Origin of the sequence: Andreprevotia chitinilytica DSM 18519 (genome assembly GCF_000711875.1) — a bacterium.
In the GTDB taxonomy this organism is placed as follows: Bacteria; Pseudomonadota; Gammaproteobacteria; order Burkholderiales; family Chitinibacteraceae; genus Andreprevotia; species Andreprevotia chitinilytica.
The window spans coordinates 117,399-173,851 of sequence record NZ_JONM01000002.1 but is presented as its reverse complement, the minus strand read 5'-3'; the positions used below and the strand labels follow the sequence as shown (position 1 = coordinate 173,851).

The 56,453-nt window shown below is 59.0% G+C and carries 58 protein-coding genes and 1 tRNA gene (2 of these 59 cut by a window edge); 33 read left to right on the top strand and 26 right to left on the bottom strand.

Annotated elements, in window-relative coordinates; all coding sequences use genetic code 11:
* Positions 1-189, bottom strand: the beginning of a protein-coding gene (locus BR41_RS03575) for a 2OG-Fe(II) oxygenase (protein WP_035052942.1). 702 nt of this gene lie to the left of the window's left edge; the window shows 189 of its 891 coding nt (coding positions 1-189); it begins with the start codon at positions 187-189; its stop codon lies beyond the left edge, outside the window.
* Positions 190-534: 345 nt separating this feature from the next.
* Between BR41_RS03575 and purB the strand changes: the two genes are divergently transcribed.
* The 3 genes from purB to BR41_RS03560 all read left to right on the top strand — a co-directional run bounded on the left by purB (position 535) and on the right by BR41_RS03560 (position 4,793).
* Entirely contained in the window at positions 535-1,905 is a 1,371-nt protein-coding gene (gene purB / locus BR41_RS03570; protein WP_035052939.1) for an adenylosuccinate lyase, read from the top strand.
* 253 nt (positions 1,906-2,158) lie between these two features.
* Positions 2,159-3,655: a YdgA family protein gene (locus BR41_RS03565; RefSeq protein WP_169741245.1), complete on the top strand. Its 1,497-nt coding sequence runs from the start codon at positions 2,159-2,161 to the stop codon at positions 3,653-3,655.
* 199 nt (positions 3,656-3,854) lie between these two features.
* Positions 3,855-4,793, top strand: coding sequence for a DegV family protein (locus BR41_RS03560; protein WP_035052935.1), 939 nt, complete (start codon positions 3,855-3,857; stop codon positions 4,791-4,793).
* An 83-nt stretch (positions 4,794-4,876) separates the two neighbouring features.
* On the opposite strand, the gene mnmA is transcribed toward BR41_RS03560, so the two are convergent.
* From mnmA to BR41_RS03545, 3 genes are all read right to left on the bottom strand, one after another.
* Positions 4,877-5,947: a tRNA 2-thiouridine(34) synthase MnmA gene (gene mnmA, locus BR41_RS03555; protein ID WP_035052934.1), complete on the bottom strand. Its 1,071-nt coding sequence runs from the start codon at positions 5,945-5,947 to the stop codon at positions 4,877-4,879.
* Positions 5,944-6,414, bottom strand: a complete 471-nt coding sequence (locus BR41_RS03550) for an NUDIX hydrolase (RefSeq protein WP_035052932.1) — start codon at positions 6,412-6,414, stop codon at positions 5,944-5,946. The genes mnmA and BR41_RS03550 overlap by 4 nt, the downstream gene beginning before the upstream one ends.
* Before the next feature lie 202 nt (positions 6,415-6,616).
* On the bottom strand, positions 6,617-7,243 hold the full coding sequence (locus tag BR41_RS03545) for a pseudouridine synthase (protein ID WP_035052930.1): 627 nt from the start codon (positions 7,241-7,243) through the stop codon (positions 6,617-6,619).
* Between the two features lie 130 nt (positions 7,244-7,373).
* Here BR41_RS03545 and icd point away from each other — a divergent pair, with 130 nt between their 5' ends.
* Complete coding sequence (gene icd, locus BR41_RS03540) at positions 7,374-8,597, top strand: NADP-dependent isocitrate dehydrogenase (protein WP_035052927.1); 1,224 nt, start codon at positions 7,374-7,376, stop codon at positions 8,595-8,597.
* A gap of 144 nt (positions 8,598-8,741) precedes the next feature.
* On the opposite strand, the gene BR41_RS03535 is transcribed toward icd, so the two are convergent.
* Complete coding sequence (locus tag BR41_RS03535) at positions 8,742-8,945, bottom strand: cold-shock protein (RefSeq protein ID WP_035052925.1); 204 nt, start codon at positions 8,943-8,945, stop codon at positions 8,742-8,744.
* Positions 8,946-9,196: 251 nt separating this feature from the next.
* Between BR41_RS03535 and clpS the strand changes: the two genes are divergently transcribed.
* Together clpS and clpA are read left to right on the top strand one after the other, a co-directional pair.
* Positions 9,197-9,508: an ATP-dependent Clp protease adapter ClpS gene (gene clpS, locus BR41_RS03530; RefSeq protein WP_035052924.1), complete on the top strand. Its 312-nt coding sequence runs from the start codon at positions 9,197-9,199 to the stop codon at positions 9,506-9,508.
* The gene (gene clpA, locus BR41_RS03525; RefSeq protein ID WP_035052921.1) at positions 9,505-11,781 is read left to right on the top strand and encodes an ATP-dependent Clp protease ATP-binding subunit ClpA; all 2,277 of its coding nucleotides are present in this window, start codon (positions 9,505-9,507) and stop codon (positions 11,779-11,781) included. The genes clpS and clpA overlap by 4 nt, the downstream gene beginning before the upstream one ends.
* Before the next feature lie 76 nt (positions 11,782-11,857).
* On the opposite strand, the gene BR41_RS03520 is transcribed toward clpA, so the two are convergent.
* The 8 genes from BR41_RS03520 to ffh all read right to left on the bottom strand — a co-directional run bounded on the left by BR41_RS03520 (position 11,858) and on the right by ffh (position 17,848).
* The gene (locus BR41_RS03520; protein ID WP_035052918.1) at positions 11,858-12,736 is read right to left on the bottom strand and encodes a mechanosensitive ion channel family protein; all 879 of its coding nucleotides are present in this window, start codon (positions 12,734-12,736) and stop codon (positions 11,858-11,860) included.
* Positions 12,737-12,829: 93 nt separating this feature from the next.
* The gene (gene xerD / locus BR41_RS03515; protein ID WP_245615793.1) at positions 12,830-13,750 is read right to left on the bottom strand and encodes a site-specific tyrosine recombinase XerD; all 921 of its coding nucleotides are present in this window, start codon (positions 13,748-13,750) and stop codon (positions 12,830-12,832) included.
* Complete coding sequence (locus BR41_RS03510; protein ID WP_156970536.1) at positions 13,734-14,234, bottom strand: methylated-DNA--[protein]-cysteine S-methyltransferase; 501 nt, start codon at positions 14,232-14,234, stop codon at positions 13,734-13,736. Before BR41_RS03510 ends, xerD begins: the two co-directional genes overlap by 17 nt.
* Before the next feature lie 96 nt (positions 14,235-14,330).
* Complete coding sequence (rplS, locus tag BR41_RS03505) at positions 14,331-14,711, bottom strand: 50S ribosomal protein L19 (protein WP_035052915.1); 381 nt, start codon at positions 14,709-14,711, stop codon at positions 14,331-14,333.
* 69 nt (positions 14,712-14,780) lie between these two features.
* Positions 14,781-15,539, bottom strand: coding sequence for a tRNA (guanosine(37)-N1)-methyltransferase TrmD (gene trmD, locus BR41_RS03500; RefSeq protein ID WP_035052913.1), 759 nt, complete (start codon positions 15,537-15,539; stop codon positions 14,781-14,783).
* A 5-nt stretch (positions 15,540-15,544) separates the two neighbouring features.
* Positions 15,545-16,030 (bottom strand): ribosome maturation factor RimM, encoded by a 486-nt coding sequence (rimM, locus tag BR41_RS03495; protein ID WP_051710206.1) that lies wholly within the window; start codon positions 16,028-16,030, stop codon positions 15,545-15,547.
* A 72-nt stretch (positions 16,031-16,102) separates the two neighbouring features.
* A complete protein-coding gene (rpsP, locus tag BR41_RS03490) occupies positions 16,103-16,351 on the bottom strand; it encodes a 30S ribosomal protein S16 (protein ID WP_035052911.1) in 249 nt (82 codons plus the stop codon).
* A 147-nt stretch (positions 16,352-16,498) separates the two neighbouring features.
* Positions 16,499-17,848 (bottom strand): signal recognition particle protein, encoded by a 1,350-nt coding sequence (ffh, locus tag BR41_RS03485; RefSeq protein WP_035052909.1) that lies wholly within the window; start codon positions 17,846-17,848, stop codon positions 16,499-16,501.
* A gap of 87 nt (positions 17,849-17,935) precedes the next feature.
* On the opposite strand from ffh, the gene BR41_RS03480 reads away from it, so the two are divergent.
* The 8 genes from BR41_RS03480 (at position 17,936) to BR41_RS03445 (ending at position 25,641) form a co-directional block, all read left to right on the top strand.
* Positions 17,936-18,739 carry a cytochrome C assembly family protein gene (locus BR41_RS03480; protein WP_035052908.1) on the top strand — a complete coding sequence of 268 codons (804 nt, stop codon included), beginning with the start codon at positions 17,936-17,938 and terminating at the stop codon, positions 18,737-18,739.
* A gap of 59 nt (positions 18,740-18,798) precedes the next feature.
* Complete coding sequence (locus BR41_RS03475; RefSeq protein WP_035052905.1) at positions 18,799-20,058, top strand: HlyC/CorC family transporter; 1,260 nt, start codon at positions 18,799-18,801, stop codon at positions 20,056-20,058.
* A 135-nt stretch (positions 20,059-20,193) separates the two neighbouring features.
* Positions 20,194-21,897, top strand: coding sequence for a type IV-A pilus assembly ATPase PilB (gene pilB / locus BR41_RS03470; RefSeq protein ID WP_211251650.1), 1,704 nt, complete (start codon positions 20,194-20,196; stop codon positions 21,895-21,897).
* Between the two features lie 14 nt (positions 21,898-21,911).
* On the top strand, positions 21,912-23,138 hold the full coding sequence (locus BR41_RS03465) for a type II secretion system F family protein (protein WP_035052902.1): 1,227 nt from the start codon (positions 21,912-21,914) through the stop codon (positions 23,136-23,138).
* Between the two features lie 3 nt (positions 23,139-23,141).
* Entirely contained in the window at positions 23,142-24,011 is an 870-nt protein-coding gene (locus BR41_RS03460) for a prepilin peptidase (protein ID WP_035052900.1), read from the top strand.
* Positions 24,011-24,610 (top strand): dephospho-CoA kinase, encoded by a 600-nt coding sequence (gene coaE / locus BR41_RS03455; RefSeq protein ID WP_035052892.1) that lies wholly within the window; start codon positions 24,011-24,013, stop codon positions 24,608-24,610. Before BR41_RS03460 ends, coaE begins: the two co-directional genes overlap by 1 nt.
* Before the next feature lie 84 nt (positions 24,611-24,694).
* A complete protein-coding gene (gene zapD / locus BR41_RS03450) occupies positions 24,695-25,453 on the top strand; it encodes a cell division protein ZapD (RefSeq protein WP_035052891.1) in 759 nt (252 codons plus the stop codon).
* Between the two features lie 8 nt (positions 25,454-25,461).
* Positions 25,462-25,641 carry a DNA gyrase inhibitor YacG gene (locus tag BR41_RS03445; RefSeq protein ID WP_245615791.1) on the top strand — a complete coding sequence of 60 codons (180 nt, stop codon included), beginning with the start codon at positions 25,462-25,464 and terminating at the stop codon, positions 25,639-25,641.
* 24 nt (positions 25,642-25,665) lie between these two features.
* Here the strand turns inward: BR41_RS03445 and BR41_RS03440 are convergent, their stop codons facing one another.
* Complete coding sequence (locus BR41_RS03440; RefSeq protein WP_156970535.1) at positions 25,666-28,011, bottom strand: hypothetical protein; 2,346 nt, start codon at positions 28,009-28,011, stop codon at positions 25,666-25,668.
* Between the two features lie 40 nt (positions 28,012-28,051).
* A tRNA-Ser gene (locus tag BR41_RS03435) sits at positions 28,052-28,142 on the bottom strand.
* Positions 28,143-28,580: 438 nt separating this feature from the next.
* Here BR41_RS03435 and rbsK point away from each other — a divergent pair.
* From rbsK to rbsB, 5 genes are all read left to right on the top strand, one after another.
* The gene (rbsK, locus tag BR41_RS03430; protein WP_035052883.1) at positions 28,581-29,474 is read left to right on the top strand and encodes a ribokinase; all 894 of its coding nucleotides are present in this window, start codon (positions 28,581-28,583) and stop codon (positions 29,472-29,474) included.
* Entirely contained in the window at positions 29,471-29,869 is a 399-nt protein-coding gene (rbsD, locus tag BR41_RS03425; protein WP_035052881.1) for a D-ribose pyranase, read from the top strand. Before rbsK ends, rbsD begins: the two co-directional genes overlap by 4 nt.
* 130 nt (positions 29,870-29,999) lie before the next feature.
* Entirely contained in the window at positions 30,000-31,481 is a 1,482-nt protein-coding gene (locus tag BR41_RS03420; protein WP_035052879.1) for a sugar ABC transporter ATP-binding protein, read from the top strand.
* Between the two features lie 16 nt (positions 31,482-31,497).
* Positions 31,498-32,436 (top strand): ABC transporter permease, encoded by a 939-nt coding sequence (locus tag BR41_RS03415; protein ID WP_035052876.1) that lies wholly within the window; start codon positions 31,498-31,500, stop codon positions 32,434-32,436.
* Positions 32,437-32,617: 181 nt separating this feature from the next.
* Complete coding sequence (gene rbsB / locus BR41_RS03410; RefSeq protein WP_035052874.1) at positions 32,618-33,556, top strand: ribose ABC transporter substrate-binding protein RbsB; 939 nt, start codon at positions 32,618-32,620, stop codon at positions 33,554-33,556.
* Between the two features lie 105 nt (positions 33,557-33,661).
* Here the strand turns inward: rbsB and BR41_RS03405 are convergent, their stop codons facing one another.
* Positions 33,662-34,165 (bottom strand): DUF2165 family protein, encoded by a 504-nt coding sequence (locus tag BR41_RS03405; RefSeq protein WP_211251649.1) that lies wholly within the window; start codon positions 34,163-34,165, stop codon positions 33,662-33,664.
* Positions 34,166-34,322: 157 nt separating this feature from the next.
* On the opposite strand from BR41_RS03405, the gene BR41_RS03400 reads away from it, so the two are divergent.
* Entirely contained in the window at positions 34,323-35,321 is a 999-nt protein-coding gene (locus BR41_RS03400; RefSeq protein ID WP_035052872.1) for a LacI family DNA-binding transcriptional regulator, read from the top strand.
* 89 nt (positions 35,322-35,410) lie between these two features.
* Here the strand turns inward: BR41_RS03400 and BR41_RS03395 are convergent, their stop codons facing one another.
* Complete coding sequence (locus BR41_RS03395) at positions 35,411-36,283, bottom strand: LysR family transcriptional regulator (RefSeq protein ID WP_035052870.1); 873 nt, start codon at positions 36,281-36,283, stop codon at positions 35,411-35,413.
* 133 nt (positions 36,284-36,416) lie between these two features.
* Between BR41_RS03395 and BR41_RS03390 the strand changes: the two genes are divergently transcribed.
* Entirely contained in the window at positions 36,417-37,403 is a 987-nt protein-coding gene (locus BR41_RS03390) for a nitrilase family protein (protein WP_035052868.1), read from the top strand.
* A gap of 230 nt (positions 37,404-37,633) precedes the next feature.
* On the opposite strand, the gene BR41_RS03385 is transcribed toward BR41_RS03390, so the two are convergent.
* Positions 37,634-39,154, bottom strand: coding sequence for a fumarate hydratase (locus BR41_RS03385; RefSeq protein WP_035053628.1), 1,521 nt, complete (start codon positions 39,152-39,154; stop codon positions 37,634-37,636).
* Between the two features lie 274 nt (positions 39,155-39,428).
* On the opposite strand from BR41_RS03385, the gene phnF reads away from it, so the two are divergent.
* The 3 genes from phnF to thpR are packed head-to-tail and all read left to right on the top strand — an operon-like array spanning position 39,429 to position 41,474.
* Positions 39,429-40,148 (top strand): phosphonate metabolism transcriptional regulator PhnF, encoded by a 720-nt coding sequence (phnF, locus tag BR41_RS03380; protein ID WP_035052866.1) that lies wholly within the window; start codon positions 39,429-39,431, stop codon positions 40,146-40,148.
* Positions 40,149-40,157: 9 nt separating this feature from the next.
* Positions 40,158-40,943, top strand: coding sequence for an NUDIX hydrolase (locus tag BR41_RS03375; RefSeq protein ID WP_051709984.1), 786 nt, complete (start codon positions 40,158-40,160; stop codon positions 40,941-40,943).
* Positions 40,944-40,958: 15 nt separating this feature from the next.
* Positions 40,959-41,474, top strand: a complete 516-nt coding sequence (thpR, locus tag BR41_RS22660; RefSeq protein ID WP_051709977.1) for an RNA 2',3'-cyclic phosphodiesterase — start codon at positions 40,959-40,961, stop codon at positions 41,472-41,474.
* 106 nt (positions 41,475-41,580) lie between these two features.
* On the opposite strand, the gene BR41_RS03365 is transcribed toward thpR, so the two are convergent.
* The 3 genes from BR41_RS03365 to BR41_RS03355 form a co-directional block, all read right to left on the bottom strand.
* Positions 41,581-42,417, bottom strand: a complete 837-nt coding sequence (locus tag BR41_RS03365) for a sulfurtransferase (protein ID WP_035052864.1) — start codon at positions 42,415-42,417, stop codon at positions 41,581-41,583.
* A gap of 115 nt (positions 42,418-42,532) precedes the next feature.
* Positions 42,533-43,711: an acetyl-CoA C-acetyltransferase gene (locus BR41_RS03360; RefSeq protein WP_035052863.1), complete on the bottom strand. Its 1,179-nt coding sequence runs from the start codon at positions 43,709-43,711 to the stop codon at positions 42,533-42,535.
* 191 nt (positions 43,712-43,902) lie between these two features.
* Complete coding sequence (locus BR41_RS03355; RefSeq protein WP_035052855.1) at positions 43,903-45,609, bottom strand: PHA/PHB synthase family protein; 1,707 nt, start codon at positions 45,607-45,609, stop codon at positions 43,903-43,905.
* A 282-nt stretch (positions 45,610-45,891) separates the two neighbouring features.
* Here BR41_RS03355 and pbpG point away from each other — a divergent pair, with 282 nt between their 5' ends.
* The 3 genes from pbpG to BR41_RS03340 all read left to right on the top strand — a co-directional run bounded on the left by pbpG (position 45,892) and on the right by BR41_RS03340 (position 47,716).
* Entirely contained in the window at positions 45,892-46,950 is a 1,059-nt protein-coding gene (gene pbpG / locus BR41_RS03350) for a D-alanyl-D-alanine endopeptidase (protein WP_035052852.1), read from the top strand.
* Between the two features lie 31 nt (positions 46,951-46,981).
* Positions 46,982-47,197 (top strand): hypothetical protein, encoded by a 216-nt coding sequence (locus tag BR41_RS03345; protein WP_035052851.1) that lies wholly within the window; start codon positions 46,982-46,984, stop codon positions 47,195-47,197.
* A gap of 171 nt (positions 47,198-47,368) precedes the next feature.
* Positions 47,369-47,716, top strand: coding sequence for a hypothetical protein (locus tag BR41_RS03340; RefSeq protein WP_051709976.1), 348 nt, complete (start codon positions 47,369-47,371; stop codon positions 47,714-47,716).
* A 73-nt stretch (positions 47,717-47,789) separates the two neighbouring features.
* Here BR41_RS03340 and BR41_RS03335 read toward each other — a convergent pair whose 3' ends face one another.
* From BR41_RS03335 to BR41_RS03325, 3 genes are all read right to left on the bottom strand, one after another.
* Entirely contained in the window at positions 47,790-48,458 is a 669-nt protein-coding gene (locus tag BR41_RS03335; protein WP_035052849.1) for a hypothetical protein, read from the bottom strand.
* A gap of 159 nt (positions 48,459-48,617) precedes the next feature.
* Positions 48,618-49,043: a thioredoxin TrxC gene (trxC, locus tag BR41_RS03330; RefSeq protein WP_035052847.1), complete on the bottom strand. Its 426-nt coding sequence runs from the start codon at positions 49,041-49,043 to the stop codon at positions 48,618-48,620.
* An 18-nt stretch (positions 49,044-49,061) separates the two neighbouring features.
* Positions 49,062-49,958, bottom strand: a complete 897-nt coding sequence (locus tag BR41_RS03325) for an MBL fold metallo-hydrolase (protein WP_035052844.1) — start codon at positions 49,956-49,958, stop codon at positions 49,062-49,064.
* 81 nt (positions 49,959-50,039) lie between these two features.
* Between BR41_RS03325 and BR41_RS03320 the strand changes: the two genes are divergently transcribed.
* Genes BR41_RS03320 through BR41_RS03305 form a run of 4 tightly spaced genes read left to right on the top strand, consistent with a single transcriptional unit; the run spans position 50,040 to position 52,902 of the window.
* Complete coding sequence (locus BR41_RS03320) at positions 50,040-50,423, top strand: ArsR/SmtB family transcription factor (protein ID WP_084186817.1); 384 nt, start codon at positions 50,040-50,042, stop codon at positions 50,421-50,423.
* The gene (locus BR41_RS03315; protein WP_035052842.1) at positions 50,413-50,847 is read left to right on the top strand and encodes a YeeE/YedE family protein; all 435 of its coding nucleotides are present in this window, start codon (positions 50,413-50,415) and stop codon (positions 50,845-50,847) included. Before BR41_RS03320 ends, BR41_RS03315 begins: the two co-directional genes overlap by 11 nt.
* A gap of 10 nt (positions 50,848-50,857) precedes the next feature.
* A complete protein-coding gene (locus BR41_RS03310; protein ID WP_035052840.1) occupies positions 50,858-51,283 on the top strand; it encodes a YeeE/YedE family protein in 426 nt (141 codons plus the stop codon).
* Complete coding sequence (locus BR41_RS03305; RefSeq protein ID WP_035052838.1) at positions 51,280-52,902, top strand: SulP family inorganic anion transporter; 1,623 nt, start codon at positions 51,280-51,282, stop codon at positions 52,900-52,902. Before BR41_RS03310 ends, BR41_RS03305 begins: the two co-directional genes overlap by 4 nt.
* An 86-nt stretch (positions 52,903-52,988) precedes the next feature.
* On the opposite strand, the gene BR41_RS22655 is transcribed toward BR41_RS03305, so the two are convergent.
* Positions 52,989-53,894 carry an AraC family transcriptional regulator gene (locus BR41_RS22655; protein WP_169741244.1) on the bottom strand — a complete coding sequence of 302 codons (906 nt, stop codon included), beginning with the start codon at positions 53,892-53,894 and terminating at the stop codon, positions 52,989-52,991.
* 109 nt (positions 53,895-54,003) lie between these two features.
* Between BR41_RS22655 and BR41_RS03295 the strand changes: the two genes are divergently transcribed.
* The gene (locus BR41_RS03295; RefSeq protein WP_035052836.1) at positions 54,004-55,131 is read left to right on the top strand and encodes a hypothetical protein; all 1,128 of its coding nucleotides are present in this window, start codon (positions 54,004-54,006) and stop codon (positions 55,129-55,131) included.
* Between the two features lie 42 nt (positions 55,132-55,173).
* Positions 55,174-55,965, top strand: coding sequence for a lysozyme inhibitor LprI family protein (locus tag BR41_RS22650; protein WP_169741243.1), 792 nt, complete (start codon positions 55,174-55,176; stop codon positions 55,963-55,965).
* A gap of 246 nt (positions 55,966-56,211) precedes the next feature.
* Here the strand turns inward: BR41_RS22650 and BR41_RS03280 are convergent, their stop codons facing one another.
* Positions 56,212-56,453, bottom strand: the 3' end of a protein-coding gene (locus BR41_RS03280; protein ID WP_035052834.1) for a GDYXXLXY domain-containing protein. It continues 316 nt past the right edge of the window; only the last 242 of its 558 coding nucleotides appear in the window; its start codon lies beyond the right edge, outside the window; the stop codon is at positions 56,212-56,214.

Below are 56,453 nucleotides of genomic sequence, written 5' to 3'. Positions count from 1 at the left end.
GGCTTGCGGCCGATCGACAACCGGCTGCTGGCCCGACGTGGTCAGGTGAAACACGATTGCATTGGCGAACATCGGATCGAAATTCTGGCTGACCATGATTTCGATCAACGACTGCGGCGTACAACCACGGCCCAGGTTGTCCTGGATCCAGTGCTGCCATTCAGGCGTAAGTTGGGTGACTTGACTCATTAAGGACTCCATCCTCGTTGGCGAACGCGTCACGCTGCAATGGTTTGCGGCGAGCGCGGCTCGGAAGCACATTGGCTTCGGTTTTATTTGTAAGGTGCATTGTCAATCCGCACGAAGGCAAAGTCATCTGCTTTTGATTCCGCGCTGCAGCATCCGGACCTGATCGACAAGCTATTTATTATGGCAAGGTGTTTGCGCAGCGCAATAAAAGTAGCCGCCAAATCCAGCGCCATCGCGGCATGGCAACAGTATTGCCACTGCGGCAGCCGCCAAGCGGGGCAAGGCTGGCAAATCGGCTGTGCTAGAATCCGGTCTTTGTTTACACCCGCTCCAGAAGCACCTCCAATGGAACTCTCCGCGCTTACCGCCCTCTCCCCGCTCGACGGTCGTTATGAAAAGCAAGTCGCTGATCTGCGCCCGCATTTTTCCGAATATGCCTTGGTCAAGAACCGCGTCACTGTCGAAGTGGCATGGCTCAAGGCACTCGCTTCCGATCCGGCCATCGAGGAAATCAAGCCGTTCTCGGCCGCCACGATTGCCGAACTGGATCGCGTCGTCGCCCACTTCAGCCCGGAGCACGCGCTGGAAGTCAAAACCATCGAGCGCACGACCAACCATGACGTGAAGGCGGTCGAGTACTGGATGAAGGAACGCTTGTCGGGCAATGCCGAAGTCTCCGCCGCATCTGAATTCATCCACTTCGCTTGCACCAGCGAAGACATCAACAACCTCTCCCATGCCTTGATGCTCAAGGGCGCGCGCGATCAGGCGCTGCTGCCGAAGGTGCGCGAAATCGTCGCCAAGTTCAAAGCGCTGGCGCACGAACTGGCGGATGCGCCAATGATGAGCCGCACCCACGGTCAACCGGCCACGCCGACGACCATGGGCAAGGAAATGGCCAACGTCGCTTACCGGCTGGAGCGCCAGCTGGCCCGTCTGGAACAGGTCGAGCTGCTGGGCAAGATCAACGGCGCGGTCGGCAACTACAACGCTCACCTGTCCGCCTACCCGGACTTTGATTGGGAAGGCTTCTGCCGCCGCTTCGTGGAAAGCCTCGGCATCGGCTTCAATCCGTATACGATCCAGATCGAGCCGCACGATTACATGAGCGAGTTTTACGACACGTTCGCGCGCCTCAACACCATCCTGATCGACGCCAACCGCGACATCTGGGGCTATATCTCGCTGGGCTTCTTCAAGCAGAAGGTCAACAAGAACGAAGTCGGTTCGTCGACCATGCCGCACAAGGTCAACCCGATCGATTTCGAGAACTCCGAAGGCAATCTGGGCCTGGCCAACGCACTGCTCACGCACCTGTCGCAAAAACTGCCGATCAGCCGTTGGCAGCGCGACCTGACCGATTCGACCGTATTGCGCAATATGGGTGTCGGCCTGGGTTACGCGCAGCTCGGCTATGCATCGGCGCTCAAGGGCCTGAACAAGCTGGAAGTAAACCGCCAGGCAATGCTGGATGACCTGAACAACAACTGGGAAGTCCTGGCCGAGCCGATCCAGACCGTGATGCGTCGTTACGCCGTGCCCAATCCGTACGAACAATTGAAAGAGCTGACCCGTGGCCAGCGTGGTATCACCCGCGAAACACTGGCGGTGTTCATCGACGGCTTGGCAATTCCGGATCACGAAAAAGCGCGACTGAAAGAGATGACGCCCTGGACGTATCTGGGCAAGGCTGAAGAGCTCGCCAAGCGGATCTAAGAAACAACGGGTCACGATCTCTTCTCTTGCCGGCAGGCTTCCTCCCGCCCACTTGTGGGAGAGGGACTGGGGGAGAGGGTAGTGCCAAGGACAACGTCCTTTTATGCACCCTCTCCCTAACCCTCTCCCACAAGTGGGCGAGGGGACAAAAGATCGCAAATAGGTTCTAAGCTCAGTTTGATTTGATAGCACATCGGATAGACCGGCCGGGCTTTGCCCGGCTTGGTGCATTGTGAACAAGGGGTTTTTCAGCGTGAAACGCAAAGTATTGATCGCCGCATCCGCGAGTGTGGTTGTGTTGGTCGCCGGTTACGTCGGTGGTGCGTATTTCGCCGGCCAGGCGGCCGAGACCACGCTGCAGAAACAGCATGAGTGGCTCGCCAGCCTGCCCTACTTCATCGTCAAGGATCGCAGCTACCAGCGCGGCTGGTTCAGCTCGACCGAGACCACCACGCTGCAGCTCAACCCGGCGTTCTACTGCTTCGCGCTGGAAAAGGAAGGCGCGCCGCTACCCAAGTTCGAAGTCACCTATACCCAACGCATCACCCACGGCCCGCTCCCCTTGCTGACGCACTTCAACCTGCATCCGTACAAGGCCGTGGTCAGCACCGATTTCGTGTTCGCACCGGAAACGCAGAAGCTGCTCAGCTCCTTCTTCGGCGAGCAAAAACCGATCACGCTGGAAAACCGCATCGGCTTCTCTGACGACGGCGTGATGCAAATCACGATGCCGAGCTTCGAACATGAAGAAGCACTGTCCGGCATCAAGGCCAAGTGGCAAGGGTTGAGCGCCACCGTCGATTACGGCGGTGACTTCAATCGCGTGAAATTCGATGCCAGCGTGCCTGGTCTGGATGTCCGCCTCAAAGATGGCAAGGGCATCTCGTTCTCGCAACTGATCGTCACATCGAACCATCAGCGCGGTAAATCGGGCCTGATGCTGGGCGCCAACGCGGTGAAGCTCGGCAGTCTCAAGGTTGATCTGCCAGCAGGCTTGCTCACCTATCTGCCGCAAGGACTGAACGCCCAGGTCGATGGCCCGCGCTACCAAGGTTCAGTCACCGAAAACGGCGAATTGATCGACGGCACCGCCCGCTTCAACATCGACAAGATCACCTTATCGGGCAAGCCGTATGGCCCGGCCGAGCTGATCACCAGCGCGCGCCACCTGCACGGCCCGACACTCGCCAAACTGGGCGACGCGTTTACTGCCCTGCAAAAGCAAGCCACGACCTGCAATGACTACCCAACGCAAGTCGCCAAGCTCGCCCGCGAACAAGGTATGCCGCTGCTCACGCATGATCCGCAGCTGGCGATCGAAAAACTGGAAGTGAAGCTGCCAGACGGTGCAATTCGCTTCAACGGCAAGGTCGGCCTCAAGGGCTTCCAGCCGGGCGATCTGGACAAACCGGTCGAGTTCGTGAAGAAACTCAACGCCAATGCCGACTTTGTCGTGCCGCGCAAAGTCGTGGAAACGGTGATCGCCTGGCAAGCCACCCGGATGTTCGGCGGTGCTGATTCCGGCATCTCGCAGGCTGATCTGGACTACCTCGCCGGTCAGTTCGTCGAAGGCCAGATCAACCGTCTGGCGAATCAGAAGTTGATCCGGGTCGAAGGCGACATGCTGGCCGCCACGGCAGACCTGAAGGAAGGTGCATTCACGCTCAACGGCGCACGCGTGCCGATGCCGTGGGAGCAACCGGCCAAGGTCGAAAACAGCAAGCCAGAAGCCAAGCAAGCCGGCAAATAAGCCTGCGCTTTACCAAGGAAAAGGGGGCACACTGCCCCCTTTTCTTTTGCACTACCTTGCATCATTCGGTCGCACCAAAAGGCGTTTCATTGCACCAAAACATCCGCTTTAAACGCCCTTGTACCATCCGGCCTAGATTGACAGTGTCATTACCGCTCTGAATGATCTATACGATCATTACTCGTTTCCGGATCTGTCCATGCGTATCGGCGTCGTTACCGATTCCTGTTGTGACCTGCCACGCGACTTCCTCGACCGGCATCACATCGACATCCTGCCTATCACCATCCGTGATGATGGCAACACCTTTATCGACCGGCGCGACCCTGTAGCCACGCGGCAGTTTTATGCCCAGCTTGGTGGAGACAGCGAATACATTTCCGAGCCCTTCAGCGTCGAAGCAATCCGCCAGCGTTTTCTCGATCAGCTGGTCGTCGACTTCGACTATGTGTTCTGCCTGACGGTCATGAGTTCGCGCAGCAAGATCTTTGAAAACGCGTCCTTGGCAGCACGCGCCATCCTGACTGATTACCGGCCGATTCGCGAAGCCGCCGGCCATTCCCGCCCATTCAGCCTGCGCGTGTTCGATAGCAACAACCTGTTTCCCGGCCAGGGCCTGATCGTGGCCGAAGTCGCCCGGCTGGCCGCCGAAGGTGCTTCGTCATCGGTGATCATTGCCACCATCGAGAAACTCACCCAGACCACGCAGGCGTTCCTGATCCCGGCCGATCTCGCCCAGTTGCGCAATCAGGCCCGGCGCAAGGGCGACAAGAGCGTCGGATTTGCTTCTTATCTGCTGGGCAGCGCGCTCGACATCAAGCCCATCATCCGCGGCTTCCAAGGCACGACCGAGCCAATCGGCCGCGTTCGCGGCTTTGAAGCCGGCGTGCAAAAGCTGTTCGATACGGCGCTGGATGAGCTGAACAAAGGGCTGCTGGCACCGACAATCTGCATCAGCTACGGCGGCGATCCAAAAGTGGTTGAGGCGATGCCGGGTTATGCGGCGCTCAAACAAGCGGCCACTGCCCGCCGCGTGCAGGTTTACCTATGCGAAATGAGCACCACGGCAGCGGTCAATATTGGCGTGGGTGGGCTAGCGCTGGCGTTTGCTTCTGAGCGTGAAGTACGGTTCGACTAAGGGTTCGACTAAACATCTGCCTCGCACCAATTCAAAACGCCCCAGAACGGGGCGTTTTGTTACCAGCCACATGCGAGCGGCAATTACATGATGATGCCACCACCGAGACAGACGTCGCCGTCGTAAAGCACCATCGACTGCCCGGGCGTCACGGCCCATTGCGGCTCATCGAAAGTCAGTTCCACGCCACCGTCGATATACGCCAGCGTGCACGCGGCATCTTGCTGACGGTAGCGCGTCTTGGCGGTGTAACGCCCCTCTGCCGGCTGCTCGCCGAGTATCCATGAGCAATCCTTGGCAATCAGCGTGGGTTTGAGCAGCAGCGGGTGATCGTGCCCTTGCACCACGATCAACTCATTCGCGGCCATATCCTTGCCCGCTACGAACCACGGCAAGCCCTCGCCGCCAATGCCAAGCCCTTGGCGCTGGCCGATGGTGTAATACATCAAGCCCATGTGCTCGCCCATCACCCGCCCTTCCGGCGTGATCATCTTGCCGGGCACTTTCGGCAGATACCGGTTCAGGAACTCACGGAACGGCCGCTCGCCGATGAAACAGATGCCGGTGCTGTCTTTCTTCTTGGCGTTCGGCAGTCCGATCTGCTCGGCGATCTCGCGCACCTGGCTTTTCAGTAACCCGCCCAACGGAAACACCGCTTGGCTCACCTGCTGTTGCGACAGGCGATACAGAAAATAGGTTTGGTCTTTGCTTTGGTCTGCGGCACGAATCAACTCGGTGCGGCCGTCCGCACGAACACGGTTACTGGCGTAATGACCAGTCGCCATCTTCACGCCACCCAGCTCAATGGCGTAGTCAAGGAAGCACTTGAACTTGATTTCGCTATTGCACAGGATGTCCGGGTTCGGCGTGCGGCCGGCTGAATATTCGGCCAGGAAGTACGAGAACACGCGGTCCTTGTATTGAGCAGCGAAATTGACCAGTTCGATGTCGATATCCAGCAAATCAGCGACCGCAATCGCATCCATGCTGTCTTCCTTGATCGAACAGTATTCGTCGTTGTTGTCGTCTTCCCAGTTCTGCATGAAGACGCCGTGCACTTCGAAACCCTGCGCTTTCAGCAAGTGCGCGGTCACGCTGGAATCCACGCCACCAGAGAGGCCAACAACGATCTTGTCACGCGTGCTGGCGGTCATGCTGATTCCCCACGTGCAGCGACATCAAAATCGCGCAGCAGTTCTAACGGATAACGTTTGCCGGCGAGGTAGTCATCAACACAAGCCAGCAACAACGGGCTGCGATGCTCCGCCGCGCGGGTGACGATTTCATCGCGGTTGAGCCATACGGCGGCCTCGATCCCATTATCGAGCTCACGCCCGGCTTCCACGCCCGTGATTTCGCCAGTGAAGGCAAAACGCAGATAGGTCAGCTCCGGCTTCTCCGGCGGGCTCCACTGATAGATACCAACCAATGCCGTCGGTTTGAAGCTGTGCGCGGTTTCTTCAAGCGTTTCGCGCACGCAGGCTGCGATGATCGATTCGCCGTGTTCGACATGGCCTGCGGGCTGATTGAGTTTCTTCTGGCCGAGAATCCGCTCCTCGACCAACAAGAAACGGCCGTCGCGCTCAACGACTGCGGCAACGGTCGCATTAGGTTTCCACATAAGGCAAGAACTTGAATGAACTAGAGAATATAAGGAAGCAATTTTACCCGAGCATCCCGCCCATGACTGCGAAATACCGGCATGCCAATAAAAAAACGGGGAGCGAGTTACCCGATTTTTAATATGTCTTGGCTCCGTGAGCTTACATTTCTACTGACGACTTGCTAAAGACATCTTCGCTGCAATTTGATTGCAAACCACGTCACCGTGTCTTGTTCGGACCACGTCGCCCTCGCTGCTTGGGGCGCTCCGGGTTCTGTGGGCTCGGCGTGGTCTGTCGCGGCATCACCACGCGCTCTTCTCGCCACTGCCCTGGCGGCAGCCCGTCCAATGTCCAATCGCCAATTGCTGCGCGCACCAAACGCAAGGTCGGAAAGCCCACCTTCGCCGTCATCCGCCGCACTTGTCGGTTTTTGCCCTCGGCAATGATGACCTCCAGCCACGTGGTCGGAATCGCGGCCCGAAAGCGCACCGGTGGATCACGTGGCCACAGGTTCTCCGGCTCATCGATCACGCGCACTTTTGCGGGCTGAGTCGTGAAGTCGCCCAAATTGACCCCTAAGCGTAAAGGGGCCAAATCGGCGTCGGTCGGCGCGCCTTCCACTTGTACCCAATAGGTCTTGGGCAGCTTGTGTTTCGGGTCGGCAATGCGCGACTGCAAGGCGCCGGAGTCGGTCAGCAGCAGCAGCCCTTCCGAGTCAGTATCCAGCCGGCCAGCCGGGTAGACATCCTTCACCGCGACATAGTCGGTAAGGCATTGATGCGGCGGGCTGGGCGAGAACTGGCAGATCACGCCGTAAGGTTTATTGAGCAAAATCAGTTTGGCCATGGCTGGATTGTACCTGCCCGCATATCAGGCATGGCTTGGCACGAAGTGCCGCTTCACGCGATAATCCCGGCTTTCCTCTTTTGCTAGCGCCATCAAGGCGTTGTCTCCTCAACCACCGCAGGGAAACACCATGAGCCACATCCAAGTTCCGCAGGGCGGCACCAAGATCGTCCCGAACCTCGCCACGCCAGACAATCCCATCATTCCGTTCATCGAAGGCGATGGCATCGGTGTCGACATTACCCCGGTGATGAAGGATGTGGTCGATGCAGCCGTAGCCAAGTGTTATGGCGGCGCGCGCAAGATCCACTGGATGGAAATCTACTGCGGCGAGAAAGCTGCTCGCGTGTACGGCAATGACAGCTACCTGCCGGAAGAAACCCTGGCCGCGCTGAAAGAATACGTCGTTTCGATCAAAGGCCCGCTGGCTACGCCGGTTGGCGGCGGTATCCGTTCGCTGAACGTGGCTCTGCGCCAACAGCTCGACCTGTACGTCTGCCTGCGCCCGGTACGTTATTTCGACGGCGTGCCGTCGCCGGTGAAGCGCCCGGACCTGATCGACATGACGATCTTCCGTGAGAACACCGAAGACATCTACGCCGGTATCGAGTGGGATGCGCAATCCGAAGGCGCCAAGAAAGTCATCGACTTCCTGCAAACCGAAATGGGTGTGAAGAAGATCCGCTTCCCGGAATCGTCCAGCATCGGCATCAAGCCGGTGAGCAAGGAAGGTACCGAGCGCCTGGTGCGCAAGGCGATCCAGTACGCGATCGACAACAACCGCAAGAGCGTTACCCTGGTTCACAAGGGCAACATCATGAAGTTCACCGAAGGCATGTTCCGCACTTGGGGCTATGAGCTGGCCAAGAAGGAATTCGGTGGCGTCGAGATCGACGGTGGCCCGTGGCTGCAACTGCCGAACGGCATCGTGATCAAGGACGTGATCGCTGATGCGTTCCTGCAGCAGATCCTGCTGCGCCCGGCCGAATACGATGTGATCGCTACCCTGAACCTGAATGGCGATTACATCTCCGACGCGCTGGCTGCAGAAGTTGGCGGTATCGGTATCGCTCCGGGTGCCAACCTGTCCGACAACATCGCTTGCTTCGAAGCCACCCACGGCACGGCACCGAAGTATGCTGGCCAAGACAAGGTGAACCCGGGTTCGTTGCTGCTGTCCGCCGAAATGATGCTGCGTCACCTGGGCTGGAAAGAAGCGGCCGACCTGATCATCGCAGCAATGGAAAAAACCATTCAGGCCAAGATCGTGACGTACGACTTTGCCCGTCTGATGGAAGGCGCAGAAGAAGTGTCTTGCTCGGCCTTCGGCAAGGCGATCATCGCCCGGATGTAATCGTTACATCCGTCGAGCACTTCGGTCGACATTGTAAAAAGCCCCGCAATTGCGGGGCTTTTTCTTGGCCGCATGGCACGAGAAAACTGCAGAAATAAAAAAACCCCGCGTGAACGCGGGGTTTTCCGAACACCAAAGCAGCGATTAAGCAGCTTGGATGTTGGCAGCTTGCTTGCCCTTCGGGCCTTGCGCAACTTCGAACGAAACGCGCTGGCCTTCTTTCAGGGTCTTGAAGCCCGGCATGTTGATCGCAGAGAAGTGTGCGAAGATATCTTCACCGCCTTCGTCCGGAGTGATGAAGCCGAAGCCCTTGGAATCATTGAACCATTTAACAGTACCCGTTGCCATTTGGGGTCTTTCTCCAGATATAACGTTAGTGCATGTCCCGGAATGGGACGACCGGTTTGATACCAAGACCTGCGCAACGGGGTAACCGGTACTGCATGAAACTTGCTTATCAAACGCGATCACGTTGTACGCGAGTTTTCATGCAAAGGTCAAGTCAGCTGGGTAAAAAATACAACATACGTTTAACCCCCGGTAAGCTTGAAAAGCCCACCGGTCGGGCCAAAATGAGAAGCAGAGGTGAACGGAACAGCATGGCAATACAGCATCAACTCGATCCCGAACTAGCGGGACAAGAAACCCGGGTCGGGCCACCGCCGCTCTATACAGTGTTACTGTTGAACGACGACTACACCCCCATGGAATTCGTGGTCGTGGTTCTGCAGCAGTTTTTTGCGATGGCGCATGAACAAGCGACCGTTGTCATGCTCAAAGTTCATACAGAAGGTCGCGGCGTATGTGGGGTATATCCCAAAGACATCGCTGCAACTAAGGTGGATGAAGTGAACCGCTTTGCCCGCCAACATCAGCACCCGCTCCAATGCATCATGGAGGTACAAGAATGATCGCCCAGGAACTTGAACACAGCCTCCATATGGCGTTCATGGAGGCTCGGCAGAAGCGCCACGAATACATCACCGTGGAGCACCTCCTCCTTGCGCTACTCGATAATCCTTCCGCGGCCGAGGTGCTTCGTGCATGCGGCGCAAACATGGAAGAGCTGCGCCGCGTGCTTGGTGATTTCGTCACCGAGCACACACCGGTCGTCTCCGGCAGCGGCGAAGTCGAGACTCAACCCACCATTGGATTCCAGCGCGTGATTCAGCGCGCGATCCTGCATGTGCAATCGTCCGGCAAGAAGGAAGTTACCGGTGCGAACGTGCTTGTCGCCATCTTTGGCGAGAAGGACAGCCACGCCGTCTATTTCCTGCATCAGCAAGGCATCAGCCGGCTCGACGTCGTCAACTTCATTGCCCACGGCATCGCCAAGCAAAGCGGCAACAACGCCAGCAACAGCGCCCCCCGCCCTGAGCAGAACGAAGAGCACGACAGCGAAGTCACGCCGGGCGGCGCGCTGGAGAACTTTACCCAGAACCTGAATCAGCTCGCTCTCGCCGGCCGGATCGATCCGTTAATCGGTCGTGAGCCCGAGCTGGAACGCGTGGTGCAGATCCTGTGCCGTCGGCGCAAGAACAACCCGCTGCTGGTTGGTGAAGCTGGTGTTGGCAAAACCGCCATCGCGGAAGGCCTCGCACGGCGCATCGTCGAAGGCGAAGTGCCGGACATTCTGGCCGATGCCACCGTCTATTCCCTCGACATGGGTGCATTGCTTGCCGGCACCAAGTATCGCGGTGATTTCGAGCAACGCCTGAAAGCAGTCATCAAGCAGCTGACCGATGAGCGCAACGCCATCCTGTTCATTGACGAGATTCATACCCTCGTCGGCGCAGGCGCGGCCTCGGGCGGCACGCTGGATGCTTCCAACCTCTTGAAGCCTGCCCTGTCCAACGGCACGCTCAAGTGCATTGGCGCGACGACGTACACCGAGTACCGCGGCATCTTCGAGAAAGACAACGCCTTGTCACGTCGCTTCCAAAAGATCGACGTAACGGAGCCGACGGTCGAGCAAACCATCGAGATCCTCAAGGGCTTGAAGGACAAGTTCGAAAGCCATCATGGCGTGAAGTACACGTTGTCCGCCCTCGCGACGGCAGCAGAGCTCTCGGCCAAATACATCAACGACCGTCATCTGCCCGATAAGGCGATTGATGTGATCGATGAGGCCGGTGCGGCGCAGAAAATCCTGCCGCGTTCGAAGCAGAAGAAAACGATCAACAAGCACGAGATCGAAGAGATCGTGGCCAAGATCGCGCGGATTCCGCCGAAGAACGTCTCGAACGACGACAAGAGCGCGCTCAAGACACTGGATCGCGATCTGAAGAATGTCGTGTTTGGTCAGGACAAGGCCATCGAAGCGCTCTCGACGTCCATCAAGATGGCGCGGGCCGGCTTGGGCAATCCGCAAAAGCCAATCGGTGCCTTCCTGTTCAGCGGCCCGACCGGCGTCGGCAAGACAGAAGTCGCGAGACAACTGGCATACACGCTGGGCATCGAACTGATTCGCTTCGATATGTCCGAATACATGGAACGGCATGCGGTCAGCCGGCTGATCGGCGCGCCACCGGGCTACGTCGGATTCGAGCAGGGCGGCCTGATGACGGAAGCGATCAATAAGCATCCGTATGCGGTGTTGCTGCTGGATGAGATCGAAAAGGCACATCCGGATATCTTCAATGTCCTGCTACAGGTGATGGATCACGGCACGTTGACTGACAATAACGGTCGCAAGGCAGATTTCCGCAATGTGATCATCGTCATGACGACCAACGCGGGTGCTGAGTCACTGAACAAACCAGTGCTGGGCTTTACGGCCAAGAAGGAAGCCGGTGACGAGATGCAGGAAATCAAGCGTCTATTCACACCGGAATTCCGCAACCGGCTGGATGCGACGATCCCGTTCGCGCCACTGACGCACGAGATCATCCTGAAAGTGGTCGACAAGTTCCTGCTGCAACTGGAACTGCAACTACAAGAGAAGAAGGTGGATACCCACTTTACGCAGGCGTTGAAGGACATGCTTGCCGACAAGGGGTTCGATCCACTGATGGGCGCACGGCCGATGGCTCGATTGATTCAGGACACGATCCGCAAGGCACTGGCCGACGAACTGTTGTTCGGTCGACTGACGCATGGCGGCGAAGTGACCATCGATATCGATGCCGACGGCAAGGTGACGTTGCAGCTGGACGACGCAGAAGTCGCAGCCGAACCAGCCTGATCCTCTTCAAGTTCGTACCCACCAAAAACAAACCCCGCCGTAAAAAGCGGGGTTTGTTTTTTCGTCTCAAGCGCAATCAGCTCTTGAACTTGCTCGCCAGCGTTTCCAACACGCTCGGCGTCGCCAGCGAGAGGACTTGCGACGGTGTCGGCACCGGGAATCCAGCCTCAGCCAGTGCTTCCTTGATCACTTTGTTGGTGTCGAAATACACCTGCCAGTAGTGATCGTTGTGGCAATAGGGACGCACTGCCAACACAGGGCCCACTAGGTTGAATTCGAGGATTTCCACATCCACGGCTGGTGCGGCCAGCACGTTTGGAATCGCAGCCACTTTCTCCTTGAGCAAGGCAATCGCGGCACGGTGATCAGCGCTACCCGCCAGCTGTGCTTTGAGGTCAACACGGCGGAATGGATTCAGGCTGTAGTTCTGGATCGTGTCGGAGAAAATCTTGTTGTTGCCGATGAGTGTCACGACATTGTCCGGTGTATTCAGCGCCGTCGCGAACAAGCCGATTTCCTTGACCGTGCCGGTGATGCCGCCAGCGGTGACAAAATCACCGACCTTGAACGGGCGCAAGACAATGATGAATGCCCCGGCAGCAAAGTTCGCCAACAACCCCGACCAAGCCATACCGATAGCGATACCACCCGCAGCAATCAACGCCGCGAAGGTCGTCGTCTGAATGCCGAAATAGCCCAGGATGCCAATCACCAGCAGGATATTCAGCGTAACCGTGATCACCGATCCTACATAGCGCAGTACCGTCGGATCGACCTTCTGCTTCTCCAACGAGCCCTGCACCATGCGCACCGCCATGTGGATCAGCCAACGGCCCACCACCCAAAATGCGATTGCAGCCAGAATCTTGATGCCAAAATCAGTGGCATATTGCAGAACGAGATCCTGATACTTGCTTGCGGTACTCACGGTCGTCTCGACCAAATTGTTTGCCATGGGGCACTCCTTGTAGCTTGAAGAAGAAACAGCCGTAGCATAAGACAAAGCGGTGACAGTCTGGCGAAATCATTGTCGGGATTCTTGGCGAAATTACTTTCCGCGCGGATGAAACTCCATATGCAAGGCTTGCAAGCGGGCCGTGGCCACGTGCGTGTAAATCTGGGTCGTGCCAATGTCGGAATGCCCAAGCAAGGTCTGCACGATGCGCAGGTCTGCACCGTGATTCAACAGGTGGGTAGCAAATGCGTGCCGCAACACGTGTGGTGACAGTTTCTCTACCGCAATACCGGCCCGCGCCGCATAGCCCTTGACGATGAACCAGGCGCCCTGCCGGGTCATTGGCTCGCCGCGCTGGTTCACAAAGAGTGTCGCCACATTCCGGCCACCACAAAATTGCGTACGGGCCTCTTTCATGTAGCGCTCACACCAATGACACCCTTCCTCGCCAATGGGAACCAGCCGTTGTTTATTCCCCTTGCCGCCGATCACCTGCAGATAGCCCGGGTTAAGGTGGATTTGCTCAATCGGCAATGCAACCAGCTCTGAGACACGCAAACCGGTGGCATACATCAGCTCCAGCATCGCCCGATCGCGCAGGCCCGCTGGCGTTTCGATATCCGGCGCATCGAGCAGCGCTTCGATTTGCACCTCTTCCAGCGCCTTCGGCAATGGACGAACCCGTTTCGGTGAAGTCAGCGTATCGGTCGGGTCGGCGACGATCTTTTCCGATTGCAGCCAATGACGGTAGAACTTGCGCAGGCTGGCAAGCCGTCGCGCCAGCGTGGATGCTTTCATTTCACCCGCTTGGCGAGCCAGAAAATCCTGCACATCTGCGGAATCAGCGGTGAGCAGCGCCTTTTGCTGCGCCACCAACCAGCCCAGCCAGATGCGCAAATCCAGCCGGTAGCTGTTGGCGGTATGTTGCGCCAAGCCATCGCCTAGCCAGACCGCGTCAATGAACTCGTCGATCAGCGAAAGCTCGGCCGATGGCAGCTCAATCGAACCAGTCACGCAGCACTCCTTCATGGCGCAATAACCAGCGCTTGATCGGCATCCAGTCCACGCCATCACGACCGGCATTGAAACCACCAAGCCCGCTGGCAGCTACAACTCTGTGACATGGAATCACAACGGGTATCGGGTTAGAACCACAGGCACCACCCACTGCACGTGCGTTTGACCCGATGTCGTGGGCCAAATCGCCATAGCGAATCACACCCCCACTCGGAATCGCGGCAATCCGTTGCCACACTTTGCGCTGGTGCTCGGAACCCATGAGGCGGTAAGGCAGATCAAAACGAAAGTCGGGGTCTTGGAAATAGGCGTCGAGTTGGCGCGCGGCCTCGCGGAGAATCGAAGAGTTCGGTGCATGCAAAACAACATCGCTTGGCAAGAAATGAATCAGCGTCAGCACATCACCATCAGCGGCCATGCCAAGCCGGCCAAACGGCGCCTGAATAACAGACTGATATCTGATGGCAGAGGAGGATGTCATGTCGGCTCCCAGTGGAACAACGATGATACTCGGACGATAGGCATAAAAAAACGCGGGCCGTAGCCCGCGTTTTTTGCTCCCGAAGGAATGCCGGAATTACTTGGCAGCCACGGCGACCTTGCGAGCCGGCAGCTTTTCCTTGATACGAGCAGACTTGCCCGAACGATCGCGGAGGTAGTACAGCTTTGCACGACGCACATCACCGCGACGCTTCACTTCAACCGAAGCCACCAGCGGGGAGAACGTCTGGAAGGTACGCTCAACGCCCGTACCAGCCGAAATCTTGCGAACGATGAAGGAGCTGTTCAGACCGCGGTTCTTCTTGGCGATCACGACGCCTTCGTAAGCCTGCAGACGCTCACGATTGCCTTCCTTCACCTTGACTTGCACGATGACGGTGTCACCCGGTGCAAAGTCCGGCACGCTCTTGCCCAGGCGGGCGATTTCTTCTTGTTCGAGTTGCTGAATCAGGTTCATTGCAATTACTCCATTCGAAGCTTGTTCCTTCTGCCCTCACGCCCACTGGGCGGTTTGGGTGCTGCCGAATCAGGCCTTATGTTCAGCCTTGAATTCAGCCAGAAGCCGAGCCTCCTCTTTTGAAAGCTGACGATCCACAAGCAAATCCGGGCGACGCAACCAAGTGCGGCCCAGCGCCTGCTTCAAACGCCAACGCCTAATGTTGGCATGATTTCCCGAAAGCAGAACTTCCGGAACCGCCATACCGCGGTAATCCTCGGGACGGGTGTAATGCGGGCAATCCAGCAACCCATCCACAAACGAATCTTCAATGGCGCTGGCCTGCGTGTTCAACACACCCGGCCAATGCCTTGCCACCGCATCGATCAGCACCATCGCCGGCAACTCGCCACCCGACAGCACGTAATCACCGATGGAAATCTCTTCATCGACCTGCCGCTCGATCAGGCGCTCGTCCACACCCTCATACCGACCACACAACAAGATCAAGCCATCCAGCTCGGCCAGCTCAAGTACCTTGTCATGCGTCAACGGCGCGCCTTGCGGCGACAGGTAAATGACCTTGGGCGTTACACCGGTAGCAACTTGCCGTGCTTTCGCTGCCTCTATGCTCAGCTCAAGCGGTTCCGGCTGCATCAACATGCCAGGGCCACCACCAAACGGACGGTCGTCGACACGACGGTAGTTGTCACTGGTGAAATCACGCGGATTCCACGCCTGCAGGGCAAAAATACCCAGCTCGACTGCCCGGCGTGTCACACCGCTTTTGGTCACGGCGTCGAACATCTCCGGAAACAGCGTCACGACATCGATTTGTCGCGTCACCATCGGGATCAGTAGTCCAAACCCCAGTCAACCGTGATGCGCTTTGCGTCACGATCCACCGCCAACACCACATGTGCGACAAACGGCAGCAAGCGCTCAGTCTCGCCATCGTTCACCACCAGTACATCGTTCGCGCCGGTTTCGAACAGTTTCTCGACCACGCCCAGCGTTTCGCCTTGCGTGTTCACGACCGTCAGGCCGATCAAATCAGCCCAATAAAATTCGTTGTCGTTATCGAGCTCAGGCATCTGGCTACGCGGAACCGCGACCTGCATGCCTTTGAACGAAAAGGCAACATCACGATCATCGATTCCTTCGAGCCGAGCGGCCAGCTTTTTGGGCTGAACCACGCTTTCGAGCACTTTATAGGCTTGCCAGACACCGTTACGACCCAACCACCACGTGTCGTAATCGAGCAGGCTATCGGCAAACTCAGTATCAGGCACGATATGCACCCACCCGCGAATACCAAACGCCCCGCTCACAAAACCCATCTCAACCAGATCCGTGGGGACCTCGGTTGCAGGGTTCGCCTGCGGGGCAATCGCTTTTGGCAGCACAGCCAATTAAGCGGCCGGCTTGTAGCTCTTGAGCAGCTTGGCGACGGACTCGTTTACTTGCGCGCCAACGCCAACCCAGTAGTTCACGCGATCCAGCGCGAAACGGACGGCTTCTTCGCCTTCAACGGCAACCGGGTTGTAGAAGCCCAGACGCTCGATGAAACGGCCATCGCGACGGTTGCGGGAATCAGTGGCGACGATGTTGTAGAACGGACGGTTCTTGGCGCCGCCACGGGAAAGACGAATCACGACCATGTCAGTTAATCCAGTTTGAAATCGGTAAATGCGAAACCCGCGATTGTACGGGAAAGTTTTAATCCGGCACAAGCAAAAACGCCGATCGGTCAGGTGATCGGCGAAAAATTGTGCCGAAAAATGAGGTGCTTGCGTAGCACCTCGGCCTTACATGCCAGGCAGAAGCCCCTTCATGCCGCGCATCATCTTCATCATGCCGCCGCCGGAGAATTGCTTCATCATCTTCTGCGTTTGTTCGAACTGATTCAGCAAGCGATTGACCTCTTGCACCGTCACGCCAGCGCCTGCGGCAATACGACGCTTGCGGCTGGCTTTGAGCAATTCCGGCTTGCGGCGCTCCAGCGGTGTCATTGAATTGATGATGGCCTCGATCCGCGCCACCGATTTGTCAGTGACCTGGCTATTGGCAATCTCACCCAATTGGCCCATGCCAGGCAGCTTATCGAGTAGCGCAGACATGCCACCCATTTTCTTCATCTGCTGGATTTGCGATTTGAAGTCTTCCAGATCGAAGCCCTTACCGGACTTGACCTTCTTCATCATCTTCAGCGCTTCGGCTTCGTCGACGGTCTTCTGCACGTCTTCGATCAGCGACAGCACGTCGCCCATGCCGAGAATCCGGCTCGCCATCCGATCCGGATAGAACGGTTCGAGGCCAGTCAGTTTTTCGCCAACGCCAATGAACTTGATCGGCTTGCCTGTGACATTACGCACCGATAGCGCGGCACCGCCACGCGCATCGCCGTCCATCTTGGTCAGGATCACGCCGGTCAGCGCCAGCGTTTCGTTGAATGCCTGCGCGGTATTGACTGCATCCTGGCCTTGCATCGCATCCACGACGAACAGCGTTTCGATCGGATTGATGGCGGCATGGACAGCCTTGATCTCGGCCATCATCGCTTCATCGATCGCCAAACGGCCGGCGGTGTCGACGATCAATACATCGTGGAAATGCTTCTTGGCGTAGTCATGCGCAGCCAGTGCGATATCGACCGGCTTTTGCGAGGCATCAGACGGAAACCACTCAACGTCGATCTGCCCAGCAACAGTTTTAAGCTGCTCAATGGCGGCCGGGCGATACACGTCGGCGGAGACGAGCAGTACTTTCTTCTTTTGCTCTTCCTTTAGACGCTTGGCGAGTTTGCCCGACGTCGTGGTTTTGCCCGCGCCCTGCAAGCCTGCCATCAGGATCACCGCTGGCGGCACAGCGGCAAGATTCAGCGCGTCGTTCTGTGCGCCCATCAGCTTGGTCAGCTCTTCGTACACCACGCCAATAAAGGCTTGGCCTGGCGTCAGGCTGCCGATCACGTCCTGACCCAAGGCACGGGTTTTCACCTCGCCGATGAATGTCTTGACGACCGGCAGCGCGACATCGGCCTCCAGCAGCGCCATCCGCACTTCGCGCAGCGCCTCTTGGATGTTGTCTTCAGACAGGCGCGCGTTGCCACGCAGATTCTTGATCACGCCGCCAAGGCGATTGGAGAGATTCTCCAGCATTGCATTTCCCTTTTGAGGCCGGGCGCTCGTACGGACGCCGCGGTCTGCTAGACTCACGAATCCCGACATTCTAACTGATTTGCTCCGGTGACTTGGCTTGCCCCCATCGCGCTTGTTCTCTATCTGGCCCTCGGCTGGCAGTTTTGCCGCAGCCGGCTGACCCGCCACGCCGTCGCACGTCCGACACTTGAGCACAGCCTGCTGATCGTCGCACTGGCCTTGCACGGGCTAGCGCTCTGGCCTGATTTCGTGACCTTGCCGCTACGCTTTGGCGCAGCCGAGGCGCTATCACTGACCGCATGGCTGGCGATGCTGATTTATCTGGTCGGGCATCTGGCCTATCGGCTCGAAGGGATCCAGCCTGCGCTGATCGGCATGGTGGCGCTACTGCTTGCTGCGAGCCTGCTGCTGCCACCCGGTCACGCGCTCGACTACCCGCAAAACATCGTCTCTCGCCTGCACTTCTTCTCCGCCATGCTGGCCTATGCCGTACTGACCATCGCGGCTGGCGTAGCCCTGCTGATTCGCCTCGCGGATCGGCGTTTACACCGTGCAGCAGCCAGCCTGTTGATCCAGACCCTGCCGCCCCTGTTGGCGCTGGAGAAGCTGCTGTTCGCCTGCGTCTACGCGGGCTTTGCGCTACTTACGATCGCACTGGCAACCGGCGCGCTATTCACCGAGTACATCTATGGCCCGCACCGTGGCCTGTCACATAAAGCCGTCTTTTCCGTGCTGGCGTGGCTGGTTTACGGGGGCCTGATCTTTGGGCGCTTTCGCTCCGGCTGGCGCGGGCAACGGGCAGCGAATTGGGCGCTAGGCGGCTTTGCTTTGATGTTGCTCGGCTACATCGGCACCCGGCTGGTGCTCGACGTCATCCTGCACCGCGGATAAACAGTCCGCATCAGCTCACTATCTATAATCAGCGCAACTCTTCTCGCGGAAGCCCGACGTTGGACGACATCCCCATCTCTGCGCTGGTCATCGGTCTGATCACTTGCCTGCTGAGTTCTGCCTTCTTCTCCGGTGCCGAAACCGCGATGATGGCCATCAATCGCTACAAACTCGCCAGCAAGACACGCCAAGGCCACCACGCCGCCCAGCGCACCCAGAAGCTACTCAATGAGACCGAAAAGCTGCTATCGGTCATTCTGCTGGGCAACACACTGATCAACACCGGTTCCGCCACCCTCTCGGCACTGATCTCCGCCCGACTGTTTGCCGGCAATGACGCAGCGGTCGGTATCTCCGCCATTCTGGTTGCCTTTGCGATCCTCGTTTTTTCAGAAGCAACGCCCAAGGTCATCGCAGCCACTTACCCGGAACGATTTGCCTTCACGGCAAGTTACCCGCTCACGCTGCTGCTACGCCTGTTCTACCCGGCGGTCTGGTTCGTCAACCTGTTCGTGGCCGCCCTGCTGCGGCTACTGCGCTTGCACAAACCCATCGGCGGACAGCAAGCACTATCGCCCGAAGAGTTGCGGATGCTGGTGCTCGAATCCGGCAAATATATCCAGAAAAAGCACCACGCGATCCTGCTCAATTTGTTTGAACTCTCGAACATCACCGTCGACGACGTAATGACCCCCCGGCACCAGATCGAAATGATCGATCTGGCTACGCCGGAGGATGAACTGCGACGCCAGCTCTTTACCTGCCACCACTCCCGCCTGCCGGTCTGCGCGGGTAGTCCGGATAACGTGCTCGGTATCTTGCAAGCCCGCAAACTGCTCTCGCTACGAGAAGATGAAGTCAACGCTGACGCCGTTCGCCGCCTGATGCGCAGCACATATTTCATTCCGTCGAACACACCGCTATTTATGCAGTTGCAGAATTTTCAGGAAAACAAGCGGCGCATCGGCATCGTGGTCGATGAATATGGCGAATTGTCCGGGCTTGTTACGCTGGAAGACATCCTTGAGCAAATCATCGGCGAATTCACCACCAATGCCCCACAGGCTGGCCAGCGATTCGAAAAGCAGGCCGATGGCAGTTATTTACTTGATGGCGCGGCCAGTTTGCGCGAATTGAACCGTAAATTGAAACTGGCGTTCCCGATCGATGGGCCCAAAACATTGAACGGTTTGATACTGGAATACTTCGAAGACATCCCGGACTCAGGCACCTGCCTTGTGCTCGCTGGGGAAAGGCTCGAAATCGTTCAGACGCAGGATCGCAGCATCAAAATGGTCAGGCTTTATCCACGCTCGTAAGAATCGATCACAGATACAACGCATTTGGCCCATATCATTTGCTAGACTGCACCTTATCGTCCAAAAAGCGGCAGTGCATTCACGGGGTTTGAGCCTTAGCAAACCACGACGCGCCGAAAACCCAGAAGCCAAATCATGAGCACCGCACAGATATCCGGCTTGGCCCGCCTCCTCGTTCAGCACGGCAGATTAATCGACGCCGACGCGGAAGCACTGCAAACAACGGCAACGTCCAGCAAGTTGCCGTTTATTGAACAGTTGATCCTGAGCAAGAAGATGTCCGCCAAGGATGTCGCCGAATTCAGCTCGCAAGCATTTGGCTATCCACTGCTCGATCTGGACAAAATTGACAGCAGCTATATTCCGAACGGCGTGCTGGATAACAAGGTCATGCAGGGGCAGCGTATCGTGCCGCTGTTCAAGCGCGGCACCAAGCTGTTCGTTGGCATTTCCGACATCACCAATCTGCAAGCCATGGAGGAAGTCCGTTTCCAGAGCGGCATGCAGATCGAACCGATCGTCGTCGAAGACAACAAACTGATTTCATTACTGGACAAACTACTCGAGTCCAGCGGCGCAAATCTCAAGAATCTCACGGTCGATGAGGCAGACCTTGAAATCACTGGTGGCGATGAAGAGCCTCAGTCAGACGCCCCTAACGTGGATGTCGATGATGCACCGGTCGTCAAATACATCCAGAAAATCCTGCTCGATGCCATTAATGGCGGCGCATCGGATATCCATTTCGAGCCTTATGAAAAGTATTACCGCATTCGTTACCGGGTGGATGGCATCTTGCGCGAAATTGCACAGCCGCCACTGGCGATCAAGGAAAAGATCGCCTCACGGATCAAGGTCATTTCCAAACTGGATATTTCGGAAAAACGGATTCCGCAAGATGGCCGGATGAAACTGGTGCTATCCAAAAACCGCGCCATCGATTTCCGCGTTTCGACCCTGCCCACCCTGCATGGCGAAAAAATCTGTATGCGGATTCTCGACCCAACGTCCGCCCAACTCGGGATCGACGCGCTCGGCTATGACCCCGACCAGAAAGAAGCGCTCCTGAATGCCGTCAACCGGCCCTATGGCATGGTGCTGGTCACAGGGCCGACCGGCTCCGGCAAAACGGTGTCGCTCTACACTTGCCTGAATATCCTGAACCAGCCAGGCACCAATATTTCAACCGCAGAAGACCCGGCGGAAATCAACTTGCCGGGCGTCAATCAGGTCAACGTCAACGAAAAGGCCGGCCTGACCTTCGCCGCCGCACTGAAGGCCTTCCTGCGCCAGGATCCTGACGTCATCATGGTCGGTGAAATCCGCGACCTCGAGACGGCGGATATCGCCATCAAGGCCGCACAAACCGGCCACATGGTGTTTTCGACCTTACACACGAACGATGCGCCTGGAACACTGACCCGCCTCTTGAACATGGGCGTCGCGCCGTTCAACGTGGCCTCCTCGGTCATCCTGATTACCGCGCAGCGGCTCGGGCGTCGGCTCTGCCCAAATTGCAAGGCACCGTTCGACATCCCGCACGAAGCGCTACTGCACGCCGGCTTTACCGAAGCCGACCTGGATGGCAGTTGGACCCCCTACAAACCGGTCGGATGCGAAACCTGCAAGGGCTCAGGTTATAAGGGCCGGGTAGGGATCTATCAGGTCATGCCAATTACCGACGAAATGAACCGTATCATCATGACAAATGGCAATGCGATCGACATTGCCGATCAAGCCCGCCGTGACGGGGTGCGCGATCTGCGCCGCTCTGGTCTGCTCAAGGTCAAGCAAGGGTTAACCTCGCTTGAGGAAGTCATGGCGGTGACAAACGAATAACGAGGAGGGGTGAAATGGGCACGAAGGCAAAAGCCGTCGCGGTAAAGGAGTACACGTATTCGTGGGAGGGGAAGGACCGCGCCGGAAAGAGCGTCAAGGGTGAAATGCGCGCCACGGGTGAAGCGGTACTGAAGAACCACATGCGTCGGCAAGGTATCAACGTGATGCGCGTAAAACGGCAGCGTGTCGGAGGCGGCCGCCGTATCACGGATGAAGACATCACCATGTTTACCCGCCAACTCGCCACGATGCTCAAGTCTGGCGTGCCAATGCTGACTTCTTTCGATATCGTCGCCAAAGGCCACTCCAACCCGTCCGTGACCCGTTTGCTGATGGAAATCAAGACGGACATCGAAACCGGCTCGTCACTCACCGTTGCATTCAGGAGACACCCGGCCTATTTCGATGCCTTGTATTGCAATCTGGTTCAGGCCGGGGAACAGGCCGGTATTCTCGATGCCCTGTTGGCACGGCTCGCCACCTACAAGGAAAAAATCCTTGGCGTAAAGAAAAAGATCAAATCCGCGATGTTCTATCCGACCGCGGTGATCGTAGCTGCATTCGTGATCACCGCAGTGATCATGATTTTCGTCATTCCAGCCTTCAAGGACTTGTTCTCCAGTTTCGGGGCAGATCTACCTGGGCCGACACAAGTCGTCATCACCATTTCCGATGCCTTTACCAGCTACTGGTACATTATTTTCGGCAGCATTTTCGGCGGCTATTACTTGTTCATGAAGGCATGGAAACGCTCTGAAGCCGTGCAAATCTTCATGGATCGCTTGATCCTTAAATTGCCGGTATTGGGCGACATTGTCCGCAGCGCCACGATTGCGCGCTGGGCGCGCACGCTTTCCACCATGTTCGCGGCCGGCGTACCTCTGGTTGAATCACTGGAATCAGTCGGTGGGGCCGCTGGCAATTACCTCTACAAAATTGCCACCAAGAAAATCCAGTCCGAAGTCAGCACCGGCACCAGCCTGACCATCGCCATGCAAAATGCCAATGTGTTCCCGAACATGATGCTGCAAATGGTGTCCATCGGCGAAGAATCTGGGGCGCTGGATGCGATGCTTGGGAAAGTAGCGGATTACTACGAAGAAGAAGTAGATAATGCTGTCGAAGCCCTGTCGAGCCTGATGGAACCCATCATCATGGTGGTACTGGGGGTATTGATCGGCGGCTTGGTCGTAGCCATGTATCTGCCGATTTTCAAGATGGGTGCGGCAATTGGCGGCTAATCGATGGATTTATTGACTTTACTTTCTACAAACCCGCCGTTTTTCGGCGGGTTGTTATTTGTATTGGGCTTGGTATTCGGCAGTTTTTTGAATGTCGTCATTCATCGCTTACCAAAGATGATCGAAACAGAATTCCGCCACGATTGCGCCTGTCTCGATTTGCCGATCGATGCCGCTGTGCCGGATAAGCCAAAATACAATCTGGTCGTCCCGCGTTCAGCCTGCCCGCATTGCGGGCACCAGATTTCCGCGCTGGAAAACATCCCGGTCATCAGCTATCTGGCGCTGCGCGGACGCTGCCGTGGTTGCGGTGCAAAGATCAGCATCCGTTATCCGCTGGTTGAATTGCTGACCGGCATATTGACCCTCTGGGTAGGCATGTCATTTGGACCAACGTGGGCTGGGGCTGGCGGCATCACATTGAGCTGGGTACTGATCGCGCTCGTATTCATCGATGCGGACACCTACCTGCTACCGGACAACCTGACCTTCCCATTGCTCTGGCTTGGGCTGCTGTTCAATCTGGCAGGGGGTTTCGTGCCCTTACCGCAAGCGGTCATTGGTGCGGTGGCCGGCTACCTACTGCTCTGGAGCGTGTACTGGCTATTCAAGTTGATCACCGGCAAGGAAGGCATGGGCTACGGCGACTTCAAATTGCTCGCGGCGCTCGGGGCTTGGTTCGGATGGACTGCTTTACCCGTTATCGTGTTGCTCTCGTCGTTGGCCGGGGCAGTCGTGGGCATTGGGCTGGTCATCGCAGCACGACGCGGTTTTAGCAAACCAATGCCGTTTGGCCCCTATCTTGGCATTGCCGGCTGGCTCTATCTGATGTTCGGGACAACGCTGCAACATGCGTTGTTTGGCATGCTTTGATGCAAGTGATTGGCCTGACCGGCGGCATTGGCAGCGGCAAATCGACCGTTGCGCACTTGTTTGCGGTGCGTGGTATCCCGGTGATCGACACGGATCACATTGCCCACGCGCTTTCCACGCCACCGTCACCATTGCTCAGTGTCATTGCTGAAACATTTGGCTCGGATCACCTACTCCCGGACGGCCATCTCGATCGAGCCAAACTGCGTGAGCAGGTTTTCCACAACCCACAAGCCAAACAAGCGCTGGAAGCAATTCTCCATCCCGCCATTCATCATGACGTCACCCAGCAATTAGCCAGGCTGCCGGCCACTACACCTTATGCTCTCGTGGTCGTACCGCTATTTTTTGAAACTGGCGCCTACTATGACGTGGTAACGCGGGTGCTCGTCGTCGATTGCGACGAGCAAACTCAGCTTGCCCGAGTTCTCAGCCGGCCCGGCCTATCCAAAGAAACAACGCAGGCTATTATTTCGCTACAGGCCACCCGGCAACAACGACTTTCCGGCGCTGACGATGTCATTCAAAACACCGGCACGCTCGATCTATTGGAAGAACAAGTCAATGCATTGCACCAACACTATCTGGGTCAGTCATGACATTGGACTATTTCGCTTACAAGGCGGGTTTTCAAATCCGGCGCCTTGCTGCAGAATTGCGTATCTTTGCCGTTTAGGCCGACCGTGATCAATTACGAGTTTCCGATTACCGAGCGTATACGCACCCTGTTGCGACTCGAGGATCTGTATAACCGCACCGCGCTGTTTATTTCGCGCGACCACGGCCTCGACCACCATTCAGCGTTGGCCGGCATATTCGAGATCATGGAAGTGGCGAGTCGGGCCGACCTGAAATCGGATTTGCTGCAAGAACTTGAGCGTCAACGCCAGACTTTATCTGCGCTACGCAACAATCCGCATATTTCCGAAGCCGCACTGGAAAGCATTCTGGTTGCCATCGAGGAAACGCATGGTCGCTTGCTGCAAATGACCGGAAAATTCGGCCAATACCTGCGCGATAACGAATGGTTGATGGCCGTCAAGCAACGCATGGGCATTCCCGGCGGTGCTTGCGAATTCGACCTCCCCGGCTACCACTATTGGCGGGAACAAACTGCGGAGCGGCGTCGTGCCGATCTGGATCGCTGGTTCGGTCCGTTGTTACCCATCAAGCAGGGGCTCGACATCGTGCTGCGTCTGTTGCGCGACTCGGCCAAGGTCAGCCACTACACGGCACGCAATGGTCACTTCCAGCAAATGTCCGGTGGCAAGACCGTCTTGTTGCTGCGCGTCTCGCTGCCGCCAGACCTGCCGGCTGTACCGGAACTGTCCGCCAACCGCTACGCCATCAACATTCGCTTTGTCCTGCCATCGACGTCCGGCGAACGCGCCAAGGTTGTCGAGACGGATATCGATTTTTCCCTTGGCTATTGCAACCTGTGAAACCTGAAGTGCGCCAAGTCCCCTGCCCGACCTGCGGCAAGCCATCCCTGTATTCACCGGACAATCTCAGTCGGCCGTTCTGCTCGCCGCGCTGCAAGGTCAACGACCTTGGCGCCTGGGCCGAAGAGCGCTACCGGATTCCATCGGTGATTCCACTCGATCAGGAATTCGATTTTTCGCAGGACTGATGAGGCTTGAAGCAAGGCCCGCGCTTAATTGTGGGATTGCTCTGGAAAGCTGCCGCCTCTGGCGCTGTCACCAAGCGAATCCGGCAAGCGCCAGCGCAGCAGTTCACGACTGCCGAGCGCCCACAACTCCGTACCATGCCAGGAAAACGCCAGCGCTTTTAGCTCGCCGCGCGCCGGTCCCGCCAGCGAAACCGGCGTTTTCCCATTTGCGACATTCCACAGCACCACGATTGGCCCCGGCCCCTGAGCGGCGGTCGACCCCAGCGCGAGGAAGCGACCGTTTGCCGATCGGGCAGCCGCCTGCAGCGTATCGGATCGGCCAAGCAAGACGGAGTGAAGCACGCTGCCGCTCTTCAGATCGACCACATACATGCCAAAGAAACGATCATTGCTGCGTGCGCCCTTTTTAATTTCCGGCGGAAGCAATTCGCTGTCAGCCAGCATCAGCATGAAGCCGGTGGCGATCCAGCCTGCTTCGAACGAAGCCAACGGTTTGGGCGACCACGGCGCCAGCTTGCCATCAGGCTCCTGCCCAGGTGCGCCGACACGTTGCGGCAGCGGGATAACCCGCAGAACACGGCCATCGGCAGCATTAAACTCAGTCACCCCAACCGAGTCCTCTGTCCAGAAACCGTGCGAACCGCGCCAAAGCACGGGTCTGATGGTTTCTTGCATGAAGGACTGACGCAAACTGTGCAGCGTCGTATCAAAGGCCCACATGCCGCCATCTACAGGCGCGGACGTCTTGGGCTGCCACGCAACAAACAGATCCGTGCCCAACGGATTGGCATCGCTGCTGTTGCCACGGTCGAAATAAGCGGGCGTCTGCGCGCTACTCAATTGCCACTCCAGAGACTGGATTGACTTTGAGTTGCCGAGATTGACCGCATAGCTGGCGACATGTCGTGCCTTTGCATCGTAGGCATAAAGCCGGACTTGGCCGTTGTCCGAACCGGCCCCCGAGAACCAGACGGTGCCGCCATCGGCGCTGAGCGCAAGTTGCCGCACATCCTCGCGACCATGCCATACCGTCTCGACCTTCCACGTTCTCCCATCCGGATGCAGACGCCACACACTTGATCCTTCCGTGAGTATCTCCGCGCTGAACAGCAAATCACCGCCGGGCAAGGTAAGCAGATCGTGCGGATAGAGCGGCATGTCCTTGCGCCCGATCAGCGTATCCAGCGGGATTGCTTCGGCCTGTAGCGTTGCGCCGTCGGTGGCCGGCACGGCAAGGTGGATGGGCAAGACCGTTGATGCGCTTGCAACAGGCTGCACCCAAGCCAGCGGCGATGAGGCGATGTTCAGCTCTGCGCCAGGGGCTGCGGTCATCATGGCCTTGCGAACCGCCTCGAACACATCGGCGGGCACCACGCCACGCGTCAGCGTGGATGACTGGCCCCCACCCAGCGGATTGAAGTTTCGCAACTCGTGCAACAGGCTGTAATCGGGGTTCGGGTAAGTATCTTCGCGGGTAATGCGCACAACCGTAGCGGGATGACCGAAGGCGGCGGACATATCAAACAGCTGAATGCCCAGCTCGCTCTTGCTCTGGTGGATAAGGCCGTAGCTTCGGTTCTGCCAGGCGTTGTAACCGCCATATGTCACCTTGAACGCATCGATCTCATTGCCCCGCGTTACGTCCCAATGAATATCTGCGCGCGCCTTGGCCAGTCGCTGAGCAACTTCCTCCGGGCTGAGCACGCCGGCGTCTTGCGCCAGCTTCAACTTGGGCTCGGTAAAGCGGCGGGCGAGCGCATCGCGTAGATCGGGGCGTCGCGACAGCAGTACCTCAGACCAGTGCTCAGGCAGATAAGCGAGTGCACTGCTATCCGGCGAGGACTCAAACTTGCCCAGCGCGTTGAGCGCCGCTTGCACCGCGGGTTGAATCTTTGCCAGCGGCGCGTTGATCAACAGGTGCGCCTCAACAGCCGCCTTTGGCGCGCCAGAGTCGGCCCAGACCAGGATCCGCTCTTTTCTCCCGCTGGCCAGGATGCTTGCATCTTGCACTGATCCCGCTAACTGCAAACGCCAACTGCGCTGAACATTCGAGCCGTCCTGAACCGCCGCCGTAACCGGACCACCTATTGCAGCCATTACGACAACTGATGCGATCCTGGCGAAACAATGCCGCACAAAGCGCATGGTGATTTCCTTCCTCATTGGCATCCGCATCATGGTAACCGGAGAAAGCATTTTTCTTTTCACGGTTTTGACGAAACTGGTAATGTCCCGCGGCAATTCACGGCAAATGCTTGGGCGAAATTGGGGTAGTGCCGGGAAACAGGATTGAAACGTGTGTCGGGCCGGAGTGGCGTAATGAAGAAAGCGCGGGCAAGTCGGAAGCGGGAATAGCAGGCTGAAAAACAAAAAGCCCTTGAATCAATCAAGGGCTTTTTCTATTGCATTCTGGCGGAGAGAGGGGGATTCGAACCCCCGATAGGCTATTAACCTATACACGCTTTCCAGGCGTGCGACTTAAACCACTCATCCATCTCTCCGCGATGAGAGGCCGAACTATACCTTAGCTTGTCAGCCTTGCCAAGCCGCTGTGCTTGACGTGAATTGCGGGCAGTGAATCCTGACCGCACCAAATAAATGCATGGCGGAGGCGCAATATTTACCCGTTACAACAACCCGGTTCCAGCCTCGTCTCAGCTTGCATGCATTTAGCCGGCATTGCCGGATAACCCGCTGTTTCGAAAAGATTCTCCTGACCACCCATCCAGCCTTGATGCTGGGCAGGCTGCTCATTGCTCATCCAATTTGTGCCAAAAGTAAGGTGAATCACGTAGTCCTATTCCCGCCACTACATTTCTCTGATATAACTCACCACAACTTGCTGATCACGTTTTAGCAAACAAATCAGCACCAAACTGGCGCGATGGCCCAACAGCTGGGCGAGCAGCGCACAACGGTGAGACCAAGGGAGAAACGTCATGACCAAGGTTCTGGTCGTCGGCAGCATCAATATGGACTTGGTGGTGGAGACCGACAGCTTTCCACGGCTGGGCGAGACATTGTTCGGCCGCCGTTTTGCCACCTACGCTGGCGGCAAAGGCGCGAATCAGGCCGTTGCTGCAGCACGCCTGGGCGCGCAAGTCGCGATGATCGGCTGTGTAGGCAAGGATGCATTTGGTGCGCAACTCAAATCCGGGCTGGAAGCAGAAGGCATCGACACCCGCTGGGTGAAGGAAACCGCCGACGCCGCAACCGGCATCGCCGCCATTACCCTCAGCCAGGCCGACAACGCCATCGTCGTGGTGCCCGGTGCCAACCACTGCCTGACCACGGCTGCGCTCGATGCAGCAGAAAGCGCATTCGCCGAAGCCGACGTCGTGCTGGCCCAATTGGAAGTGCCGCTGGAAACCGTCGAGCGTGCAGCCCAACTGGCCTACAAGCACGGCAAGCCATTCATCCTCAATCCTGCGCCAGCCACCGCCCTATCTAGCAGCTTGCTCGATAGCACCACGCTACTGACCCCGAACGAATTCGAATTGACGACCGCGCTCGGCCAACCCGCTGCCGATTGGCAAATCCTCCTCGCCGCCTTGCCCGGCAAAGTCGTGATGACCAAGGGCAGCGATGGCGCGTACTTCACCGCAGCCAACGGCCTGCTGCAGCACCAGCCGGGATTCAAAGTCACCCCGGTCGATACCACCGGGGCCGGCGACACCTTCAACGGCGCTTTGGCCGCGTTCTGGCATCTGGGCCTGCCGGAAGCCGCCCGCCGCGCCGCCGCAGCCGGTGCGCTTTCTGTCACCAAGCCCGGTGCGCAAGGCGGCATGCCCACGCTGGCAGAACTCGAACAACTCCTGGAAGAACGCACATGAAGAAATACGGCCACCTCAACCGCGACATCAGCCGCGTGCTCGCCAGCATGGGCCACACCGACAGCATCGTGATCGCCGATTGCGGCCTGCCGGTGCCGGCCGGAGTGGAATGCATCGATCTCACGCTACAAATCGGCGAGCCCGGTTTCCTGCATGTGCTGGATACGGTACTGGCGGATTTCCAGCTCGAACGCGCCGTATTTGCCAGCGAAGCGCAAACGCACAATCAAGCCGTCCTGGCCCGGGCAACCGCGCTGGAGCGCCGCAGCACCGCGGTCGAATTCGTACCGCATGAGGAGTTCAAAGCGCTGACTCACAAAGCGAAGGCAATCATCCGCACCGGCGAAGCGACCCCGTATGCAAACGTAGTCCTGTACTCCGGCGTGATCTTCTAATTTCGGACCACCAATCGAACATGAACTTTGTCAGCGTCGCTCGCCGTACCACTTGTACTGTCTTCGTTCCGCTTTCGGATTCATGTCCCCTTGGATCTCCGGTCGGCGGCCCGAAAAGGGGTTAATAGAGATGCAAATCAAAATGCGCGGCATCAGCAAGGCTTTCGGGCCGGTGCGGGTGCTGGAAGGCGTCGATTTCACGCTCACGGCAGGGGAAATCCACGCGCTGATGGGCGAGAACGGCGCGGGCAAATCGACGCTGATGAAGATCCTGTGTGGCGTCTATCAAAGCGATGCCGGCAGCATCGAAGTCGACGGACATCCGGTCCACATCCGTTCGACCACCGATGCCGAAGCGCTCGGCATTGCCATCATCCACCAGGAGCTGAACCTGATTCCGCAGCTCTCGGTGATGGAGAACCTCTTCCTCGGCCGCGAACCGCGCCGCTTTGGCATGATCGATAGCCGCCGCATGCGCGAGGAAGCCACGCAATGGCTCACGCTGGTCGGTGCTGCGCACATCAAGCCAGAAGCCGAAGCCGGCACGCTCTCCATCGGCCAGCAGCAAATGGTCGAAATCGCCAAGGCACTGTCGCTCAATGCGCAAGTGCTGATCATGGATGAGCCGACTGCCGCGCTGACCGAGCGCGAGATCGACAAGTTGTTCGCGATCATGAGCGATCTCAAAGCCAAGGGCGTCGCGATCGTCTACGTGTCGCACCGCATGGAAGAAATCTTCCATATCTGCGACAAGATTTCCGTGTTGCGCGATGGCCAGTTCGTTGGCGAACGCGTGATCGCCCAGACCAATTTCGACGAGATCGTCAAGCTGATGGTCGGCCGTGAGATCGGCGATCGCTTCCCGCAACGCGATAGCGCGCTGGGCGATGTCCGCCTCAAGGTCGATCAGTTGGCCGACGAGGGCAACGTCTCCGGCATCGACTTCGATGTGCGGGCCGGTGAAGTGCTCGGCATTGCCGGCCTGATGGGTGCCGGCCGCAGCGAAATCCTCAAGACGATTTTCGGGGTGAACCACCGAACAGCCGGCGAAATTACGCTGGATGGCACACGGGTAGCGCTGCCCTCACCGTCCGCCGCCATCGACGCCGGCATCGGCTTCGTGACCGAAGACCGCAAGAGCCAAGGTCTGGTGCTGGGTTTATCGGTGCGCGAAAACGCCACGCTGGTGCATCTGGATCAATACGCCCGCGCCGGCATCGTCAATGGTCGTGCCGAACGCGAGGCAGTCAACAAACTGATCGACGAGCTGCATATCCGCACCCGCGATGCCGAGCTGGACGTGAAATCGCTCTCCGGTGGCAACCAGCAGAAAGTCGTGTTCGCCAAATGGCTCGCCAGCCCGCCGAAGGTATTGCTGCTGGATGAACCCACGCGCGGCGTGGACGTGGGCGGCAAAGCGGAGATCTATCACATCATCAACCGGCTCGCAGCCGCTGGCACCGCCATCGTAATGGTGTCGTCCGAACTGCCGGAAGTGATGGCGATGAGCGACCGCATCCTGGTCATGCACCAGGGACGGCAGGCCGGGATTTTCGATGCCAGGACCGCCACGCAAGAAACGATCATGACCGCCGCAACGGGCGGCAACTAGCAAGCGAGATAAATCCATGACACCGCAAACCAAAGCCACGCTGCAAAAGCTCGGCCCCTTCATCGCCCTGCTGATCATCTGTATCGGCCTGAGTTTCATGAGCGCCGATTTCCTCACCGTCGGCAACTTGATGAACGTGATGCGCCAGGTCTCGATCAACGCACTGATCGCCTTCGGCATGACGCTGGTGATTTTGCTCGGCGGTATCGACCTGTCGGTCGGCTCCATCCTTGCCGTGTCATCGGTACTCACCGCGATGCTGATGAAAGCCGGCTGCGATCCGATCATTGCCACGCTGGCCGGCATTCTGGCTGGCGCGGTGATGGGCTCGATCAACGGTCTGGTCATCGCCAAGGGCAAGGTCGCGCCGTTCATTGCCACGCTGGGGATGATGACCGTGCTGCGCGGCCTGTCGCTGGTGTTCTCCAACGGTAGCCCGATCACCGGCTTTTCCAGCGATTTCTTCAGCATGCTCGGCGGCGGTTATGTGGCCGGCCTGATCCCCGTGCCGGTGGTGTGGATGCTGTTGATGTTCGCGCTGTTCTGGTTCGTGCTGAAAAAGACCGTGTTCGGCCGCCATGTGTATGCCACTGGCGGCAATGCTGAAGCCGCCAAGCTCTCCGGTGTGAAGACCGACCGCGTGCAGATCGGCGTTTACACCCTCTCCGGCGCAATGGCCGCGATGGCCGGCATCGTGCTCACCTCGCGCCTCAACTCCGCACAGCCAACGGCTGGTTCGGGCTACGAGCTGGATGCCATCGCCGCTGTCGTGCTCGGCGGCACCAGCCTGACCGGCGGGCGCGGCTGGATTTTCGGCACCCTCGTCGGCGCACTGCTGATCGGCGTGCTCAACAACGGTCTGAACCTGCTGGGCGTGTCGTCGTTCTACCAGCAAGTCATCAAGGGCGTGGTGATCCTGCTCGCCGTACTGCTGGATCGCGCCAACAAGAAATAAGAGCCACTCGCAAAACCCTGCTGGCGGCGTTGTACTCGCTTGCCTTGCCAGCCCCGCTACGCTGGGTTTTTCTAGCGGCTCTTTGCGGTTGTTCAAAGCAATAACAAGTCCCTTCAAGGGCACAGGCAATGCGGGCAATCAGCCCGAAATACAAACCAACCTCCTATGAGGAGTCGCATAGATGAACCGTTTTATCCCTACCCTGCTCGCCGGCTTGCTGGCTGTCGGCCTCGTGGCCTGCTCCAAGAAAGGCCCGGACGCCGCACCTGAAGCAGCCTCGGCCCCCGTCGCCGCAGCTGCTGGCGGTGCCACTGTCGGCCTGTCGATCTCGACCCTGAACAACCCGTTCTTCGTCACCCTGCGTGATGGCGCCGTGGCCGCCGCCAAGGATGCTGGCGTGCAGCTGATCGCCGTCGATGCGCAAGACGATCCGGCCAAGCAGATTGCCAGCGTGGAAGACCTGATCCAGAAAAAAGTAAAAGTGATCCTGATCAACCCGACCGATTCCGCTGCCGTCGCCAACGTGGTGAAGCAGGCTGAAGCCGCCGGCATCAAGGTGATCTCGCTCGACCGCAGCGTGAACGGCGCGGAAGTCTCCGCCCACATCGCTTCCGACAACGTGGCCGGCGGCAAGATGGCGGCTGAATTCCTGCTGGAAAAGATCGGCGGCAAGGGCAATGTGGTCGAGCTGGAAGGCATTGCCGGTTCGTCCGCCGCGCGTGAACGGGGTCAGGGCTTCCATTCGGTGATCGACGGCAAGGCCGACGTGAAACTCGTCGCCAAACAGCCGGCCGACTTCGACCGCGCCAAGGGCCTGTCGGTGATGGAAAACATCCTGCAGGGCAACAAGAACGTGCAAGGCGTGTTCGCACACAACGACGAAATGGCCTTGGGTGCTCAGAAAGCGATTGAAGCAGCGGGCCTGAAGAATGTCGTTGTGGTGGGTTTTGACGCCACCGCCGACGCCGTTGCCGCCGTGAAGGCCGGCAAGCTGGCCGCCACCGTGCAACAAAAACCCGACCTGATCGGCAAGATGGGCGTGGAAACCGCCAAGAAGCTGATCGATGGTCAGACCGTCGAGAAATTCATCCCGGTGCCGCTGGACCTTGTGAAGCAATAACGGGTCACCGCATCAGGACAAACGAATCGTTCCCTTCCTCGAACGAGCTTGGCCGACGGGTGCTTTCCGCCGGCCTTTTTTCTTTGGAATCGAGACTTGAGCAGATCAGTCTTCGATCAATTCAACATCCGGCTGATTCACATAGATCAGCACGCCGATGATGGTGATGTAAAAGCGGAATGCGGATTCGATGCCGTTCCAGGTCTGTGATTGCCACATCAGGAACCATTCACCGCCAACCACGATAAAACCGAGAAACCACACCAGAAATCCCAGCGTTGCGCCGAGATAGACCCACTTCTTCGCCCGGTTGAACGCCTTGGCCGAACCGTTACGAGCCCGCCACAGTGACAGCGCACCAATCAGCAACAGCACGAAGGTCAGCCCTTCGCTGGCGATAATGAACCAGTAACCGGCGTACCAAAGCACTTGGGCGGTAATGGCGCGATACATCAGTGTGTTGCTGGGGAAGGTGGTGTCCATGCTCAATACGTGCTGGACGAAGGCGTAGTTCGAACCGAAGTCGATGATGTTGTTGAATGTGACCATGAACGCGAACGCGGAGAGCGCCAACGTCATCGCCACTTTGGAGAGGCGCGTTACCAACATGTTGTTATTCCTTTATTCAAGCCAAAACCAGTTACGGCAATCCACCCGTACCGAAGTTGCAGCCGCTGGTACTCCTACCAAGCCACAAGTACCCTTGCTACCTGCCCTACCGATAACAACGACCACTCAACTGGCCATCCCACTTAGGTAATCCAACTTGAGCTCTTTCGAACGCCTCACCATTGATGACATCGCCCGGCTGGCCAACGTCTCGCGCACGACCGCCAGCATGGTGCTCAACGGCCACGCCGAACGCTACCGCATCGCCAAGGCCACCGTGGAACGCGTGCTGGCCGTCGCCGCTGAGCATCATTTCAGCCCGTCGCAATCGGCGCGCTCCTTGCGCAGCAAACGCAGCGGCACGCTCGGGCTGGTGGTGCCGGAGCTGACCAACTTCGCTCACGCCAGTCTGGCCCAAGCGCTGGAAACGCAAAGCCGTGCCGCCGGCTACCAACTGCTGATCGTCACCAGCGATGATGAACCGGAACGCGAAACCGCCGCCATCGCCCACCTGGTCGCCCGGCAAGTGGAAGGGTTGATCGTCGTGCCTTGCAGCAGCGATGCCAGCCACTACACCCAGTGGACCAAACGCGTGCCGCTAGTCTTCGTCGACCGTCGCGTGGATGACTGCGAGATTCCCTTCGTGGTGACCGATGCCGCGGTCTCGGTAACCGAATTAGTGGGTGATGCGCTCACCGCCGGCATGGAGGAGGTGGTGTACTTCGGCGGCCAATCCGAACTCTCGCCCAGCCGAGATCGCTTGGCCGGCTACCGTGCGGCACTCGCTGCCGCCAACAAAACCGAGCACACCGACTGGGTGTTCCAGCGCGATTACCGCCGCCACTCCGGCCAAGTGCTGATCGAAGCCTGGCAGCGCGAGCATGGCCGCTATCCGCAAGCTTTGTTCACCGGCTCGATCACCTTGCTGGAAGGCGTGCTGGCGCATCTGATCGCCACCGATTCGTTCGCGCACGCGCCGCGTTTGATGACCTTCGATGACCACCCCTTGCTCGATTGCCTGCCGCTGCCGGTGAATGCGGCGAATCAGAACAGCACCCGGCTCGCCACGCAAAGCCTTGCCAGCGTGCTGGCGCTGATTGCCGGGGAGAAAGCGGCATCGGCCTGGGTGCCGGCCAGTTTGCATCGGCGGCGTTAAGACACACCGGTCTCGTGTTTAACCACCCCATGTAGCCCGGACGGCTTGCCGGCCGGGGTGGTTCAAATTGCCACATTGCCCCGGCCGGGTTACGGGTGACCTGCCCGCACCAACTCAACAAACCGCTCGGCCACCGCGTGCTGCCGCCCGACATACCAAGCCAAACCAATCTGCCAGCGCGCCGCCGCATCATCGATCGGCAACAAGCGCACGCCGTCGCACAGCAACATGCCGGATCGGTAGGGCAACAGCGCCACGCCGATCCCGGCGGCCACCAAAGCGAGCACGGTCTGGATGTCGTCCGCCTCCTGCACGATGCGCGGTGCCACCCGCCAGGCATCACACCATTGCGCAATTTGCGCGGCCAGTCCCGGCCCCCGTGCCGGGTTCAGACGTACCCAAGCCAGCGTATTCAGCTGGTTAGGCTCATCCGGCAACGCCGTCCACCCGCTCTGCTCCGGCACAGCCAGCGCCAGACGCTCCTCCAGCAACGGCAAGCTCGCCAAGCCCTCGGCAGCCGGTAAGCGTACAAAGCCGAGATCAAGCTGACCCGCCTGTAGCCGGCGTGTTTGCTCGGCGGAAGACAGGTCATTCAACGTCAGCTCGACCTCGGGAAAACGCTGGCGAAACGCAGCGACCCAGTGCGGCGCGATGGTCAGCGTGGAGAGGCCGAAGCCAATCGCCAGCCGACCGCGTTCACCCTGCGCCGCCTGCCGGGCTCGTTCCAGTACAGCGTCGGCATCCCGCACCAAGCGTTGCGCGTCATCCCGAAATAAACGGCCGAACTCGGTCAGCACGGCGCCATGCCGGCCACGCTCGAACAAGCGCCCGCCCAGTTCGGCTTCCAGCGCCACGATTTGCTTGCTCAAGGCCGGCTGCGTGATGTGCAACAACTGCGCGGCTTGGCCGAAATGCGATATATCAGCGATGGTCAGAAAAGCGCGTAACCGTTTGATATCCATGCCGTCGTGCCTTACTCCAATTCATTCCAATTGTTTATCAATCAATACATAACGTTTCATTTTACGCATGGAATGGTGCGCAGTTTAATCGGTGTATCGGTGCTAGCCACCGCGTTCAAGGACTAACAACGCCATGCCCCCTTCCACCACACAGTCGCTACGTGCTGCCTCAGTCCAGTTTCAACATCGCGCTGGTGATAAAGCCTACAACCTTGCCCGCATTGCCGAATTCACCGCCGATGCCGCCGCACGACAAGTGCAGCTGCTGGCCTTCCCCGAGATGTGTATCACCGGATACTGGCACGTGCCGAAGCTGGATCGATCTGGCGTTGAAGCACTGGCCGAGCCACTCGATGGCCCGTCAATCAAGGTCGTTCAAGCCTTGGCGCAATCGCATCGAATTGCCATCGGTGCCGGCCTGATCGAACGCGCCGATGACGGGCGTTTGTTCAATAGCTACGTGGTCTGCATGCCGGATGGGCAAAAACATTGCCATCGCAAACTGCATGCGTTCGAGCATGAGCACATCCACAGCGGCGACCGCTACACGGTGTTCGATACACCGTGGGGCGTGCGGGCCGGCATCCTGATTTGTTGGGATAACAATCTGGTGGAAAACGTCCGCGCTACTGCCTTGGCCGGTGCGACCGTGCTGATCGCGCCACATCAAACCGGTGGCACGAATTCGCGCAGCCCGCATGCGATGAAGCCGATTCCTCTGGAGAAGTGGCACCGCCGCCACGAAGATCCGGCCGCCATCGAGGCCGAATTCAGAGGCCCAAATGGCCGGGAGTGGCTGCTGCGTTGGCTGCCGGCGCGTGCGCACGATAACGGGATATTTGTCATCTTCAGCAATGGCGTCGGGCAGGATGACGACGAAGTGCGCACCGGCAACGCAATGATCCTCGATCCCTACGGCCGCATCGTTGCCGAGACTTGGGCGGCGGCCGATGCGATGGTGGTGGCGGATCTTGATCTGGGGTTGATCGACAAGAGCACCGGGCAACGTTGGTTGCGTGGGCGGCGGCCGGAACTGTATGGCCTGCTGATGGAAGCACGTGGCGATGAATTGAATCCGCGAGAGGCGCGGTTTTCGGAGCGGTCGACTGTGCGAGGTTGAAGTGCGTGATTTCTCCCCTCGCCCATTTATGGGAGAGGGGCCGGGGGTGAGGGTCGTGCAACATGCAGCTTCCTTTGCAAGCACCCTCTGCCTAACCCTCTCCCCCTAATAGCTGGGCAAGACTAAAGCCTTGCACGCGAGGGCAAGGGGACTTAAATCAGGAAACCGCTGGGCCATGCAGAACCACAAAAAACAAAAGCCGCCCCAAGGCGGCTTTTGTCATCAGCCAATCAAGCCGTAGCGACCGGAATCTTGCCAATCCTGGCTTGCCATTCCTTCGGCGCAATCGCGTGTACCGACGTGCCGTGGCTATCCACCGCCACCGTCACCGGCATATCGACCACGTCGAATTCATAGATCGCTTCCATGCCGAGGTCTTCAAAGCCGACCACGCGGCTGGCCTTGATCGCCTTGGACACCAGATACGCCGCACCGCCAACCGCCATCAGGTAGACCGACTTGTGCTTCTTGATCGCATCCAGCCCCGCCGGGCCGCGCTCGGCCTTGCCGATCATGCCCAAGAGGCCGGTTTCGGCCAGCACTTGCTCGGTGAACTTGTCCATACGGGTGGCGGTAGTCGGGCCGGCCGGGCCGACGATTTCGTCGCGCACCGGATCGACCGGGCCGACGTAATAGATAAAGCGGTTGGTGAAATCGACCGGCAACTTCTCGCCCTTGTTCAGCATCTCGACCATGCGCTTGTGCGCGGCATCGCGGCCGGTGAGCATCTTGCCGTTCAGCAACAGGGTCTGGCCCGGCTTCCAGCTGGCGACTTCCTCGCGGGTCACGTTGTTCAGATCGACGCGGGTTGCGGCGGCGGATGGGGTCCAGGTCACGTCCGGCCAATCTTCCAGCTTCGGCGCTTCCAGCTTTGCCGGGCCGGAGCCATCCAGCGTGAAGTGCACGTGGCGAGTGGCGGCACAGTTCGGGATCATGGCGACCGGCAGCGATGCAGCGTGGGTCGGGTAGTCCTTGATCTTCACATCCAGCACGGTGGCCAGGCCGCCAAGACCCTGCGCACCGATACCCAGTGCATTCACCTTCTCGTACAGCTCGATGCGCAGCTCTTCGGCGCGGGTTTGCGGGCCGCGTTCGATCAGCTCGTGGATGTCGATTTCTTCCATCAACGCTTCCTTGGCCATCACCATCGCTTTCTCGGCGGTGCCGCCAATGCCGATGCCGAGCATGCCGGGCGGGCACCAACCGGCGCCCATCAGCGGCACGGTCTTGAGCACCCAATCCACGATGCTGTCGGACGGGTTGAGCATGACGAACTTGGATTTGTTCTCGGAACCACCGCCCTTGGCAGCGATGTCGATATCGACCGTATCGCCCGGCACGACCTCGAAGTGGATCACGGCCGGCGTATTGTCCTTGGTGTTCTTGCGACCGCCAGCCGGGTCTTGCAGGATCGAAGCGCGCAGCTTGTTGTCCGGGTGCAGATACGCACGGCGCACGCCTTCGTTAATCATGTCGGTCACGCCCATCGTCGCGCCGGCCCACTGCACATTCATGCCGACGCGCACAAAACAGGTGACGATGCCGGTGTCTTGGCAGATCGGGCGATGGCCTTCAGCGCACATGCGGCTGTTGGTCAGGATCTGGGCGATGGCATCTTTGGCAGCCGGGCTTTCTTCGGCCTCATAGGCCTTGCCGAGCGCCTGGATATAGTCTTTCGGGTGGTAGTAACTGATGTACTGCAAGGCATCGGCGATGCTGTCGATCAGATCGTCCTGGCGGATGACGGTCATGCTGGGCTCCGGGAAACGCGCGCGAAAAACCGGCATTTTATCAGCTTGTTAGGGCTTCTCGCGCACTGCCAACAACCCTTAGCGCGGCGAGCAAATCCTCATGGCGTTGTTGCTCAGTCTGGCCGTACAAAAGTACTGTCTGCGTCTGAGCGCCTAGCCCTGAAGATTTTGCTCGCCGCGCCTAGGCTGATCTATCCAATCGTCCGCCCAATCATCTAGATGAAATATCATCAGCCTATCATTCGTCCTTACATACCCTCCAAGGCAGGACATCATGGTTGAACGTGGCTCAGGCGTGTCGTTGTGGCGGCAGATCGAGGAAACGCTGGCGGGCGAAATCGCCGCCAAGACATTGCGTGACCGACTGCCGAACGAGATCGAGCTTGCCGGTCGTTTCGGCGTGAATCGCCACACCATCCGCCGCGCCGTGCAAGCGCTGGAAGCCCGTGGCCTGGTGCGCATCGAACAAGGGCGCGGCACCTTCGTGCAGGAAGACCTGATCGACTACCGGTTGGGCCGCAAGAGCCGCTTCACACACAGCCTGGAAACACAACGCCTGGCCGGCCGCAGCCGTGTGCTGAACAGCAACGAGATCGTCGCCAAGGAAGATATCTGCGCCCTGCTCGACCTGCCGCCGAACAGCCGCGTGCTGCAGGTGGATTCGCTGGATCTGGTGGACGACCGCACGGTGGGCGTCTGCACCCAATACTTTCCGCTGCCGCGCTTCAACGGTTTCGAAGCGCCCTATGCGCTGTCCGGCTCAACCGTCGCCACGTTGCGTGAATTCGGCGTGCCCGAATGCAGCCGCAAACTCTCCCGGGTTGCCGCTCGGTTGCCCAAGCCGGAAACGGCGCAACTGCTGGCGCAGCCAAAGACGCAGCCGATTCTTTATGTGGAAAGCGTCTATGCCGATCCGACGGGGGTGCCGGTGGAATACGGCATCACGCGATTTGCCGGCGATGCGGTGCAGTTGCTATTCGAGCCGGAGTTGTAAACTGAGGGCATGGATACCCTCGCCGCTTACCTGAATAAGCAACCCGTCTTCTCCCCAACCAGCCTGCAGCGTCTCTACGTTGGCGATGAGGCATTAGGCTGGCTGGAGCCGGATACCGCGACCTTCCTGCGCACCTTTTCGCCCTACTTCATCTGGACCGGTCGCGGCATCGAGGTAGAAAACCGCAATGCGGAAGCCCATCTGCAGGCTGCCGCGCTGGCAATGCGCGATGCCGGTTTGATCCGAGGCTGGCGCAATGAGCTGTACGCCGGCTTCGCGCCAACAGGTGACGGCCTGCTCGATCTGGAACGGCCGCTATTTCAGCTGGAACGCGCCGCTTTCCGCCGCTTCGGCTTCACCAGCCGTGCCGTGCATATCAATGGCTATACGGCCGACAACCAGCTCTGGATCGGCCGCCGCGCGCTATCCAAGAGCATCGATCCCGACCGGCTCGACAATCTGGCCGCTGGTGGTTTACCGGCCGGCGAGGAAATCTTCGAATGCGTGATTCGTGAGCTATGGGAAGAAGCAGGCGTACCGGCCGAGTTGGCGGAATGTGCTGTCGAAACCGGTGCGATTCGCACCACGCGCAACGAAGCGGATGGCACACACGATGAAATCATCTACTGCTTCGATCTCGAGCTGCCGGCCGACTTCACCCCGCATAACACCGACGGCGAAGTCGCCGGCTTCATGGCGATGACGGTCGATGAGGTCATCGAACGCCTGCCCGAATTCACTTGGGACGCTGGCGCGGTCACTGCTGATTTCCTGCGCCGCAAAGGCTGGGCCTGAAGGACGGGCGCGGCGATGAGACTGTTCATCGGGCTGGAGCCGCCCAGCGAAGTCCGCAAGGCGCTGGCAGTGCAAACACAATGGCTGCATGCGTTACTGGGTGGCAAGCGGATGTTCGACAGCAATCTGCACCTCACCCTCGCCTTTCTGGGCGAAACCTCGCCGCAAGCCGTACAGCGTCTCCGCAAATTACTAGCGGCCGCACCGAACACCCCTTTCACGCTGAAGATTGATCTGGCCGGGGATTTCAATCGCGGCGGGGTGGTCTGGCTCGGCTGCGGCGACATGCCGCCAGCGTTGGCTGCACTCTCGGATGCCATCCGGCAGGGCTTGGCGGACAACGGAATCACGTTCGATTCGAAACCACTGGCACCCCACATTACGGTGTTGCGCAAATCCCAGTCGATACGCGCCAGTCTGACCCAGCCCATTGACTGGCCGGTCGACAAGGTGGTGCTCTATGTTTCCGAGTCGACCCCGGCTGGTGTGGTTTATCGGCCGCTGTTCCAGGAGGCGTTGACGCAAACGTAGCCCGGACAGCTTTGCAGGCCAGGGATCAGCTGCAGCCACCCCGGCCGGCAAAGCCGTCCGGGCTACAGATGCCTCTCACCCTCACCGGCAGGAAGCGGGAAGTAGCTCACTTCGCAACCGGATTCTCCGCGTGTGAACTCCACTCGCTCCACGATCCCGGATACAAGCGCCCACCATCCAAACCCGCCACGGCCAGCGCCAGCAGATTGTGGCACCCCGTCACGCCAGAACCACATTGATGCACCGCCTGATCCGCCGGCGTTTCGCCCAGCACTTCCAGCCATTCGGCATGCAATGCTTCAGCCGGCTTGAAACGGCCATCCGGGCCGAGGTTGTGCTGGAAGAAACGATTCTTCGCGCCCGGAATATGGCCGCCAACCGGGTCCATCGTCTCGCCGATACCGCGATAGCGCTCGGGGCTGCGGGCATCGACCACCTGGAACGCCGGCTGCGCCAGATTGACGAGGACATCGGCCATGCTCACTCGGGCGGCATCACGCAAACGCGGGGAGAACGCTTGCGGAGCGCGTGGCGCAATCTCTGCCGTTATCGGCAGCTCGGCTGCCATCCATGCGGACCAGCCACCATCGAGTACCTGTACCGCATCGTGCCCCAACCAGCGCAGCAGCCACCACAAACGCGCCGCGAATGGGCCGCCGGAGGCGTCGTAAGCGATCACGTGCGTGTTGTTGCCGATACCGTGCTTGCCCAGCCACGCGGCCAGCACATCGGGATCGGGCAAGGGGTGACGGCCGTTGTGACCATTCTTGGGGCCGGACAAATCGAAATCGAGATGGGCGAATACAGCGCCGGGCAAATGGCCGGCGGCATAGGCGGCGCGACCGACTTCCGGGTTGGCGAGGTCGTGGCGACAATCGACGATGACGATGTTGGGCGACGACAATGATTCAGCGAGTTCAGACGTGGAAATGAGCGGCTTCACGACAGGCTCCGAGCTGGAATGGGCAGGTTCTGGATCATACAAAAAACAACGCCCTCCTAAGAGGGCGTTGTTGCGACTGGCGAACGAATCGCTAACGAATCCGGCAAAGCCCGGATCAGCGTTCAACCGCCAGTGCCACGCCCATGCCACCGCCGATGCACAGCGTAGCCAGGCCACGCTTGGCATCACGGCGTTGCATTTCATGCAGCAAGGTGACAAGCACGCGAGCACCGGATGCGCCGATCGGGTGGCCGAGGGCAATCGCGCCGCCGTTCACGTTGACCTTGTTCCAGTCCCACTTCAGCTCACGCGCCACGCCAAGGGCTTGGGCGGCGAAGGCTTCGTTGGCTTCGATCAGATCGATGTCATCGAGCTTCCAGCCAGTGCGAGCCAGCACGCGTTGCGTTGCCGGCACCGGGCCCAGGCCCATGACCGACGGATCGACACCAGCCGATGCAGCAGCGCGAATGGTCGCCAGCGGCTTCAGGCCAAGGGCCTTGGCCTTCTCAGCCGTCATCAGCAGCACGCCGGCCGCGCCATCGTTGAGGCCGGATGCGTTACCGGCAGTGACGGTGCCTTCCTTGTCGAAAGCGGGGCGCAGCTTGGTGAGGCCTTCCATCGAGGCGTTGGCCTTGATGAACTCATCGGCGGAGAACACCACCGGGTCGCCCTTCTTCTGCGGAATGGTGACCGGCACGATTTCATCGGCAAAACGGCCGGCAGCCTGGGCGGCAGCGGCTTTTTGTTGCGAAGACAGCGCGAGTTCGTCTTGTTCGGTACGGCTGATGCTGTATTTCTTGGCGATGTTCTCAGCGGTGACACCCATGTGGTACTGGTTGTACACATCGGTCAGGCCGTCGTAGACCATGCTGTCGATCAGTTGGGCATTGCCCATGCGGAAGCCATCGCGGCTGCCCGGCAGGATATGCGGCGTGGCACTCATGTTTTCCTGGCCACCGGCGATGACGATATCGCTTTCACCGGAGAGGATCGCTTGCACGCCCAATGCAACGGCCTTGAGACCGGAGCCGCAAACCTGGTTGATGGTCAGGCCAGGGGTAGCATCTGGCAGGCCGGCGCGGCGCAACGCCTGGCGGGCCGGGTTCTGGCCGAGGCCAGCGGTGAGAACGTTGCCGAGAATGACTTCACTGATGGCATCCGGGGCAACACCCGACTTTTCCAGCAGCGATTTGATGACGATGGCGCCCAGTTCCGGCGCGGATACCTTGGCGAGCGCGCCGCCGAAATTGCCAAGGGCGGTACGTTGTGCGGCGACGATCACGATTTCAGTCATGGACTTCTTCCTTGCGGTTTAACGGATACAACGCAGTAAATACAGATTCCACCACCCGATTGTTGCGCCGCATTATTGCAGCGCGATGGCTGCCGTCGTGCGGTGGAACAATCAGGTTAGGAAACGATCCCGGTGTTTTCAAACGCAGTGCACAAATTCGCCCGACGATGGGCGGACATTCATGCGGGCACTTAGGCGAGGCGCGCTTGCACGTACCGGCCCGGCGCCGGTTCGATCGGTTTGTAGCTGCGGCTGCCCAGCGTTTTCGGCGCGGCAACCTGCTTGCCGGCCCGCGGTGCCAGCCAGACGACCCAATCCTGCCACCAGCTACCCGGGCGCGATTCGGCTTTCTCGAACCAGCTGTCCGGCTCGACCGGCAACTCGTCGTTCACCCAATAGTTGCGCTTGTTGGTCGTGACCGGGTTGATGGTGCCGGCGATATGGCCGGATGCGCCGAGCACGAAGCGCAGTGGCCCCTTGAACAGCTTGGTGGTGCCATAGGCAGATTGCCACGGCACGATGTGGTCTTCGCGCGCTGCGAACACGTAGGTCGGCAGAGTAATCTTGGTCAGGTCGATCGGCACGCCGCACAGGCTGAAGCTATTCGGCTTGATCAGGTTGTTTTCCAGATACATGTTCTTGAGGAAGAACGTGTGCATCGGTAGCGCAAGGTTGGCCGAATCGTTGTTCCAGTACAGCAGATCGAACGGCGGCGGGGTCTTGCCTTTCAGGTAGTTGTTGACCACGTAGTTCCAGATCAGGTCGTTGGCGCGTAGTGCGGCGAAGGTGCGGGCCAGCTCCTTGCCGGAGATCACGCCGCCCGTTTCCATCTGCGCTTCACGGGCGCGGACCACGTTCCAGTCGATGAAATGCTTGATGTCGCCCGGTTCGGTGTGATCGATGATCACCGTCATCAGGGTGAGCGATTCGAACCAGTCGAGATTGCGCGATTGCATGACCGGAATGGCGGTGGACACCAGCTCGCCGCCAATGCAGAACGACAGCACGTTCATCTTTTCGCGCTTGCTGATCTCGCGCACCACTTCGGCCGCCTTGATCACGCCGGATTCAACGTAGTCATCCCACACCAGCTTGCCTTGTTCCGGCTCGATGGATTTCCACGACACCAGGAAGGTGGTGTGGCCTTGCTCGACCACCCAACGCACCATCGAGTTGTCCGGCTGCAAATCCATGATGTAGTACTTGTTCACGCACGGCGGCACGATCAAGAGTGGCGTTTCAAAGACTTTTTCGGTCGACGGCGTGTATTGCAGCAGCTGGAACAGCTCGTTCTCGAACACCACCGCGCCCGGCGTCACCGCCAGATTCTTGCCGACTTCGAACTGGCTTTCGTCGGTCATGGTGATGCTGCCCTTGCGGACGTCTTCCAGCATCTTCTTCATGCCTTCATGCAAGCTCTCGCCCTTGCTTTCCAGCGCCAGCTTCAAGACTTCCGGATTGGTCAGCGCGAAGTTGGCCGGGCTGATCGCATCCAGATACTGACGGGCGAAGAACGCCGTCTTTTCACGCGTGGCATCGTCGGCTTGCGTCTGGCCGACCAGATTCATCAACCAGCGTGAGCTCAACAGGTAGCTTTGTTTCAGGTAGGAGTACAGCGGCTGTTCCCACTCCGGCGCATTGAAGCGGCGGTCGCCCTTCTCGGGCTCGATGAGGTTTGTCGGCTTGGCGCCAATCAAGCCGAGCCAGAGATCAAGATGCTGGCGGTAGTAGTCGGCGTGCGTTTCCAGCCATTCGGCCGGCAGGCCAGGGGCCAGTGGAAAAGCCAGCTCTGTGGCCGGCTGCAGCGGGGCGACGGATTGCCCCCAGCTTTGCCACCAACGCGCATTGGCGTCGTTGAGGTGCTGGAAAAAGGATTCAAGCGAGTTCGATTGCAACACCGTAGCAGCTCCACACGAAAGATAAGCGGGGGATATAAAGGTACCCCGAAAAGGGCAGCGGATGATTATGGACGCAAATTGTTGCACTGCAGCGTAAAAAAATCCAGCAGCCGACGCAAGGTTGGCGCAATTTCTAAAGAAGCACTTTTCAAAACCGCTGGTAACGCTTGATTTACCATGACATTTTTGATTCGACTGGTTTAAAATAAGACCTATCTGATATTAAAAATAAGGCATATCCCATTCGGGATTTTGGCCTTGTGCGCACGCCGGAGGTTCATCATGCGCCGCCCTATCCTGTTCGTCTGCGCCGTTACTGCGGCGGCGGCATTGCTGTTGCCGTCCATCGTTGAAGCAGCGACCAAGCATCACCCATCCAGCAAGACCGCTGCCAAGTCATCGGCCAAAAAGATCGTCGTCAAGAAACCTTCTTCCAGCCGATCCGCCAAGGCAGTTTCCGGCAAGAAATCCAAGCTGGCCGCCAGATCGCACGGCATCGTCGCCAAGCAGGCCATTGCCAGCGCACGGCGGCATGTTCATGTTTCCAAGGCCATGGCTGACCCAAGCACGCTCGATCACCCTGGCGTACAGTCGTCCGGCGTACTCGTTGTGAACGAGCAAAGCGGCGAAGTCATTTACGAAAAGAACGCCGACAACGTGATGCCGATCGCGTCGATCACCAAACTGATGACGGCCATGGTCACGCTCGATGCGCACCTGCCGCTCAACGAGTTGATCACGATCAGCGAAGACGACGCCGATTCGCTCAAGAACACCCATTCACGCCTCACCGTCGGCACCACGCTGACCCGTGCTGAAGTCATGTTGCTGGCGCTGATGTCGTCGGAAAACCGCGCCGCCGCCGCGCTGTCCCGCACTTATCCGGGCGGTCGCGATTTGTTCATCCGCAAGATGAACGAGAAGGCGAACCAGCTCGGCATGCGTAGCACGCGCTTCTTCGATTCCAGCGGCCTCACGCCAAGCAACGTATCAACTCCGCGCGATCTGGTGCAAATGGTGAAGGCCGCGCACAAGTACGCCGAGATTCATCAGTTCACCACGTCGAGCGAATACAGCTTCGTCTCCAACATCACCGGCCGCGAGCTGGTGTTCCGCAACACCAACCCCTTGGTGAAGGAAGACGACTGGCAGATCGGCGTATCGAAAACCGGCTTCATCAACGAAGCTGGCCGTTGCCTGGTGATGCAGGCCAATATCGAAGATACCCCCGTCGTGATGATCCTGATGGATTCGAACGGCAAATACACCCGCATTGGCGACGCCGCCCGCGTGCGCAAGTGGCTGGAAAACAGCCCGTCGGCCAAATTGCGGGCGGGTTGATTTAACGCTCGTTCCGATCTTTCGTTCGCCCATGCAAAACGCCCGGATTTTCCGGGCGTTTTTGCGTCCACTCGCACGGCAAACGCTGCCGATTCATTTCGACCAATCCGGCTATGCCAGCATGCAGGGTGTCAGCCGAATAGAAATGTATCTGAACAATAGCAATATCGTCATTCATCACGATTGGGATGCCATCCCGAAAAATCGCCAATCAGACGTCAACAATGAAGTAATTCCAGCATCTTGAGCTGATTGCTGAATCATTCAAGCCTGCCTTATATCAAGCATTTGCTGAGACAATTTTAAGCACTGTCAAAAACCGGCTACAAAATTGATTACAGAGATGATTGGCCCCACCGATAATCATGCTTGTAAGCTTTAAATATCAAGCAGCCTGATTCAACAAAGCGAGGGCCTCATGGAGATCGGAAAAACAAGCAGCGCAGCATTCAATCCGGCACTGGACCGAACCACGACACCGCGCAAAGCCGCTGCAGAACAAGCAGATACCGCAACAGGCACGACAACCGTCAAATCGACGCCGGACGGTGCAGCCAAGACATCATCTGGCGAAACTGGAACCGATGCCAAAGGCAGCGAAACAAATGCCTCCAACACTCCACAGCCAATCAAATCGTTTGCCTATGGCGCATTGGGGCTGGAGCATCCCGAGGCGCAAGACCAGCACAGCGACGGCTATTACAGCGCCGGCAAATGGCTTGCTGCTGCGGCTACCGTCGGCACGATCATTTCGCTGGTGGTGTGAAAGAATTCCCTCACATTCTGCGCAATAAAAAAGCCCGGTTGATCCGGGCTTTTTATGCAACTCATGCAGGCCTTCAATTGGCGGCAGTCTGCACCACATCCACGCTTGAACGCGGATGCCCACTGATTTCGCCTACTGTAATCGCAACATAGGTATTGCCTTTGGACGCCACCACGTAACTATCGGATTTGTTGTACACGATCAGCTCGCTGACCTTGTACCAGATATTGGCATCGGTCGTGCATGGCTTGGCGCAGACGAATTCGAACTTATAGCCGTTGTCTTTCAGCTGCTGCTTATATCCCTCCCAAACCTGCAGCGTGCTCTGCCGATCAGGGTGCTCATACAGATCGTGAAACACCTGGCCACGCACCACTTTCGAATTGGCGACCCGGATCGAACCATCATTATTCAGTGCTGGGCGGCTCAACAAGACGGTGTATTCGTCCATTTCCTTGTAGCGATGATCTGATTCGCTCAATTGCGCATCGGCCAAGCCATCAATGGGCGAACTGCGTGCCGTTTTGATCTTGTTGGGCGAATTGGCGCCAGAGCCACTATTGCTGCCGCCACTGGAACCCGAACCGCCCGAACTGCTATCCGACGACGACCCCACGGAGCCAACATGCTTGACGGTATCTACGGCCTTGTTGACCGAATCCATCACGGAATCAAAATCGAAGGCAAATGCCGGTGCAGCAAGAAAACACAGTGAAGCGGCGATATGGCCGAGTTTGAACATGAAAAACCCCTGATTCGAGAATGGATAACGGCAGCTGCAAAAAGATGCCGCCATCCTATCGAATCAATACTCTTCGCAAAAGTGAAACCATTCACAAATTTGGCGTAAGCATATCGAATGCCGTTTGAAATGTGATGCATGCAACATGCGTCACCAACATCAGTCGACAAATCCCATCACCCACGCCTTGAACTGCCCGGCTGACATCGCGCCATTCAGCCGCTCGATCGGTTGGCCGCGATCGAAAGCGATCAGCGTGGGAATGCTGCGAATCTTGTGTTCGGCGGCCAAGGTTTGTTCCGCATCGGTATCGACCTTGAGGAAGATCGCCTTGCCGGAAAAATGCTGCGCCGCCGAGGCAAACGCTGGTGCGAACGACTGGCAGGGGCCGCACCACGTCGCCCAGAAATCCACCACCACCGGCACCTTGGATTGTTTGACGATGCTGGCGAAATTTTCTGCTGTCGCCGTGATGGGCGCGCCGAATAGCAAGGGCTGATGACAGGCGCCGCAATTGGGCGCGTCCTTGATCCGTTCTGCTTCCAGTCGGTTGCCGGCGTGGCAGTGCGGGCATTGCACGATCATGTGAGGTCCTTATCGTCGTTATTGCAGGTGATTGAACAGGGCGTTGAGCGGAATCTTCAGATAACGGCTGCCGTTTGCTTCCGGCTCGGGCAGGTGGCCGGCGCGGATATTGACCTGCAAGGCGGGCAGGATCAAGACCGGCATCTCCAGCGTGGCATCCCGCGTGCTGCGCAGCGCGACAAACTGTTCCCGCGTGGTTGCAGCATTCAGGTGGATGTTGCCGGCTTTTTGCGCGCCGATCGAGCTTTCCCAGCGGACGTCGCAACGCCCTTCCGGCAAATAATCGTGGCAAACGAAAAAGCGGGTGTCGTCCGGCAAGGTGTAAAGGCGCTGCACCGAGTCGTACATCTGGCCGGTATCGCCACCGGGGAAGTCGCAACGGGCGCTGCCGACATCGGGCATGAACAGCGTATCGCCGGCGAACAGCGCATCGCCGATCAAATAGGCCAGATCAGCGGGCGTATGGCCGGGCACCGGTAGCGCCTGCGCGGTCAGCGTACCGATCTGGAAAGTGGCCTGATCGTCGATCAGCGCATCGAACTGGCTGCCATCGGCCACGAAATCGTCGCCTAGCCCGTACAGCTTCTTGAACACGTCTTGTACCTGAGTGATGTGCTGACCAATGGCGATCCGCCCACCCAATTCCGCCTGCAACCAAGCAGCGCCAGACAGATGATCGGCATGCGCATGCGTTTCCAGAATCCATTCGACCTGCAGAGACTGTTCGCGCACAAAAGCGGCGATGCGCTGTGCCTGCACGGGCGTGGTCCGGGCGGACTTGGGTTCGTAATCGAGTACCGGATCAATAATCGCGGCGCTACCGCCCGGCTGGTCGTACACCACGTAGCTGATGGTCGAGGTGCGGGGGTCGAAGAAGGCTTCAACGTTGGGGCGTGGTGTGGCGGACGGTTCCATCAGCAGTTTCCTGGCTTCAGTTTATTTACAAACATTATATTAATATATATTATGTTTTAAAGCATCCTTATTGGAAATCCCATGCCGAGCAATAACCCCAACACCGATCCGACCGCCGATCCCATATCTGAACCTGCCTTCGACCCCAGCCAGCTTGCCGCGCTACGTCACGCTGCCGGGCAGGCCAGTCAGTTGATGAAAGTGCTGGCCAACGAAGACCGGCTGCTGCTGCTGTGCCAGATGGTGGATGGCGAGCTGTGCGTGGCGGACTTTGAAGCACGCACCGGCATCCAGCAACCCACGCTATCGCAGCAACTGGGCGTGTTGCGCAACGAAGGCTTGGTGAATACCCGCCGCGACGGCAAGCGCATCTATTACAGCCTAGCCAGTGACGACGTCTTGCGCGTACTGCGCGTGTTGTATGACCTCTATTGCCCAACACCGGAGAGCAGCGATGCAAATTGATTGGCAACACTTCACGCCTTGGTCGGCGCTGGCTGGCGGCGTGCTGATCGGACTCTCCGCCGGCCTGTTCGCGCTACTGGCTGGCCGCATAGCCGGCATCAGCGGCATTGTCGGCGGGCTGTTTCGCATACCGATGGCAAGCAGCAATCACTGGCGTTGGGCATTTGTTGGCGGACTGATTGTCGCCGCGCTCATCTGGCGGCTGACATCATCGCCGCCCGCCTTTGCGCTGAGCGCCTCACTTCCGCAATCCATCGCCGCCGGTCTGCTGGTCGGCTTGGGCACCCGCTACGCCAATGGCTGCACCAGCGGCCACGGCGTATGTGGTCTGGCGCGGTTTTCCGTCCGCTCGCTGGCTGCAGTGCTGGCGTTCATGGCGGCCGGCTTTATCACCGTTTACCTGCTGCGCCACGTGGCAGCCTGAGGGGATCAACATGCGCAATCTCATAGCAGCACTGGCCGGTCTCATCTTCGGACTGGGCTTGATCCTCTCCGGCATGAGCAACCCGGCCAAGGTGCAAGGCTTTCTGGACCTCGCCGGCCAGTGGGACCCAAGTCTGGCGTTGGTGATGGCCGGCGCCATCGCCGCTGCCACGCCGCTCTTCATGTTGGCCCGTCGCCGTGAACGCGCCCTGCTCACTCACGAGCCGATGAGCTTGCCGACCAGCCAGCGGATCGATCGCCAGCTGCTGCTCGGCAGCGTCGCCTTCGGCATCGGCTGGGGCTTGGCAGGCATTTGCCCCGGCCCGGCCATCGTCGCGGCCGGCTTGGGTAAAGTCGCCATCCTGCCATTTCTGCTGGCGATGCTCGTCGGCATGGCATTGCATGCACGCATGACCGGCTCACGGTCGCCGCAATGAAGCGCTGGTTGCCGATTCTGGCGTGGCTGCCGCAATACCGTGCCGCCACGCTGGTCAGCGATTTATCCGCGAGCCTGATCGTCTCCGCCCTGCTGATCCCGCAAAGCATGGCCTATGCGCTGCTCGCCGGGCTGCCGCCGCAAGCGGGCTTGTACGCAAGCACCTTGCCCCTGCTGGTCTACGCCCTGCTGGGCAGCAGCATGACGCAGTCGGTCGGCCCGGTCGCGCTGACCTCCCTGCTGACTGCCAGCTCACTCGCGCCACTGCTGGCGGCAGGCTGGTCGGCCAGTGCAGCCGCCCTCAGTCTGGCCTTGCTATCCGGGCTATTGCTGGTGCTGTTCGGCGTGTTCCGATTCGGCTTTCTGACCAACTTCCTGTCACAACCGGTGGTAAGCGGCTTCACCACTGGCACCGCCATCCTGATCGGCCTCGGGCAATGGCAACCGCTGCTCGGCAACGCGCCCTACTTCGGCGGTGCCGCGGTTGTGTTGTTTCTATTGGCCAGCGAAGGCTTGCCATTGCTGCTGCGAAAAGCCGGGCTAAGCGAACGCATCACCGTGCTTGCCACCCGCAGCACACCCGTTGTGCTGCTGATCGTGCTGGCAATCTGGGCCAGGCAGCATGCCGACATCGCCACCATTGGTCAGTTGCCCGCCGGGCTGCCGCAACTCACCGTGCCGCAGCTGAATCACACCTTGATCCAGCAACTCGCCCTGCCAGCCCTGCTGATCGGCCTGGTCGGCTATCTGCAAAGCATCACCATCGCGCAGATGCTGGCGCTCAAACGCCACGAAAGCGTCGACCCGGATCAAGAACTGGTTGCCCTCGGCGCAGTCAACATCGCCGCCTCGGTCGTCGGCGGCCTGCCGATCAGCGGCGGCTTCGCCCGCACGGCCGTGAATGCCGAGGCCGGCGCACGCACCCCGCTGGCCGGTGTCTTTGCCGCTGGCTGGATCCTGCTGGCTACCTTGTATCTGGGTGATTGGCTGGCATTGCTGCCCAAAGCGGCGCTGGCTGCCACCATCGTGATCGCCGCACTCAAGCTGATCGACGTCCGCTTGCTGCTCGCCACCTGGCGCTTCGACAAACGCGACAGCGCCGCCCTGCTCGCCACCCTCGCCGCCACCTTGCTGCTGGGCGCGGTGGAAGGCATCGCCGCCGGCGTGCTGCTCTCGCTGGCGCTATTCCTGCATCGCACCAGCCGGCCACAAGTGATCGAAATCGGCCGCTTGCCGGGCAGCGAACACTTCCGCAACGTGAAGCACTACCACGTGGAAACCCAGCCCGGCATGGTGCTGGCCCGCATCGACGAACAACTCTGGTTCGGCAACACCCGCCATATCGAAGGCCAACTCGCCACCTTGCTCACCCAGCACCCTGATACCCGCCATCTGGTGCTGGTGCTCAACGCCGTCAACGGCATCGACTACACCGGCGCGGACTGGCTGATCCGCCTGCAAACCCACCTGCGCGAACGGGGCATCCGCGTACATCTGACCGAGGTGAAAGCCCTGGTGATGGAGCAGCTGCAACGCGGCGGTGTGCTAGAGCGGCTGGATGGCGAGGTGTTTTTGAGTACGCATGCTGCCGTTTTGAAGTTGGCGGAGAGCGTGGATTAGCGGACGTTGATGTCGCTGAGCAGCATCAACACAATGCACAGATGTCTGATGCTCTGACCAAGGAACCAGCCGGCAATTGCGCTTCTTCAGGCCCGCCGTACCGGCAGCAGCAGCTCACCGCCCTCGACACCGCCGACGCTCCAGTGCCGATCCATGTGCGGCCGGGTGCCGTCGAACACCCATACGTTCTGCCGCTCCAGCCAGTCTTCATACATCCACTGGAATTTCGGCCAGCGGTAATCGAACGGCAGGCAGGCGTAGACGCCCCCCGGCAGCGTGCGGCGGGCCATGGTCGGAACCGGCGGGCCGTCGTAGGACAGGCAGTAGTCGAACTGCAGCTCGGTGCCGATCACGAAACCGGTGTCGTCCGAAATGCAGCCAAACCAGGTCCTCCCCTCGACATCAAGGCCGAGCGCTTCGCAATCGGCGCTGATCCGCCCCCAGGTGCGGTCAAAACCGTAACCCCATTCACCGAAACTGCGCCGGTACAAAACGGGCTGCGGCGGCAATTCCCGCACGATGACTTGCTGCGCGATGCCCACCCGATAGGACTCGCGTGCGGCCCATTCTTCGAGCATTTTTGCCGTTGCTACCGGCTCCAGGCTGGCCCACAAGGCATCCCAGCGGGTCTGGTTGTGCGCCATATAGTCCGCCCATGCACCCTGCCGCCAATCGCGCGCCGAGAAGCCGAAGAACTGCTTGAAGCATTTGGCGAACGAGGTGTCGGAGGAAAAGCCGCTTTCCAGCGCGATCTGCAGCACCGGCGTGCGTTCGTGCCGCACCCGTGCTGCTGAGCGCAACAACCGACGACGACGGAGGTAATCACCCGGGGGCCAGCCCGCCAGATCGCCGAACACGCGGTCGAAATGCGATGGGGAATAGCAGGCACGGCGCGCCATGTCGTCGAGTGGCATGGGGGCATCGAGATGGACTTCGATGTGGTCCATCAGGCTGTAGAGACGAAGCTGGCGGGGCGAGAGTGAGGCGTTCATGGTATGCATCTGGAATGAACGGCTATTATGCGGCTGACTTTTTGGGTCAGCCAGTTGGATTGATGGGGTGTTGTGTTTTTAATGTGTCTCCAAATGCAGGAGAGTTGAAATGCGTGTTTTCATGATGAGTCTGTTGCTCGCGGCCGGCCTTGCCCAAGCCGCCAGCCCGATCACCGTCCAGACCCTGAAATACCAAGGCGAGAAACAAGCCCCCAGCGATGAAATCACCATGCCCTACGTGCAGGCCGGCAGTGCCGATGTCACCGCCCGCATCAACGACAGCCTCTACATCGGCCAGTTCGGCATGATGGCGCCCAGGCAGCCGGGCAGGTCTTTGAGCGCAGCGGATGGCATTGCGGTGGATGGCATGCCGACGCAGAGTTTTTCGGTCATTCGTAACGACGGGCGTGTTTTCTCCATCCAGTTCGATCAGGAAGGCTGCGGCGCGTACTGCGAGAACTATTCGACCTATTACAGCTTTGATGCCACGACCGGCCGGCAGCTGACCATGGAAGACCTGTTCACCCCGGCCGGCCTGCGCGATCTGGCCAAGCGCATGAGCAAAGAACAACAAATGCGCTACAAGAACGAATTGATCAGCTTGCGCAAGGAACTCAAAGCACAGCAAAAGAGCCACGCCGGCAGCAAGGATGATCTCGACGATCTGCAAGCGCGGATCGAGCTCAACAGCCAGTGCGCTGGCGAAAATGCCGAACCATCCGATACCCCACCAGCAAAGGTCGATCCGCTCGAATCGATCAGCTACTACAAGTACGTCGTGCTGGATAAAGCGCTCACCCTGTCGGCAGGACGATGCAGCAACCACGCGATGCGTGCCCTTGATGACGTTGGCGACGTCGACCTGACCATCCCGTTCACCACCTTGTATCGGGGCATGACGCCCTACGGGAAGACACTGCTGCTGAACGAAGGCTCGGCCAAAGCCAACGGGGGCATTTACGGGCGCTTGCTGCGCGGCTACTTGGGCAAGAGCACGGCGATCACCATGCAGCTGCAGCACTATTCCGATAACTCGGTCGGCGGCGTGTACTTCTACGACAAATTCCGCAAACCCATCCGCCTGAGCGGCCTGCAAACCGGGCAGCAACTCGAACTGACCGAGCGCGTGGACGACAAGGATCAAACCAAGGCGACGCTGCACCTGACCATCGACGGCGAGCGCCTGCGCGGCCGCTGGGAAGGCGACAAACAATTCGATATCCAGCTCGCGCCTTGAGCCCACGCCAGCCCATTCCCTATGACCAACCACGAGAATGTCATGACCGGAGTTCTACGCAATACGCTGCTGCTGGCCCTGTGCACCGTCAGCCTGTCCACCCTCACGCACGCTGCCAGTTTCGACTGCGACAAAGCCAAGACCAAGGTCGAGCACCTGATCTGCAACGACAAAGCCCTCGGCGAACTGGATGTCAGCCTGTCCGGCATGTATCACTACCGGCTAGACAGCGCAGCCGATCAGGATGGCCTGGTGCAGGCGCAACGGGATTGGCTCACCCAGCGCAACCGCTGTGCCGACGCCGCCTGCCTGACGCAAAGCTACAACGACCGCATGGCGGCCTTGCTCCGCACGCCCCGCGCCGGCTTCAAGACCTATCGCAACGAGGAATTGGGCATCTCGTTCGAGTACCTGGGCAACCGTCAGGTCAAACCTTGTCCGAAGGACTTCGGCCCACGCTGCGTGGCTGTGCTCGGGCGAGGGATGACGGGTAGCAACTACCTGATTGCCTTCAATGTGGAAGACGGCCCATTGGAAAAAGTAGCTACTGACAAAGCGGGCTTTGAATTGCAGAACGGCAAATGGATGACAACCAACGGCCCCGGCGAGCCGCAAGAGGTGGAGCGTTTCTCAGGCAATGGCTGGAAAGGCATGCGGGCCACGATCTCATGCGGCGTCAGCGACCCGGAGACTGGTTATCATGCGGCCGGTGGGGAGTGCTATTGGGCAGTGCTGAGCGATGGCAAACGCTCGGTGGTGGCCGATACGCAAGGGATCATTGGAAATGACGCGGATACGATGCGGAGCGTGAAATCGCTGCGGTTTGAGCGTTGAGCCCGCTGGCACTCCCGTAGCCCGGACGGCTTGCCGGCCGGGGCGACGTCATATCAAGCATCATCGCGGCCCCGATCAGGCAGCACCCCCGGCCGGCAAAGCCGTCCGGGCTACGTGTTGGGGGTGAAGGCGGGCAGCGAGATACGCCACGATGCCCCCTCTCCCTAACCCTCTCCCACTAATAGCTGAGCAAGGTTAAAACTTGCACGCGAGGGCGAGGGGGCAAAGGCACCGGCGCGAACCCAATCAATGCTCGGCAACCCGATCCGGAATCGGTTGCCGCTGTTCATCCGCCAACCCGGCCAACAGCGCCGAGCCATCGCTCGCCACGCGGAAGATCGCAAAGCGCGCCTTGGCAAAACGCGCCCCTTCCCCTTCGGCAAAGAAATAGCTGTGGCTAGGCAGGCGAGCACCGTCTTCGCCCCACTTCACCCGCAGCATGATTTCGTCAGCGCGCGGCTGTAGCGCCTCGTTACCGAAGCGCACCA

Excerpts from the sequence above, each read along its gene's own strand:
- rbsD (WP_035052881.1), top strand. The coding sequence starts at position 29,471 with ATGAAGAAATACGGCCACCTCAACCGCGACATCAGCCGCGTGCTCGCC.
- trmD (WP_035052913.1), bottom strand. The coding sequence starts at position 15,539 with ATGGTGACGCGACAAATCGATGTCGTGACGCTGTTTCCGGAGATGTTC.
- BR41_RS03520 (WP_035052918.1), bottom strand. The coding sequence starts at position 12,736 with ATGGCAAACAATTTGGTCGAGACGACCGTGAGTACCGCAAGCAAGTAT.
- BR41_RS03460 (WP_035052900.1), top strand. The coding sequence starts at position 23,142 with ATGGATTTATTGACTTTACTTTCTACAAACCCGCCGTTTTTCGGCGGG.
- rimM (WP_051710206.1), bottom strand. The coding sequence starts at position 16,030 with ATGGGTTTTGTGAGCGGGGCGTTTGGTATTCGCGGGTGGGTGCATATC.
- BR41_RS03405 (WP_211251649.1), bottom strand. The coding sequence starts at position 34,165 with ATGTTGGTAACGCGCCTCTCCAAAGTGGCGATGACGTTGGCGCTCTCC.
- BR41_RS03560 (WP_035052935.1), top strand. The coding sequence starts at position 3,855 with ATGCGTATCGGCGTCGTTACCGATTCCTGTTGTGACCTGCCACGCGAC.
- BR41_RS03510 (WP_156970536.1), bottom strand. The coding sequence starts at position 14,234 with ATGACATCCTCCTCTGCCATCAGATATCAGTCTGTTATTCAGGCGCCG.
- purB (WP_035052939.1), top strand. The coding sequence starts at position 535 with ATGGAACTCTCCGCGCTTACCGCCCTCTCCCCGCTCGACGGTCGTTAT.
- rplS (WP_035052915.1), bottom strand. The coding sequence starts at position 14,711 with ATGAACCTGATTCAGCAACTCGAACAAGAAGAAATCGCCCGCCTGGGC.
- BR41_RS03320 (WP_084186817.1), top strand. The coding sequence starts at position 50,040 with ATGCCGAGCAATAACCCCAACACCGATCCGACCGCCGATCCCATATCT.
- BR41_RS03325 (WP_035052844.1), bottom strand. The coding sequence starts at position 49,958 with ATGGAACCGTCCGCCACACCACGCCCCAACGTTGAAGCCTTCTTCGAC.
- BR41_RS03345 (WP_035052851.1), top strand. The coding sequence starts at position 46,982 with ATGCAAAACGCCCGGATTTTCCGGGCGTTTTTGCGTCCACTCGCACGG.
- BR41_RS03340 (WP_051709976.1), top strand. The coding sequence starts at position 47,369 with ATGGAGATCGGAAAAACAAGCAGCGCAGCATTCAATCCGGCACTGGAC.
- coaE (WP_035052892.1), top strand. The coding sequence starts at position 24,011 with ATGCAAGTGATTGGCCTGACCGGCGGCATTGGCAGCGGCAAATCGACC.
- BR41_RS03390 (WP_035052868.1), top strand. The coding sequence starts at position 36,417 with ATGCCCCCTTCCACCACACAGTCGCTACGTGCTGCCTCAGTCCAGTTT.
- rbsK (WP_035052883.1), top strand. The coding sequence starts at position 28,581 with ATGACCAAGGTTCTGGTCGTCGGCAGCATCAATATGGACTTGGTGGTG.
- BR41_RS03535 (WP_035052925.1), bottom strand. The coding sequence starts at position 8,945 with ATGGCAACGGGTACTGTTAAATGGTTCAATGATTCCAAGGGCTTCGGC.
- pbpG (WP_035052852.1), top strand. The coding sequence starts at position 45,892 with ATGCGCCGCCCTATCCTGTTCGTCTGCGCCGTTACTGCGGCGGCGGCA.
- BR41_RS03305 (WP_035052838.1), top strand. The coding sequence starts at position 51,280 with ATGAAGCGCTGGTTGCCGATTCTGGCGTGGCTGCCGCAATACCGTGCC.
- clpA (WP_035052921.1), top strand. The coding sequence starts at position 9,505 with ATGATCGCCCAGGAACTTGAACACAGCCTCCATATGGCGTTCATGGAG.
- BR41_RS03310 (WP_035052840.1), top strand. The coding sequence starts at position 50,858 with ATGCGCAATCTCATAGCAGCACTGGCCGGTCTCATCTTCGGACTGGGC.
- BR41_RS03545 (WP_035052930.1), bottom strand. The coding sequence starts at position 7,243 with ATGGCCAAACTGATTTTGCTCAATAAACCTTACGGCGTGATCTGCCAG.
- pilB (WP_211251650.1), top strand. The coding sequence starts at position 20,194 with ATGAGCACCGCACAGATATCCGGCTTGGCCCGCCTCCTCGTTCAGCAC.
- BR41_RS03420 (WP_035052879.1), top strand. The coding sequence starts at position 30,000 with ATGCAAATCAAAATGCGCGGCATCAGCAAGGCTTTCGGGCCGGTGCGG.
- BR41_RS22650 (WP_169741243.1), top strand. The coding sequence starts at position 55,174 with ATGACCGGAGTTCTACGCAATACGCTGCTGCTGGCCCTGTGCACCGTC.
- clpS (WP_035052924.1), top strand. The coding sequence starts at position 9,197 with ATGGCAATACAGCATCAACTCGATCCCGAACTAGCGGGACAAGAAACC.
- BR41_RS03385 (WP_035053628.1), bottom strand. The coding sequence starts at position 39,154 with ATGACCGTCATCCGCCAGGACGATCTGATCGACAGCATCGCCGATGCC.
- thpR (WP_051709977.1), top strand. The coding sequence starts at position 40,959 with ATGAGACTGTTCATCGGGCTGGAGCCGCCCAGCGAAGTCCGCAAGGCG.
- rpsP (WP_035052911.1), bottom strand. The coding sequence starts at position 16,351 with ATGGTCGTGATTCGTCTTTCCCGTGGCGGCGCCAAGAACCGTCCGTTC.
- trxC (WP_035052847.1), bottom strand. The coding sequence starts at position 49,043 with ATGATCGTGCAATGCCCGCACTGCCACGCCGGCAACCGACTGGAAGCA.
- BR41_RS03375 (WP_051709984.1), top strand. The coding sequence starts at position 40,158 with ATGGATACCCTCGCCGCTTACCTGAATAAGCAACCCGTCTTCTCCCCA.
- rbsB (WP_035052874.1), top strand. The coding sequence starts at position 32,618 with ATGAACCGTTTTATCCCTACCCTGCTCGCCGGCTTGCTGGCTGTCGGC.
- mnmA (WP_035052934.1), bottom strand. The coding sequence starts at position 5,947 with ATGACCGCCAGCACGCGTGACAAGATCGTTGTTGGCCTCTCTGGTGGC.
- BR41_RS03360 (WP_035052863.1), bottom strand. The coding sequence starts at position 43,711 with ATGACTGAAATCGTGATCGTCGCCGCACAACGTACCGCCCTTGGCAAT.
- phnF (WP_035052866.1), top strand. The coding sequence starts at position 39,429 with ATGGTTGAACGTGGCTCAGGCGTGTCGTTGTGGCGGCAGATCGAGGAA.
- ffh (WP_035052909.1), bottom strand. The coding sequence starts at position 17,848 with ATGCTGGAGAATCTCTCCAATCGCCTTGGCGGCGTGATCAAGAATCTG.
- BR41_RS03395 (WP_035052870.1), bottom strand. The coding sequence starts at position 36,283 with ATGGATATCAAACGGTTACGCGCTTTTCTGACCATCGCTGATATATCG.
- BR41_RS03465 (WP_035052902.1), top strand. The coding sequence starts at position 21,912 with ATGGGCACGAAGGCAAAAGCCGTCGCGGTAAAGGAGTACACGTATTCG.
- BR41_RS03315 (WP_035052842.1), top strand. The coding sequence starts at position 50,413 with ATGCAAATTGATTGGCAACACTTCACGCCTTGGTCGGCGCTGGCTGGC.
- BR41_RS03550 (WP_035052932.1), bottom strand. The coding sequence starts at position 6,414 with ATGTGGAAACCTAATGCGACCGTTGCCGCAGTCGTTGAGCGCGACGGC.
- icd (WP_035052927.1), top strand. The coding sequence starts at position 7,374 with ATGAGCCACATCCAAGTTCCGCAGGGCGGCACCAAGATCGTCCCGAAC.
- BR41_RS03335 (WP_035052849.1), bottom strand. The coding sequence starts at position 48,458 with ATGTTCAAACTCGGCCATATCGCCGCTTCACTGTGTTTTCTTGCTGCA.
- BR41_RS03415 (WP_035052876.1), top strand. The coding sequence starts at position 31,498 with ATGACACCGCAAACCAAAGCCACGCTGCAAAAGCTCGGCCCCTTCATC.
- BR41_RS22655 (WP_169741244.1), bottom strand. The coding sequence starts at position 53,894 with ATGAACGCCTCACTCTCGCCCCGCCAGCTTCGTCTCTACAGCCTGATG.
- BR41_RS03295 (WP_035052836.1), top strand. The coding sequence starts at position 54,004 with ATGCGTGTTTTCATGATGAGTCTGTTGCTCGCGGCCGGCCTTGCCCAA.